The sequence below is a fragment of the Pseudomonas paraeruginosa genome, from assembly GCF_003025345.2.
GTDB lineage: Bacteria > Pseudomonadota > Gammaproteobacteria > Pseudomonadales > Pseudomonadaceae > Pseudomonas > Pseudomonas paraeruginosa.
In genome coordinates this window covers 4321124-4376475 of record NZ_CP020560.1, presented here as the reverse complement: position 1 = coordinate 4376475, position 55352 = coordinate 4321124, and the positions used below count along the sequence as shown (strand labels likewise).

Genomic DNA, 55352 nt, shown 5'->3' with positions numbered 1-55352 from the left:
CGCCTGTTCAAGCTTGCCGAACGACGCTGGCTGGCCTACCTGGCGCCGCGCAAATCCTGATCCGGAGGACCGCATGGAGCGTATCGACCACCTGCTGCCATGGAGCACCCTGGGAAGCGAGAAGCGCCTGAGCGTGTTCCGCTTCGGCTCCGGCGCGCGCAAGGTCTACATCCAGTCCAGCCTGCACGCCGACGAACTGCCGGGGATGCGCACCGCCTGGGAGCTGAAGCAGCGGTTGCGCCGGCTGGAGGCGGAAGGCCGCCTGCGCGGCACCGTCGAGCTGGTGCCGGTGGCCAATCCGGTCGGTCTCGGGCAGATGATCCAGGCGCTGCACCAGGGGCGTTTCGAGATGAGCAGCGGGCGCAATTTCAACCGCGATTTCCCCGACCTGCTGGACGCGGTGATCGACAGCGCCGGCGAGCGCCTGGGCGACGACCCGCGGGCCAACGTTGCGCTGGTCCGCCAGGCCCTGCGCGAGGCGCTGGACGCGCTGCCGCCGGCGACCTCGGAGCTGGACGGCATGCAGCGTCTGCTCTACCGCCATGCCTGCGATGCCGACCTGGTGCTCGATCTGCACTGCGACTTCGAGGCCGCGATTCACCTCTATACCCTGCCGCAGCAGTGGCCGGCCTTCGCCTCCCTGGCCGCGCGCCTGGGCGCCGCCGTCGGGCTGCTCGCCGAGGAGTCCGGCGGCGGCTCGTTCGACGAGGCCTGCTCGGTGCCCTGGCTGCGCCTGTCGCGCCTGTATCCGCGTGCCGCGCTGCCACTGGCCTGCCTGGCGACCACCGTCGAACTGGGTGGCCAGGCCGATACCTCGCCGCAACAGGCCGAGGCCAGCGCCGAGGCGATCCTGGCCTTCCTCGCCGAACAGGGCTTCGTCGAGGGCGAATGGCCGCCAGCGCCCGAGGACTGCTGCGAAGGCCTGCCCTTCGAGGGCACCGAATACGTGCACGCCCCGCATACCGGCGTGGTCAGCTTCCTGCGCCGGCCGGGCGAATGGGTGGAGGCGGGCGAGCCGCTGTTCCAGGTCATCGATCCTCTGGCCGACCGCGCCAGCACGGTGTGCGCCGGGGTGTCCGGCGTGCTTTTCGCCATCGAACGGATGCGCTATGCGCAGCCGGGACTCTGGCTGGCCAAGGTGGCCGGTCGTCAACCGATCCGTCAGGGACGCTTGCTCAGCGACTGATTAGCCGAGAACACACAACATGTACAAACTGGAAGTCCAAGACCTGCACAAGCGCTACGGTAGCCACGAGGTGCTCAAGGGCGTCTCGCTGGCGGCGAAAGCGGGCGACGTGATCAGCATCATCGGCTCGAGCGGTTCCGGCAAGAGCACCTTCCTGCGTTGCATCAACCTGCTGGAGCAGCCGCACGCCGGCAAGATCCTGCTCAACGGCGAGGAGCTGAAGCTGGTGCCCGGCCGCGATGGCGCGCTGAAGGCTGCCGACTCCCGCCAGCTGCAGCGCATGCGCTCGCGCCTGTCGATGGTGTTCCAGCATTTCAACCTGTGGTCGCACATGAGCGCCCTGGAGAACGTCATCGAGGCGCCGGTCCACGTCCTCGGGGTGGCGAAGAAGGAAGCCATCGAGAAGGCCGAGCACTACCTGGCCAAGGTCGGCGTGGCGCACCGCAAGGACGCCTATCCCGCGCACATGAGCGGCGGCGAGCAGCAGCGCGTGGCGATCGCCCGGGCGCTGGCGGTGGAGCCGGAAGTCATGCTGTTCGACGAGCCGACCTCGGCGCTCGACCCTGAGCTGGTCGGCGAGGTGCTGAAGGTCATGCAGGACCTGGCGCAGGAAGGCCGCACCATGGTGGTGGTGACCCACGAGATGGGCTTCGCCCGCGAGGTCTCGAACCAGTTGGTGTTCCTCCACAAGGGCCTGGTCGAAGAGCGCGGCTGCCCGAAGGAAGTCCTCGCCAACCCGCAGTCGGACCGCCTCAAGCAGTTCCTCTCCGGCAGCCTCAAGTAACATTCATCGCAGAGGCCGGCTAAGCTGCTCCCATGACTGCCCAACCCCAACGCATCGGTTTCCTCCTCTGGCCCGCCACCCGCGCGCTCACGCTATCGCTCGCCGAGGAAGCCCTGCGGGCGGCCCGCCGGCTGCATCCCGAAGCTCTCTACGAGCCGCTGTTCCTGCTCGCCGAGGCGCCGCCGGAAGAGGAGGGCTGGCGCCTGCCGGGGCTGGCCTGGAACGGCAGGCTGGAGCAGTGCTCGCGGCTGTTCCTGGTCGCCGATGAGGCGCCGGCCGCGGTATCGCCGGCGCTGGGCATGGCGCTCAAGCAACTGGCGCGCTCGGGCACGGCGATCGGCGCGCTGTCCGCCGGCATCTACCCGCTGGCCCAGCTGGGCCTGCTCGACGGCTATCGCGCCGCGGTGCACTGGCGCTGGCACGACGACTTCACCGAGCGCTTCCCCAAGGTCATCGCCACCAACCACCTGTTCGAATGGGATCGCGACCGCATGACCGCCTGCGGCGGCATGGCGGTGCTCGACCTGCTGCTGGCGCTGCTGTCCCGCGACCATGGCGCGGAACTGGCCGGCGCGGTCTCGGAGGAACTGGTGGTGGAGCGCATCCGCGAAGGCAACGAGCGCCAGCGCATCCCGCTGAAGAACCGCCTTGGCTCCAGCCATCCGAAGCTGACCCAGGCGGTGCTGCTGATGGAGGCCAACATCGAGGAGCCGCTGACCACCGACGAGATCGCCCAGCACGTCTGTGTCTCGCGGCGCCAGTTGGAGCGTATCTTCAAGCAGTACCTGAACCGCGTGCCCAGCCAGTACTACCTGGAGCTGCGCCTGAACCGCGCGCGGCAGATGCTGATGCAGACCAGCAAGTCGATCATCCAGATCGGCCTGTCCTGCGGTTTCTCTTCCGGACCACACTTCTCCAGCGCCTACCGCAACTTCTTCGGCGTCACGCCGCGCGAGGACCGCAACCAGCGGCGCGGCGGCAGCGCCTTCGACTCGACCTTCACCCCGGTCGAGCGCGGCTGAGTCGCGCTGCGCCGGCGCTGAAGGCGCTGGCCAGGGCATAGGCCGGTTCCGCCTGCCGGCGCAGACGGCCTCCCCTCCCGAGGCCGCCGCACGAAGCCACGACGAGGCGTCGCTCGATCCGCGTTCCTGTCCCGGCTTTTCCCGCGGCTTTGCGGCGCGCTGGCCGGCGCAGAAGAAGCATGCACCCGGACGCATCGCGCGTTTACACTGCGCCTTCCCGATGCTTTCTGTCGCATTTCCGAAAGCCGCGGAAATTCCCGGGTTGGCGCTATAACAAGTTGTCGCATGGCGGCAATGCCGGCCCGGTTCCAATCCCTACAATCCTTTCATCGATAGCCGCCTTCAGGCAGGAGAAACACCGATGTCCGCTCCCCATGCGCAGGTAGAACGTGCCGACTTCGACCGGTATATGGTCCCCAACTACGCCCCCGCCGCTTTCATCCCGGTGCGAGGCGAGGGATCGCGCGTCTGGGACCAGAGCGGCCGCGAGCTGATCGACTTCGCCGGCGGCATCGCCGTGACCTCCCTCGGCCATGCGCATCCGGCGCTGGTCAAGGCGCTCACCGAGCAGGCCCAGCGCATCTGGCACGTTTCCAACGTCTTCACCAACGAGCCGGCGCTGCGCCTGGCGCGCAAGCTGGTGGATGCCACCTTCGCCGAGCGGGTGTTCCTCGCCAACTCCGGCGCCGAGGCCAACGAGGCGGCCTTCAAGCTGGCCCGTCGCTATGCCAGCGACGTCTACGGCCCGCAGAAGTACGAGATCATCGCCGCCAGCAACAGCTTCCACGGGCGCACCCTGTTCACCGTCAACGTCGGTGGCCAGCCGAAGTATTCCGATGGCTTCGGGCCGAAGTTCGAAGGCATCACCCACGTCCCCTACAACGACCTCGAGGCGCTGAGGGCGGCGATCTCCGACAAGACCTGCGCCGTGGTCCTGGAACCGATCCAGGGCGAGGGCGGCGTGCTGCCGGCGCAGCAGGCCTACCTGGAAGGCGCGCGCAAACTGTGCGACGAACACAACGCGCTGCTGGTCTTCGACGAGGTGCAGAGCGGCATGGGCCGCATCGGCGAGCTGTTCGCCTACATGCACTACGGCGTGGTCCCGGACATCCTTTCCAGCGCCAAGAGCCTGGGCGGCGGCTTCCCTATCGGTGCGATGCTGACCACCAGCGAGATCGCCAAGCACCTGTCGGTCGGCACCCACGGCACCACCTACGGCGGCAACCCCCTGGCCTCGGCGGTGGCCGAGGCGGCGCTGGACGTGATCAATACCCCGGAAGTGCTGGACGGCGTGAAGGCCAAGCATGAGCGCTTCAAGTCCCGCCTGCAGAAGATCGGCCAGGAGTACGGCATCTTCGGCGAGATCCGTGGCATGGGCCTGCTGATCGGCGCGGCGCTGACCGAGGAGTGGAAAGGCAAGGCCCGCGACGTGCTCAACGCCGCCGAGAAGGAGGCGGTGATGGTGCTCCAGGCCAGCCCCGACGTGGTCCGCTTCGCGCCGAGCCTGGTGATCGACGACGCCGAGATCGACGAAGGCCTGGAGCGCTTCGAACGCGCCGTGGCCAAGCTGGTCCGCGGCTGAGCCGGACCCTGGCGTCCCGGTGGAGGCCGGGACCCCGGTCGTGACGCCCCGGGTGGTCCGCACGGGCCCCGGGCGTGCCGGTCCCGGCCTGCGCCGGGGCCGTGAAGCGTGCCGTGCGCGGCGCGCCTACTTCCCTGCTGGATGATCGACCCCGTGGCACAGGATGGTGCCGCGATCCCGCGCATGGATGCAGCAATCATCGTTGTCTGAGAAAGGAGTGACGCCATGTTGGTGATGCGCCCCGCCCAAGCGGCCGACCTGCCACAGGTGCAGCGTCTGGCGGCGGACAGCCCGGTGGGCGTCACGTCCTTGCCGGATGACGCCGAACGCCTGCGCGACAAGATCCTCGCCTCCGAGGCCTCGTTCGCCGCGGAAGTGAGCTACAACGGCGAGGAAAGCTATTTCTTCGTCCTCGAGGACAGCGCCAGCGGCGAGCTGGTCGGCTGCTCGGCGATCGTCGCCTCGGCCGGCTTCTCCGAGCCGTTCTACAGCTTCCGCAACGAGACCTTCGTGCACGCCTCGCGCTCGCTGTCGATCCACAACAAGATCCATGTCCTCTCGCTGTGCCACGACCTTACCGGCAACAGCCTGCTGACCAGCTTCTACGTGCAGCGCGACCTGGTGCAGAGCGTCTACGCCGAACTCAACTCGCGCGGCCGCCTGCTGTTCATGGCCAGCCATCCGGAGCGCTTCGCCGACGCGGTGGTGGTAGAGATCGTCGGCTACAGCGACGAGCAGGGCGAATCGCCGTTCTGGAACGCGGTCGGGCGCAATTTCTTCGACCTCAACTACATCGAGGCGGAAAAGCTCTCCGGGCTGAAGAGCCGGACCTTCCTCGCCGAGCTGATGCCGCATTACCCGATCTACGTGCCGCTGTTGCCGGACGCCGCCCAGGAATCCATGGGCCAGGTCCACCCGCGAGCGCAGATCACCTTCGACATCCTGATGCGTGAAGGCTTCGAGACCGACAACTACATCGATATCTTCGATGGCGGCCCGACCCTGCACGCGCGTACCTCGGGGATCCGCTCGATCGCCCAGAGCCGGGTGGTGCCGGTGAAGATCGGCGAGGCGCCGAAGAGCGGTCGCCCCTACCTGGTCACCAACGGCCAGCTCCAGGACTTCCGCGCGGTCGTGCTGGACCTGGATTGGGCGCCCGGCAAGCCGGTGGCCCTGAGTGTTGAAGCCGCCGAGGCCCTGGGCGTCGGCGAAGGCGCCAGCGTGCGCCTGGTTGCGGTCTGAAGGAGCCCGACATGATCGTACGTCCCGTCACCAGCGCCGACCTGCCGGCCCTGATCGAGCTGGCGCGCAGCACCGGCACCGGCCTGACCACCCTGCCGGCCAACGAACAGCGCCTGCAGCATCGCGTCAGCTGGGCCGAGAAGGCCTTCCGCGGCGAGGCCGAACGCGGCGACGCCGATTACCTGTTCGTCCTCGAGGACGACGCCGGCAAGGTCGTCGGCATCTCCGCCATCGCCGGAGCGGTGGGACTTCGCGAACCCTGGTACAACTACCGGGTCGGCCTCACCGTGAGCGCTTCGCAGGAGCTCGACATCCACCGCGAAATCCCCACGCTGTTCCTGGCCAACGACCTGACCGGCAATTCCGAGCTGTGCTCGCTATTCCTCCACGCCGACCACCGCAGCGGCCTCAACGGCAAGCTGCTGTCGCGCGCGCGCTTCCTGTTCATCGCCGAATTCCGCCATCTGTTCGGCGACAAGCTGATCGCCGAGATGCGCGGCATGTCCGACGAGGCAGGGCGTTCACCGTTCTGGGAAAGCCTCGGCCGGCACTTCTTCAAGATGGAGTTCTCCCAGGCAGACTACCTCACCGGGGTCGGCAACAAGGCCTTCATCGCCGAGCTGATGCCGAAGTTCCCGCTCTACACCTGCTTCCTCTCCGAGGAGGCGCGCGGGGTGATCGGCCGCGTCCACCCCAACACCGAGCCGGCGCTGGCGATGCTCAAGGCCGAGGGCTTCAGCTACCAGGGCTACGTCGACATCTTCGACGCCGGCCCGGCGATCGAGGCCGAGACCGACAAGATCCGCGCCATCGCCGAGAGCCAGAACCTGGTGCTGGCGGTGGGCACCCCCGGCGACGAGGCCGAGCCATACCTGATCCACAACCGCAAGCGCGAGGACTGCCGAATCACCGCCGCGCCGGCGCGGGCCGCCGCCGGCACCCTGGTGGTCGATCCGCTGACCGCCAGGCGCTTGCGCCTGGCAGCCGGGGCCTCGGTGCGCGCGGTGCCGCTGTCGGCGCAGAAGCGCGGTTGAAAGCCTGATGCAGGCGCCCCGGCGAGGGCGCCCGAGGAGTCGATGATGAGTACCCATTACATTGCCGGCCAGTGGCTGGCGGGCCAGGGCGAGACCCTGGAGTCCCTCGATCCGGTCGGCCAGGGCGTGGTCTGGTCCGGGCAAGGCGCCGACGCCGCCCAGGTCGACGCCGCCGTGCGCGCCGCCCGCGAAGCCTTCCCGGCCTGGGCGCGGCGCCCGCTGGAACAGCGCATCGAGCTGCTGGAGCGCTTCGCCGCCACTCTCAAGGCGCATGCCGACGAACTGGCGCGGGCGATAGGCGAGGAGACCGGCAAGCCGTTGTGGGAGTCGGCGACCGAAGTGACCAGCATGGTCAACAAGGTGGCGATCTCGCTGCAGGCGCTCCGCGAGCGCACCGGCGAGAAGTCCGGCCCGCTGGCCGACGGCACCGCCGTGCTGCGGCACAAGCCGCACGGGGTGGTCGCGGTGTTCGGTCCCTACAACTTCCCCGGCCACCTGCCCAACGGGCATATCGTCCCGGCGCTGCTGGCCGGCAACTGCGTGGTGTTCAAGCCCAGCGAGCTGACCCCGAAAGTCGCCGAGCTGACGCTCAAGGCCTGGATCGAGGCCGGCCTGCCGGCCGGCGTGCTCAACCTGGTCCAGGGTGGCCGCGAGACCGGCGTCGCGCTGGCCGCCCACAGCGGGCTCGACGGCCTGTTCTTCACCGGCTCCAGTCGCACCGGCAACCTGTTGCACAGCCAGTTCGCCGGCCAGCCGCAGAAGATCCTGGCGCTGGAGATGGGCGGCAACAACCCGCTGGTGGTGGAGGAGGTCGCCGACCTCGACGCCGCCGTCTACACCATCATCCAGTCCGCCTTCATTTCCGCCGGCCAGCGCTGTACCTGCGCCCGCCGCCTGCTGGTGCCGCAGGGCGCCTGGGGCGACGCGCTGCTGGCGCGCCTGGTGGCGGTCAGCGCGACCCTGCGGGTCGGCCGCTTCGACGAACAGCCGGCGCCGTTCATGGGCTCGGTGATTTCCCTCGCTGCCGCCGAGCACCTGCTCAAGGCCCAGGAGCAGCTGATCGGCAAGGGCGCGCTGCCGCTGCTGGCGATGACCCAGCCGATCGACGGCGCGGCCCTGCTGACGCCGGGCATCCTCGATGTCAGCGCGGTGGCCGAGCGTCCCGACGAGGAGTTCTTCGGCCCGCTGCTGCAGGTGATCCGCTACGTCGACTTCGCCGCGGCGATCCGCGAAGCCAACGCCACCCGGTACGGCCTCGCCGCCGGCCTGTTGTCGGATTCCCGCGAGCGCTTCGAGCAGTTCTTCGTCGAGAGCCGCGCCGGCATCGTCAACTGGAACAAGCAGCTCACCGGCGCCGCCAGCAGCGCGCCGTTCGGCGGTATCGGCGCGTCCGGCAACCACCGGCCGAGCGCCTACTATGCCGCCGACTACTGTGCCTATCCGGTCGCCTCGCTGGAAAGCCCCAGCGTGTCCCTTCCTGCCACCCTGACTCCCGGGATCAGCCTATGAATGCCCATGAAGTGAATTTCGACGGCCTGGTCGGCCCGACCCACAACTACGGCGGCCTGTCCTACGGCAATGTCGCTTCGCAAAGCAACAGCCAGGCGTTGTCCAACCCGAAGGAAGCGGCGAAGCAGGGCCTGGCGAAGATGAAGGCGTTGATGGAGCTGGGCTTCAAGCAGGGCGTGCTCGCCCCGCAAGCCCGCCCGGATACCGCCGCGCTGCGTAGCCTGGGCTTCTCCGGCAGCGACGAGGAGGTGATCCGCCGCGCGGCGAAGGAAGCGATGCCTCTCCTCGCCGCCTGCAGCTCGGCGTCGAGCATGTGGACCGCCAACGCCGCCACGGTCAGTCCGAGCGCCGACACCGCCGACGGTCGCGTGCATTTCACCGCGGCCAACCTGAACTGCAAGTTCCACCGATCCATCGAGCATCCCACCACCAGCCGCGTGCTGGCGGCGATGTTCAACGACGAACGGCATTTCGCCCATCACGCGGCGCTGCCGGCGGTGAGCCAGTTCGGCGACGAAGGCGCGGCCAACCACACGCGCTTCTGCAAGGACTATGGCGATGCCGGGGTGGAGTTCTTCGTCTTCGGCCGCAGCGCCTTCGACAGTCGCTTCCCGGCGCCGCAACGCTATCCGGCGCGCCAGACCCTGGAAGCCTGCCAGGCGGTCGCGCGCCTGCACGGGCTGAGCGAGGCAGGGGTGGTCTACGCTCAACAGAACCCGGCGGTGATCGACCAGGGCGTGTTCCACAACGACGTGATCTCGGTGGGCAACGGCGAGGTGCTGTTCCACCACGAGGATGCCTTCCTCGATACCGAGAAGGTCCTCGCCGAACTGCACGACAAGCTCGGCCGCCGGGGTGGCCGCTTCCGCGCCATCTGCGTGCCGCGCGAGCAGGTCGCGGTGGAGGATGCGGTGAAGTCCTACCTGTTCAACAGCCAACTGCTGTCGAAGGCCGATGGCTCGATGCTGCTGGTGGTACCGGAGGAGTGCCGGAACAACCCGCGGGTCTGGAACTACCTGGAGCGGCTCACCGGCGACGATGGCCCGATCCGCGAGGTGAAGGTCTTCGACCTCAAGCAGAGCATGCAGAACGGCGGCGGCCCGGCCTGCCTGCGCCTGCGCGTGGCGCTGAAGGAACAGGAGCTGGCGGCGGTGAACCCGGGGGTGATCATGACTGCCGGCCTGTACGATACCCTGGTGGCCTGGGTCGACAGGCACTATCGCGACCGCCTCGGCGAAGCCGACCTGGCCGATCCGCAATTGCTCCAGGAATGCCGGACGGCATTGGATGAACTGACGCAGATCCTTAAACTGGGTTCGGTCTATTCCTTCCAACTCGATTGAGAGCCTCATCATCATGTCCGATAGCCTGCAACTGATCCTCGAAGACACCGACGGCACCCAGCTGGAAACCTCCTGCACCCGCTTCGCCGTGGTCTGGCAGGGCAAGGAAGTGTGGATCCAGCAGGCCGGTAACGGCCAGTTGCTGATCGGCGTGGATGTCGAGGACGGCGACACCGAGTACACCAACCTGCTGCTGCGGCCGATGGCGACCAACCTGGTCAGCCTGCAACTGGAGATGGAGCCGATCGAAGAGGGCGACGACCACGAGCACGGCCCCGACTGCGGCTGCGACCACACCCACTGACTGAGGACATCCCATGCTCGCCCTCGGCAAACTGCTCGACTTGACCCTGGCCGGCCGCGAGCCGACCGAGAAGATCCAGCTCACCGCCGACGGCACGCGCCTGCACTGGCTGGCCGAGGGCGCGCTGGAGGTCACGCCGATCGGCGCCCGCGACAATGGCGTCGACCTGCTGCTCTCGGCCGGTATCCACGGCAACGAGACCGCGCCCATCGAACTGCTCGAACGGCTGATCCGCAAGCTCGCCAGCGGCGAGCTGAAGCCCGCCGCGCGGGTCCTGTTCCTGCTCGGCAACCCCGAGGCGATTCGCCGTGGCGAACGCTTCGTGGAGCAGGACATGAACCGTCTGTTCAACGGCCGCCACGAGGAAGGCAGCGGCAACGAGGCCTTCCGCGCCGCCGAGTTGGAACGCCTGGCCCAGGTGTTCTTCAGCCGGGGCGAGCGGGACCGCCTGCACTACGACCTGCACACCGCGATCCGTGGCTCGAGGATCGAGCAGTTCGCCCTCTATCCCTGGGCCGAGGGCCGCGAGCACTCCCGCGCCGAACTGGCCCGCCTGCGCGACGCCGGCATCGAGGCGGTGCTGCTGCAGAACAAACCGGGAATCACCTTCAGCGCCTATACCTACGGCCAGCTCGGCGCCGAGGCCTTCACCCTGGAGCTGGGCAAGGCGCGACCATTCGGGCAGAACCAGCAGGTCAATCTGGAGCGCCTGGAACGGCGCCTGGAGATGCTCATCGACGGCAGCGAGGAGCGCCCGGACGGCGCCCACCTCGACGGCCTCAAGCTGTTCAGTGTGTCCCGCGAGGTGATCAAGCACAGCGACCACTTCCGCCTGCACCTCGACGACGACGTGGCCAACTTCACCGAACTCTCGCCGGGCTACCTGCTGGCCGAGGATATCGGCGGCACGCGCTGGGTGGTGGACGAGGTCGGCGCGCGCATCATCTTTCCCAATCCACGAGTGAAGAACGGCCTGCGCGCCGGAATCCTGGTGGTTCCGGCCAAGCTCTGAGAGGTATCGGCCTTTTCCCCCACGATCATGACGGAGCGCTGCGGCGCTCCGTTTTCTTTGCGACCGGGAAGATTTCCCGTCTTCCCTTGTGGCTGCCGGTGGGGCGCCGTAGGATCGGGCTTTTCCGCCGAACCGAGGAGCCCTCCGTGCCTGTCATCGACCTGCGCAGCGACACCGTCACCCAGCCCACCGCCGGCATGCGCGAAGCCATGGCCGCGGCCGAACTGGGCGACGACGTCTATGGCGAGGATCCCACGGTCAACCGCCTGGAGGCAGAGCTGGCGGCGCGCCTGGGCTTCGCCGCGGCGCTCTTCGTACCGACCGGGACCATGAGCAACCTGCTCGGACTGATGGCCCACTGCGAGCGCGGCGACGAATACATCGTCGGCCAGCAGGCGCATACCTACAAATACGAGGGCGGTGGTGCCGCGGTGCTGGGCTCGATCCAGCCGCAACCGATCGACGGCGAGGCCGACGGTTCGCTCGACCTGGACAAGGTCGCGGCGGCGATCAAGGCCGACGACTTCCATTTCGCCAGGACCCGCCTGCTGGCCCTGGAAAACACCATGCAGGGCAAGGTGCTGCCGCTCGACTACCTGGCCGCCGCCCGTGCCTTCACTCGCGCGCGTGGCCTGGCCCTGCACCTGGATGGCGCGCGCCTGTACAACGCGGCGGTGAAGCTGGGCGTCGACGCCGGCGAGATCACCCGGCACTTCGACTCAGTGTCGGTGTGCCTGTCCAAGGGCCTCGGTGCGCCGGTGGGCTCGGTGCTTTGCGGCAGCGTCGAACTGATCGGCAAGGCCCGCCGCTGGCGCAAGATGGTCGGCGGCGGGATGCGCCAGGCCGGCCTGCTGGCGGCGGCCGGGCTGTACGCCCTGGACCATCAGGTGGCGCGCCTGGCCGAGGACCATGCCAACGCCGCCTGCCTGGGCGACGGGCTGCGCGAGCTGGGCTATGCGGTAGAGCCGGTGCAGACCAACATGGTCTACCTCGACATCGGTGAGCAGGCCGTCGCGCTGCGCGATTTCCTCGCTGAGCGCGAGGTGCGGATCAGCGCGGCGGCGCGTTTGCGCCTGGTCACCCATCTGGACGTTTCCGCCGAGTCCATAGGACAAGTACTGGATGCCTTCGCGGCCTTTCGTCGCTCATAAGCGAAAAGGTCGCCAATAGGCAATAACTATCGCGCAAAGACACTACAACCTTGCCAAAGGGCCGATATAATGCGGCCCTTTGCCGGCGATTCGTGGCCGCCAATTTTCCGTGGAAGAACCTATGAAAAGCGCTGAAATCCGTGAAGCCTTCCTCCGCTTCTTCGAAGAGAAGGGGCACACCCGTGTCGCCTCCAGTTCGCTGATCCCGGCGAACGACCCGACCCTGCTGTTCACCAACGCGGGGATGAACCAGTTCAAGGACTGCTTCCTCGGCCTGGAGAAGCGCGCCTACACCCGTGCCACCACCAGCCAGAAATGCGTGCGCGCCGGCGGCAAGCACAACGACCTGGAGAACGTCGGCTACACGGCTCGCCACCACACCTTCTTCGAGATGCTGGGCAACTTCAGCTTCGGCGACTATTTCAAGCGCGACGCCATCCACTACGCCTGGGAGTTCCTCACCGGCGAGAAATGGCTGAACCTGCCCAAGGAAAAGCTCTGGGTCACCGTCTACGCCACCGATGACGAGGCCTACGACATCTGGACCAAGGAAGTCGGCGTGCCCGCCGAGCGCATGGTGCGGATCGGCGACAACAAGGGCGCGCCGTACGCCTCCGACAACTTCTGGGCGATGGGCGATACCGGGCCCTGCGGTCCCTGCACCGAGATCTTCTTCGACCATGGACCGGAGATCTGGGGCGGCCCGCCCGGTTCGCCGGAAGAAGACGGCGACCGCTACATCGAGATCTGGAACAACGTGTTCATGCAGTTCAATCGCACCGCGGACGGCGTCATGCACCCGCTGCCGGCGCCGAGCGTGGACACCGGCATGGGCCTGGAGCGGGTCAGCGCGGTGCTCCAGCACGTGCACTCGAACTATGAGATCGACCTGTTCCAGAACCTGCTGAAAGCCTCCGCCGAGGCCATCGGCTGCGCCAACGACGACGCGCCGTCGCTGAAGGTGGTGGCCGACCACATCCGTTCCTGCAGCTTCCTGATCGCCGACGGCGTGCTGCCGTCCAACGAAGGCCGCGGCTACGTGCTGCGGCGGATCATTCGTCGCGCCTGCCGCCACGGCAACAAGCTGGGCGCCAGGGGCAGCTTCTTCCACAGGATCGTCGCGGCGCTGGTCGCCGAGATGGGCGAGGCCTTCCCCGAGCTGAAACAGCAGCAGGCGCACATCGAGCGCGTGCTGAAGACCGAGGAAGAGCAGTTCGCCAAGACCCTTGAACAGGGCCTGAAGATCCTCGAACAGGACCTGGCCGAACTGCAGGGCAGCGTGATTCCCGGCAACGTGGTATTCAAGCTGTACGACACCTATGGCTTCCCGGTCGACCTGACCAATGACATCGCCCGCGAGCGCGAGCTGACCATCGACGAGGACGGCTTCGAGCGCGAGATGGAGGCCCAGCGCGAGCGCGCCCGCGCCTCCAGCGCCTTCGGCATGGACTACAACAGCCTGGTCAAGGTCGATGGCGAGACCCGCTTCCTCGGCTACCAGGGCATCTCCGGCGCCGGGCAGATCGTCGCGCTGTTCAGGGACGGTCAGGCCGTCGAGCGCCTGGAGGAAGGCGAGGAGGGCGTCGTGGTCCTCGACCAGACGCCGTTCTACGCCGAGTCCGGCGGCCAGGTCGGCGACAGCGGCTACCTCGAGGCGGCCGGTGTGCGCTTCGACGTGCGTGACACCACCAAGGCTGGCGGCGCACACCTGCACCACGGCGTGGTCGCCGAGGGCGGCCTGAGCGTCGGCGCCGCGGTCAAGGCCGAGGTCGACGCCTCGGTACGCCAGGCCACCGCGCTCAACCACTCCGCCACCCACCTGCTGCACGCCGCGTTGCGCCAGGTGCTGGGCGACCACGTACAACAGAAGGGCTCGCTGGTGGACAGCCAGCGCCTGCGTTTCGACTTCAGCCACTTCGAGGCGATCAAGCCGGAGCAGCTGAAGGCCCTGGAAGATATCGTCAACGCCGAGATTCGCCGCAACACAGAGGTGGAGACCGAGGAAACCGACATCGACACCGCCAAGGCCAAAGGCGCCATGGCGCTGTTCGGCGAGAAGTACGGCGACCAGGTGCGCGTGCTGAGCATGGGCGGGGACTTTTCCGTCGAGCTGTGCGGCGGTACCCACGTGTCGCGCACCGGCGACATCGGCCTGTTCAAGATCACCAGCGAAGGCGGCGTGGCCGCCGGCGTTCGTCGTATCGAAGCGGTCACCGGCGCGGCGGCGCTGGCATACCTGAACGGTGCCGAGGAACAGCTCAAGGAAGCGGCCGGCCTGGTCAAGGGCAGCCGCGACAACCTGCTGGACAAGCTCGGCGCCCTGCTGGAGCGCAACCGCTCGCTGGAGAAGGAACTGGAGCAGCTCAAGGCCAAGGCTGCCAGCGCGGCCGGCGACGATCTTTCGGCTGCGGCGGTGGATATCAAGGACGCGAAGGTACTCGCCGCGCGCCTCGATGGTCTGGACGGCAAGGCGCTGCTGGCGCTGGTCGACCAGTTGAAGAACAAGCTCGGCCGCGCAGTGATCCTGCTCGGCGGCGAGCTGGACGGGAAGGTCGTGCTGGTCGCAGGTGTGACCCAGGACCTGACCGGCCAACTGAAGGCCGGCGAGCTTATGAAGCAAGCCGCGGCGGCGGTTGGTGGCAAAGGTGGCGGACGCCCGGATATGGCCCAGGGCGGTGGCACCGATGCAGCGAAATTGGACGAAGCCCTGGCCCTGGCCCAGCGCTTCGTCGAGCAAGGGCTCTGACGCCGCGCCCGCCCCTCGTCGGAGCGACGCGGGGCAGGGTGGCCAGCGCTCCCTGATGCCCGGCCGGCGGTGCGCCCCGCCAGTCCGGGTAGCGAAAGAATGTGGCAGGTTCAAAAGGGCGCCCTTCACGGAATCAGGCGGTTTGAAATGGCTTTGATCGTACAGAAGTTTGGAGGGACCTCCGTCGGCACCGTCGAGCGTATCGAGCAGGTGGCCGAGAAGGTGAAGAAATTCCGCGAAGCGGGAGACGACGTCGTCGTGGTGGTTTCCGCCATGAGCGGCGAGACCAACCGTCTGATCGGCCTGGCCAACCAGATCATGGAGCAGCCGGTTCCGCGCGAACTGGACGTCATGGTCTCGACCGGCGAGCAGGTGACCATCGCCCTGCTCAGCATGGCCCTGATCAAGCGCGGCGTGCCGGCGGTTTCCTACACCGGCAACCAGGTTCGTATCCTCACCGACAGCGCGCATACCAAGGCGCGCATCCTGCATATCGACGACAGCAGCATCCGGGCCGACCTCAAGGCCGGCAAGGTGGTGGTGGTCGCCGGTTTCCAGGGCGTCGACGGCAACGGCAACATCACCACCCTGGGCCGCGGCGGTTCCGATACCACCGGAGTGGCCCTGGCGGCGGCGCTGAAGGCCGACGAGTGCCAGATCTACACCGACGTCGACGGTGTCTACACCACCGATCCGCGCGTGGTGCCGCAGGCCCGCCGGCTGGACAAGATCACCTTCGAGGAAATGCTGGAAATGGCCAGCCTCGGTTCCAAGGTGCTGCAGATCCGCGCGGTCGAGTTCGCCGGCAAGTACAACGTTCCGCTGCGCGTGCTGCACAGCTTCCAGGAGGGTCCGGGCACCCTCATTACTATCGATGATGAAGAGGAATCCATGGAACAGCCGATCATCTCCGGCATCGCCTTCAATCGCGACGAAGCCAAGCTGACCATCCGTGGCGTACCCGATACCCCCGGCGTGGCCTTCAAGATCCTCGGACCGATCAGCGCCGCCAATGTCGAGGTCGACATGATCGTGCAGAACGTGGCGCACGATAACACCACCGACTTCACCTTCACGGTGCATCGCAACGACTACCTGAACGCGCTGGAAATCCTCAAGCAGACCGCCGCCAACATCGGCGCGCGCGAAGCCATCGGTGACACCAATATCGCCAAGGTCTCCATCGTCGGCGTCGGCATGCGTTCGCACGCCGGGGTGGCCAGCCGCATGTTCGAGGCGCTGGCCAAGGAAAGCATCAACATCCAGATGATCTCCACCTCGGAAATCAAGGTTTCCGTGGTGATCGAGGAGAAGTATCTGGAGCTGGCGGTACGTGCCCTGCACACGGCGTTCGAACTCGACGCGCCGGCGCGACAGGGCGAGTGACGCGGGCAGGCGAAAGGCGCGGCGATCCCGCGCCTTTTGTCGTTTTTGACCGTTCGGCAGGAACTTTCATTCCGGCGGGACTGGTCAATACTGGGTGAAGGATCGCGCTCTTGATTTCTGCGGATCCGCCGCCATTTCTTTTTTGCAGACTGTTGTCCTGAAATATTCGCGTGAGGAGAAAGGAATGCTGATTCTGACTCGTCGGGTCGGAGAGACCCTGATGGTGGGTGACGACGTCACCGTGACGGTACTGGGTGTCAAAGGGAACCAGGTGCGCATTGGCGTCAACGCGCCGAAGGAAGTCGCCGTGCACCGGGAGGAAATCTACCAGCGCATCCAGAAAGAGAAAGATCAAGAGCCAAACCATTAATTTTTCTCTAATTTTCCCTTTGCAAACGGGGTAAAGATGGGTATCATGCGCCCCGTGTTGCGGAGAGGTGGCCGAGTGGCCGAAGGCGCTCCCCTGCTAAGGGAGTACACCTCAAAAGGGTGTCGGGGGTTCGAATCCCCCCCTCTCCGCCATTCAAGTGTTAGAGATTGATTCAGGCGGCGTAAGCCACGCAGTAACTAAGTTGCTGATTTGGTTGAAAAAATCGCTTGACGGATAAAATCCACAATCTATAATGCGCCCCCACGACGCACTCATAGCTCAGCTGGATAGAGTACTCGGCTACGAACCGAGCGGTCGGAGGTTCGAATCCTCCTGAGTGCGCCAAATTTCGAAGAAGTCCTCTCACAGGATTTCCGAGATGAAGGATCGACAGTTTCGGTCTTTCGCGGTAAAAGAAGCGTTACCGGCGGGTGGCCGGCAAAAGCACCGAAACGCACTCATAGCTCAGCTGGATAGAGTACTCGGCTACGAACCGAGCGGTCGGAGGTTCGAATCCTCCTGAGTGCGCCATACCGAAAGGGCCTGCAGAAATGCAGGCCCTTTTTCTTTGTCCGGGATTTCCTTCCGCCGTGGGAGGGCCCCGCCGCCAGGCGGGGCGGAGAGACGCTCAGACCAGTACCGAGTACCAGAACACCCGGCCGATCACGTTGATGTGCTCGGCGGCTTCCTGGGGCTCGTAGCGCTCGTCCGGATGCTCGTCACTGTTGAAGCTGCGAATGCGCAGGCCGCCGCCTGGAAGGCGGTAAAGCAGTTTCACGCGCAGTTGGCCGTCGTGGTCGAAGGCGTACATGTCGCCGTCCCTGATCGTTCTCGCGCTGGTGTCGACGCCCACCGTGCTGCCGTCCGGCAGGACCGGTTCCATGCTGTTGCCACTGACGGTGACGCAGGCGGCGCTGGCCGGATCGATGTTCTTCTTGCGCAGGGTGTATTTGCCGAAGCGCAGCTTGCGCCCGCCGGTCTGCAGGATGACCGTGCTGCCCTTGCCGCCGGACAGCTCGATCTCCTTGTAGAAGGGCAGTTCGATCTCGTCGGCATCCAGCGGTGTCTCGTCGTCCCAGGATTCCACCGCGCCGAGCCAACTGGCGTTGGGCCCGGCAGCCGGCTGCGCGCCGCGGCCGTCGAGCATCTCGCCCCGTCCTTCCGCCAGCCATAGCGGGCTGACCCCGCAGGCGCCAGCGATCTGTGCGGCGAAGCTGGTGGCCCGGGACTTGCCGCGCTCCAGGTCGGAGATTGAGGTCTGGGTCATGCCTACCGCCTGGGCAAGCTGGACCTGGCTGAGATTGGCATGCTTGCGCGCTGCCTTGATGCGATCTTTGAGTTCCATGGGGCAAGACTAAAGGTGTGCCTGTGGCATTGCAAGTATCTGTATATAGGTATTACCATATTTTCAGCGCTTTCCCGTTCCCATCGAGCAGGACGGCAGCCCAAGAAAGGCCACTGCGGGTGGCGATTGCGAACGGCCAGCCAGATGGGCCGGCCAAGGAGGGAATACCCTATGTTTCAAAGTACCGAACAGGCGCTGGCGGTGGCTTACTGGATGTTCGAGCAGCAACCCGGGCCGAGGTCCTCGACGGCGATGGTCATCGACAGCCTGCGTGAACGTTTCGACCGCCGTTTCATCGAGCGCCTGCCCAGCGGCCTGAGCCCGCACGAATGGCAGGCCCAGGCGGTGATGACCGTACGCTTCGCCCAGCGCCAGCTGGCCGCGCATCCGCTGGAACTGGCGGTGGTGCGTGCCGAGTTCGCTCGCGGTCGGGATTTCGTCCTCGGCCTGGCGGCCTTGCGTGACTGGTTGAAGCCCGCTGCCGGCCCCATCGAGCAGCGCGCGGCCCTGGCCTTGCTGATGCGCATGTTCCGCCGCCCGCCGTCGAGCATCCGCGAGATCGAACGTCTCAGCGGCCTGTCGAAAAGCACTCTGCACCGCTGGGACAAGGAATGGCGCGAGCGCGTCGCCGCGCTGCTGCGCCAGGCGCTGTTGCGCCTCGAGGAGCCGATGGCGCAGGTGGGGATCGTCTGCGAGCATTAAAAAATTTCTGCTGAAAAACAGGTTTTCCCATATTGACGACATGGGACGATAAAGGTATAAATTCTCCACGATTGAAATTCCTCTGACCGAAGCCCGCCAGTGCGGGCTTCGGTCGTTCCGGGCCCGCCCTTTTCGGCGGGCCTTTTCATTTCCGGGAGTCATCCATGTCCGAGCCAAGCTCCGCGGCCTCCGCCGCCAGCGCAATGGCTGGCGTCGGCCTGGCCATGTACCTGCCGGGTATCGATGGCAACGCCCTGCTGGGAGGTTTCGGCGGCGCCATCTTCTTTGTCGTGTTCGCCCGCGACTACAACACCCTGACCCGCCTGGGCTACCTGCTGGTGTCCTGGGTCGGTGGCTACTACGCCGGGGTCGAGGCGCTCGGTCGCGGTCTGACCCAGACCAGCGGTATGGCCGCCTTCGTCGCCGCGACCCTGTGCGTGACCGGCGGCATCGGCATGCTCGAGTGGATGCGCGGCGGCGAGCTTCCCAGCTGGATGCGCGCACTGCTGCGCCGGCGTAGGGGGAAGTCAGATGGTTGATCCATTGTCCACCCTGACCGTGCTGGTCTGCTCGGCGATCTGCATGCGCCTGGTTACCTACCGCCGTGCCGGCGCCCGCTTCCGCCCCGGCGTTTCCCTGTGCGCCTACCTCCTGGCGCTGTGCACCGGGTGCCAGGCGCTGGGCATCCTCGCCGGGCTATACCGCGCCGAGCACCTGTCGCCCTGGATGCTCGGGGTACTGCTGGTGCTGCTGATCCTTCTGCTGCAGGCGCGCGGCAACCTGGCGCGGGTCCTGCGCCTGTACTGAACCAGCGTGTCTACCTGCGGACCGGCCCGGCGCTTGCGAGCGCCGCGCATGCGCCTGTCCGCTGTCCATCCATTTAAAAAGGAGTTCGCCATGTCCAGCGCACCCGCGCGCCTGGATCACGCCGTCCTGCGTGAAACCCTGCGGCAGTTGCTCGACCTGCCCGCCGGCGGCGTCGTCGACGCCGACCAACCGCTGGCGCCGCCGGCCGTCCCCTATGCGGCCCTGCGCCTGGAGACCTCGAGCCTGCTCGGCAACGTACGCCGGGAGTTTTTCGCCGACGACGAGCAGGAGTCCCTGCTGGCCAGTTGCGAAAGCGTCTTTCGCCTGACCTGGCATGGCCCCGCGGCGCACCAGCGTCTGCAGGACGCCCGTTGCCTGCTGCAGTCGAGTGCCGCCATCGACGCCCTGCGGGCATTGAAGGCCAGCCTGCTGCGCCTGACGCCGTTGGAGAACCTGTCCGTCGTCAAGGACGGGCAGGCACTGGAGCAGGCCCGTTTCGACCTGGTCATCGGCCACGAGCACGTGCTGGTCGTCGATCTCAAGCGCATCGCCCAGGCGACGCTGCAGGCCCTCGGCAGTTCGGGCCTGTCCGCCGCCGTTACCGTTCAACCCTCGGAGACCTGATATGTCGCTCCCCATTTCCCAGATCGTCAACGTCCAACTGAATGTCACCCCGACGTCTTCGCCACGCCGAGACTTCGGCCTGTTCGCCCTGTTCACTCCGGAAGCCGGCACCGTGTTCGCCGATGCCTCCACCCTGTACATCAGTTGCGCCAGCCAGGCGGACGTCGAAGCGGCGTTCGGCAGCCACTCGGAAACCGCCGCCGCGAGCCGACCGTTCTTCGCCCAGTCGCCGCGTCCACGGCAGATGATCGTGGCGCGCTGGCTGAAGAGCGCGCGCTCGCTGCCGGCGCTCAAGGCGGCGCTGGCTGGCGCCCCGCTCGGCGCCAGCCTGGCGCAGCTCAAGGGCATCGCCGACGGTCAGCTGTCGCTCAGCGTCGACGGTGCGCGAGTGGATGTCTCCGGCCTGGACTTCAGCGAAGCCGCCGACTTCCCGGCGGTGGCCGCGACCCTCAAGGCCAAGCTGGCCGCCCAGGCGCTGGATTGCCGCTACGACGAAGTCGCCGGTCGCTTCATCCTCGAAGCCAGCGCCGCTGGCAGCGGCAAGTCCATCGGCTACGTCGAGAACCGCATGCTGCCGGGAACCTATCTGGGCGCGCTGCTGCGCCTGGAAGAGGGCATGGCGCAGAAGATCGCCGGCCGCGACGCTCTGGACCTGCCGGCCCAGAGCCTGGGCGAGGCATTCGCCGCGCTGAGCGACGTCAATCCCGGTTGGTACGCCGCCAGCGTCGCCGCCGCCCTGAGCGACGCGCAGATCCTCGAGGCTTCCGCCTGGGTGCTGGCCGCGGACAAGAAGATCTTCGCCGTCACCACCCGCAACGCCGCGCATCTGGAGCCGGTCTCCGGCAACCCTTTCCAGCAGCTGCGTGACCGGCAGAGCTACCGTACCGTGGCGGTCTACGACAAGAACGACGCCTATGCGGCGAACAGCTGGCTGGCGCGGGCGCTGGCGGTGAATTTCGCGGCGAACAACTCGACGCTGACGATGAAGTTCAAGCAACTGCCGGGTATCAGCGCGGATAGCCTGACCCTGAGCGAGGCCGACAAGTGTCGCAAGCTGGGCATCAATTTCTACACCTACTTCGACGACTCGGCGATGGTCGCCGAAGGCACCGTGGTCGGCGGGCGTTTCTTCGATGAAGTGCACATCCTCGACTGGTATGTCGACGCGGTGCAGAAGGAAGTCTTCGCCACCCTCTATGGTTCGGCCAGCAAGATTCCGCTGACCGACGCCGGGGTTGCTCGCCTGCTCGCGGCGGTGCGCAAGGTCTGCCGCGAGGGCGTGAACAACGGTGCCTTTGCGCCCGGTGTCTGGAGCGGCGACGGTTTCGGCAACCTGGCCAGCGGCGAGCGCCTGGACGAAGGCTTCTACGTATGGGCGGACAGCGTCGACAACCTGTCCACCTCCGACCGTGAGCTGCGCAAGGCGCCACCGATCCAGGTGGCGCTGAAGATGGCCGGTGCCGTGCACTCGGTCGACGTGCTGGTGAACTTCACCCGCTGACCCCCTGGCCCACCCTTTGGCCCCGCCCGCATCCGGCGCGCGGGGCTCGTTTTTTCGACGGAGAACCTCATGGCTATTTACGACCACAACCAATTGTCCGTGCTGCTCAATGGCTACGAAATCAAGGACTGGGCCGACGGTGCCGACACGGTCAAGTTCGCCTTCGCCAAGGATGCCGGCGAGATGCTGATCGGTGCCGACGGCGGCGGCGTGTTCGTCGCCAGCACCGATCGCTCGGGCAAGCTGACCCTGAAGATCAGGCAGCATTCCGAGGACAACAGGTACCTCAACCGCCTGCGCGCCCTGCAGGACGGCAATATCAAGGCCTTCGTGCCGCTGACCCTGGAGATCCGCGACCTGCTCAACGAAGACCTGGTCAGCGCGACCAGGGGCTACTTCACCACGCGTCCGGAATACACCCGTGGTGCCGGCCATAATGCCACCACCTGGACCATCGTCTTCGAGCGCGCCAGCGTGAACCTGGAAAAAGGAGTGGCCTGAGCATGAACCAGGAGCATCGCCTCACCCTCGACCAGGTCACCTACCTGATGCGTCCGGCCAATGCGCTGCCGGCCTGGAACGCCCTGAAGAAGGCCGCGCGCCTGTTGCAGGGCCTGGAGCTGGGCGAGGGCAGCGAGTCCGCGGCGCTCGGCGCGATCCTCGGCAACCTCGGCGACCCGGTGGTGGCCGAGGTGGAGCAACTGGTCCTGCAGCACATCAACGTGCAGCCGCAGGAAGGCCAGGCGTTCCGCCTGGTGGATCGCCTGGACACGCACTTCAACCAGCATCGCGCCCACCTGCTACCGCTGCTCATCGAGGGCGTGAAGTACCAGTTCGCGGATTTTTTCGGCGCCGCCATGCCGGCGCTGGCGAGGGTCCTGCCGGTCCAGGCGCAGGCCTGACCGACTGGTTCGTCTTCGCTCCCGTCATGCGCCGGCTCTGCACGCTGCACGAGCTGCGCGCGCTCTACACCCTGGCCGACCTGTGCGACTTCCACGATGCCCTCGGCGAGTGGGATGAAGCCCAGCGGCTGGCCTACGAGAGATCGCATCATGGAGTCGACTAATCAATCGGCCGCCGGACCGGCCAAGGGCTTGCAGGACTACCTCGGGGAATTCCGCGAGGCGCTGAGCCAGGTCCAGTCGGTCGCCAGGATCGTGCAGGGGACGGCAGCCGCTCTGCTGGGCGGCCTGACCGGCTACCTCGACGATTCGCTCAAGGGCCTGGAGGCGCTCGACCAGGGCGAGGACGCGCTGGGGCCTATCGGACCCGAGGCCATTCGCTCAGTGCAAGACTATCGCCAGGCGGTGACGGAGGTCGATGCGCTGGTGGCTGCGCTGAACCTCCGCGTCGCCTTGGGACTGGCACCGACCCTCGGCAACCTCGCGCAGCGTTTCGAGCGCTTCGTGCAGGGCAACCGCGAGGCGCTGCTCGAGGGGCTGGGGAAGGCGCTGGAGGTGATCGCCCAGGTCATCGACGCGCTGGGCAACTTCGTCTGGGCGCTGGATGAGCTTGTCGGCGCGACACTCGGCTGGCGCACCACCCTGACCCTGCTCGGCGGCACCTTGCTGTGGCTGGGACGCACCTCGCTGCTGGTCTTCGCCAGCAACCCCTTGACCCTGCTGATCGCCGCCCTGGCGGCGCTGATCCTGCTGGTGGACGACTTCGTCACCTACCTGCGCGGTGGCGACTCGCTGTTCAGCGGCTTCTGGGGAGGGCTGCGCGACGCGGTGGCCGACGTCAGCGCCTTCATCGAGGAAAACCTGCAGGGCGTGCTGGCGGTGGCGTCCTTCGTCGGCACCGCCCTGCTCACGGCGGTTCCGCTCTCCAGCTGGGGAGCGGGGCTGGCCAGGCTGTTCCTCGCCGCCAACCTGGCCATCGGTGGGCTGCTGGGTGGCATCGGAGGTTTCGGCGCGGCGTTGCGCGGCGTCGCGACGACCGTCGGCCTGGTCGGCAACGCCTTGCGCATCGCCTTCCTGGCCAATCCGGTAGGGCTGCTGATCGCCGCCGTGGTCGCCCTGGCAGTGCTGGTTGCGTTGAACTTCGAGCGGATCAAGACCGTCGCCGCTGCCGCCTGGGACTTCGTCGTGGCCAGGGCGGTCGCGGTGTTCGCTTCCCTGCAGGAGGTCTTCGCGCCGCTGCTGCGGTGGTACGGCAACCTGTTCGGCCTGGTCGGCGACCTGCTCAGCGGCAATTTCAGTGCCGCGCTGGAGCGGGTCCGGGCGTTGTGGGAGCAACTGACGGGCTTCTTCCGGAGCGGTATCGAGGCGATCGGCGGGCTGTTCGGCGGGCTGCGCGACTATCTGTGGTTCGATCTGCCCGACCTCGATCCGCGCCCCTGGCTGCTGGCGCTGGGAGAGGCCGCCGCGGCCATGGCCGCGCTGCTCCAGGCGGCCCTGGACGCGGCCTGGGACGCGCTACTGGCCAAGGCCGGCGAGGTGCTGGAGGGGCTGCGCGCAGCGTTCGGTTCGTTGGGCGACTGGCTCTCCGGGCTGTTCGGCCGCATCGGCGAGACGATAGTGCGGGCGCTTGGTGGCGTCTTCGGCACGTTGCTCAAGCTCTGGGGCGATAGCCTGGCGAGCGCCTCCGGCCTGCTCGGCAAGGCCCTGGAGGCACTTGGCGAGTTGTTCCCGGCGAGCGGGGAGGGTGTGCCGCAGAAGGTTCCCGCCACCCTGCGGGCGGCCGCCACGCAGGCGCTCGGCCAGGTCGACGCGGCGCAGGCCGGCGCCAGTCCCTACATCAGCCCGCCGTCGGCCTGGACGCCCGGCATCGTGACGGGCAGCGGCGACAGCCCGGTGAACAACCAGAACGTGCGGATCGACATCGTCACCAGCGACCCGGTGCAGGCCGGACAGACCGCCGCCGCGGAAATCCAGCGCCTCAACCAGCGCGCCACCCGCAATTACGCCAACCGTTTCAAACAGTGAGGTGAACCCATGGTCATGCTTATCAATCGCCATGTCGGTACCGTGCGCCTGGACGCGGTAATCTCCGAGAACCACGTGTCTTCGCTGAAGACCACCGCCAATCCGGTGGAGTCGGGAGCGCAGGTGATCGACCATGCGGTACTCGAACCCAAGTCGATCACCATCGTCGGTACCCTGGTGGATCACGCGCCGCCCGGCGAACCGCTGCCCTCCCTGCTGGTGCCCGGCGTCCGCCGCGCACGGGACTTCCTCGACCAGGCGGTGCCGGCCGGCGTCCCAGGCTCGCTGACCGAGCAGGCCCGGCGCTATGCCGGCCGCCAACTGCAAAGCTGGCTGGCGCCTGGCGGTCGGCGCCAGGCACAGGCCCAGGAACTGGCTGCCTGGCTGCCGACCCTGGTGCCGCCGTCGATCGGCGACCTGTCGCCGAGCAACCAGCGGATCCAGCAGATCCATGCCAGCCTGCTGGCCCTGCAGAAGTCGGGTGAGCCGCTGGATGTGCAGACCGGCTTTCATCTCTACCGCAACATGCTGCTGACCAGCATCACCGCGGAGCAGGTAGTGGATGGCGCGTTGAAGCTGACCATCACCGCCCGCGAGCTGCATCTGGTGGAGACCCGCACCGTGCGAGTACCCAGCGCCGGCCGCAACGGCTCCGGTCGCGCCGCGCGGCAGTCGGCGCCACGCCAGGCGCGCGGCACGACGCGACCGGAGCCGGCGGACAAGAGCCTGCTGAAGAGTATCGCGGGGCTGTTCAAATGAACCGGCTGCCGATCGACGACAGCCCGCTGCAGGAGCAGCGATTCGAGTTCGCCGGCCAGCGCCTGCGCCTGACCCTGCGCTACAACAGCGTCGGTGACCACTGGGCGCTGGACCTGTTCGACGAGCGCGCGCAATCCTGGGTCGCCCAGGGGCTGGCGCTGGTGGTCGGGGTGCCGATGCTCTGGCGCAGCAGCGTGCCGTACTATTTCTGGCTCGCCGACGAAAGCGGCGCCGGCCTCGACCCACTCGCCGGGCAGGACCTTGGTAGCCGCTGCCGGCTGTACATCGGCGAAAAGACGGAGGTGGCGCCATGAGGCTCTATGGACGGCGCTACCGGTTGGAATTGAGCAAGGCCGGCGAATACCTGGTGGTGGAAAAGCTGCGGGTCGCCTTCGAGCTGACCAAGAGCGCCGACAGCACGCCGAACCAGATCAGGGTGAGAATCTGGAACCTGTCGCGCGAGCGGATCGACCAGTTGTTGCGCGGAGATTTCCAGTCCGCTCGGCTATGGGCCGGCTACGAGGAACTGCGCCTGCTGTTTCTCGCCGACATCATCAAGATCGGCGTCAAGCGCGAAGACATGGACTGGATTGTCGAACTGGAGTGCGGCGACGGCGATCGCGACTACCACCAGTCCTATGTCAGCCAGACCCTGTCCGCCGGAACCTCCAGCGAACGACTGGTCGGCGCGGCCCTCGCGAGCATGCCGAACACTTCGCTCGGCCAGCTGGAGCTGCCGCGCCCGCAACGCCTGCCACGGGCGCGGGTACTGTTCGGCGCGACCCGCGACGTGCTCTCCGACCTGGCCGGCTGGCAGGACGCCAACTGGTCTATCCAGGACGGCCAACTGCAGATACTGCCTTATGACCGAGTGCTGGACGACGAGCTGATCCTGCTCTCCGAGGAGACCGGCATGCTCGGCTCGCCGCAACTCGGTGACGATGGCCTGACCATCACCTGCCTGCTCAACCCGGCGCTGCGCGTGGGCGGACAGGTACGCCTGGAGTCGCGCCTCGACTGGCTCAACGGCGACTACAAGATCGTGCGCATCCACTACCAGGGCGACGCCCTCGAACAGCACTGGAAAAGCACGGTCACCGTGGTCAACCAGCAGGTCCGCGGCAAACCGGGCAAGGAGCGCGGCGATGACTGATTACGACTGGCAGATGCCTTCGGCCGAACGGGCCATGGCGCGGGCCCTCGACAGCCGGGTCAAGCGCCTGCACACGGCGTTGCCCGGACGGGTGCTGAGCTTCGATCCGCAATGGCAGACCGCGAGCGTGCAGCCGCTGATCGACCAGGTGCTGGTGGACGGTACGCGGGTGCCCTTGCCGGTGCTGGCGGACGTGCCGGTGCAGTTTCCACGCGGCGGCGGTTTCGTCCTGACCTTCCCGGTGCGGCCGGGCGACGAATGCCTGTTGCTGTTCAACGAGCGTTGCATCGATGGCTGGTGGCAGTCGGGTGAACCGAGCGAGCCTCTGGACTATCGCCAGCATGATCTGTCCGACGCCGTGGCGATCATGGGCATCAGCTCGCAGCCGCAGGCGGTGGCGGATTTCGCCAGCGATGCCACGGCGCTGCGCCGGCTGGACGGTTCGGCCTTCGTCAGGATCGACGACAGCGGCACCGTGACCATCGACGGCAGCAAGCTGCAGATCAACTGTCCCGTGGTATTCGCCGCGGGCATGCGCGGCGAGGGCGATGTGGTGTCCGCCGGGATCAGCCTGGAACGGCACCAGCACGGGCAGGTGATGCCGGGTAGCGGGACAACGGGAGTTCCACGATGAGAGTCAGACGAATAGACGAAGAGGGTGACTGGCTGTTCGGCCAGGGGCGCGGCAACTATGCCGCCGCCGGCGAGTCGGTGAGGCAGCGGGTCTGCACCCGCCTGCGCTCGTTCGAGGGCGACTGGTTCCTCGACCTGGAGCACGGCCTGCCCTGGTTCGAACGCATGGCGCGGCCTGCCGACCTGGTCGCGCTGGAGGCAGACCTGAAGCGTTGCGTCCTGTTGACCGAGGGAGTGAGCGAGATCCTCGATTTTCATCTGGCGCTCGATCCACGGGAGCGGCGGTTGAAGATCGCCATCAGCCTGCGTGATCGCTACGGCGGCACGCAGAGCGCGGAAATCTTCCGCTAGTGGCCTGGACGACGGTCCGCGCAGGCCACTGGACCTTTCAATCCGAAGCCTCTCGTCCCCTGCGGGCCGAGGGGCTTTTTTCTGGGAGCCCAAAGCATGGGACAACTGACTGACAAGGGCTATGTCGGGCAGCGCCTGGACAGTATCCTCGAGGAGCTGGACCGGGGTTTCCGCGCCATCTACGGCAACGACATCGACCTGGCGCCGGACAGCCCGGACGGGCAGATGCTCGGGCTGATCGCACAGATCCGCGCCGATCTCGAAGAACTGGGCGAAACGATCTACCGCGCCCTCGATCCGGACCACGCCGGCGGCGCCTGGCTCGAACAGCGCGCCGCGTATGCCGGCTTGCTGCGCCGGCGGGCGCGCTACAGCTACCTGCGCGGGGTGCTCCTGGGCGGGCGGCCGGGAACGATCCTGCCGGCCGGCTCGGTGCTGCGCGATATCAACCAAGGCCGCTGGCAACTGGTCGATGAAACCCTGCTGGGCGCCGACGGCTCGGCGCGTGGCGACTTCCGCAGCGTGGAACTGGGGGCTTTTCCCCTGCCGGCGGACGCACCGCTGGCACCGGAGACGCTGGTGCTGGGCTGGAGCGCGGCGAGCAACCGACAGCCGGCCGAGGTTGGCGCGGAGGAGGAGACCGATGCCGAGCTGCGCGCGCGGTTCTTCCGCAGCCGCGCCCGTCCGGCGCAGAACAGCCTGGACGGAATGGTCGCCGAGATCCTGCAATTGGCGGATGTGCGCGAGGTGGTGGGCCTGGAGAATACCGGCAACCAGACCGACGCCAATGGCGTGCCGCCGCACAGCCTCAACCTGATAGTCGACGGCGGCGATGAGCGGGCCATCGCCGAAGCCATCTTCCAGCGCAAGACCGCCGGTACGGGCTTGCGCGGCGAGGTCGAGGTCACGCTCGCCGACAGCCAGGGCATCATCCGCACGCTGCGTTTCGACCGCCCGCAAACCGTCGCCTGCCGGGCCTTGATCGAAGTCCGGCGCGACGCCGAATTCAGTGCGGTGGACAGCGCGGCGATCAGGGCGGCGCTGGCCGCCAGCGACTTCCGCATCGGCCAGGACGTGCAACTGTCGCGGCTCTACAGTCCGGTGAATACCGTCCAGGGCTTCTGGGTCAGCCAGTTGAGGATCGCCCGCGTGGGGCAGGCGCCGGCCGCTGCCAATATCGAGATCGGCGTGCGCCAGCGGGCACGCTTCGATCCCGCCGATATCGAAGTGGTGGTGCTATGAGCTACGAGCGCCTGCTGATCTGGCAATACCAGGCACGACCGCGGGCCGTCGCCACGGCGAAGCTGCTCGATGCCCACTTCGGCGAGACCCGCGAGGGCCTGGCGACGTTGCCCGCGGCGCTGGACATCGACAGTGCCGAAGGCGTCAACCTCGACCTGGTCGGCAAGCATGTCGGGCAATCGCGGGTGTTGCGCGGACTGGCGCCGCGCAGCCTGTTCGGCTTCGAGGAAACGCCGGGCGCCAAGGGCTTCGGCCGCAACCGCCTGGGTGGCGGCAAGTGGTACCGGCTGGGCGATCCGTTGCGCGACTCGGTGGTGCTCGACGATGACGACTACCGCTTCCTGATTCGCTGCCGGATCGCCCGCAACTACCAGCTCGGCACCCTGGAGGACATCGCCGCTGCCCTCGGCTTCATCTTCGACGGCCAGTCGGTGGCCTACGACCAGTACGACATGACGCTGTCGGTGGTGATCCGCAGCGACGGCATCACCGACTTCAAGCGCTACGCGATCACCACCCTGGACATCCTGCCGCGCCCCGCCGGGGTCGGCATCCGTTTCTATCTCGCCGCCCCCAACCGCGCCTTCGGCTTCCGTGGCGCGCCGGGCGCGCTGGCGTTCAACCAAGGCAAATTTGCGAGGTTCCTATGACTCAGTACAAACGCCCCGACGAAGCGGTGTTCGCCTCCGGTGCCAAACCCGGCGAACTGGAGGCATTCCCCGACATCGCCCGTGGCTGGGGCGTGGCTTTCGAGCAGACCGCCGGGATACCACCGATGGAGTGGTTCAACGCGTTGTTCAAGCGTACCGACGAAGCCATTCGCTACCTGATGCAGCGGGGGATCGCCGAGTGGTCGGCTACCGAGGACTACCCGCCGGGAGCCCTGGTCAGATCGGCTGGCAGCCTTTGGTCCGCTCGCCAGGCGTCCACCGGGCAACTGCCGGGGAGCGAATCCGTTTACTGGCTGGAGTACGGCAGCAACACCATTGGCACCTACACAGCCGTTCCGACCTTGCTGCGCGAGCCTGTCATCTACGTACCGCCCTATGGTCTGATGGAATGGCAGTCCTCGCAGTCCGGCTACCGTTCGCAGCGCTGCGGCGAGATCCTGCTGCAGGCTGCGCCGGTCGCCAAGGCGGGGACGGTGAAAGCCAATGGCGGTACGTTGAGCAAGAAGAACTATCCAGGCCTGTGGGGCTGGGCCATGGACACGGGAATGGTCGTCAGTGCCGCTGCCTGGGCGCCGGGCAATCTGGCGTATGCCGATCTGGGCGGAGACTCCTTCAGGGTGCCCGACTTGCGCGGGGAGTTCCTCAGAGCCTTTGACGATGGACGCGGAGTGGATGCCGGGCGGCGATTCGGACAGGCGCAGCAAGCGACCGACATTCCTGTAATGACCGTCGCCCGGAAGGAAAGCGATCCTACCACGGGGGTATTGGTTACCCCGTTGTTGTCAGCGGTGACGCCGGATGGAAATGGAATGATGCCTACCAATGTGGATGGTTTCAAATCTGGAGTCAGTGGTCCCTATCTGGCCGCCTCACTGGCAGCAGGTGGCACGACGGGCGTTTCAACCTTTACTGCTCGACCAAGAAACTGCGCGTTGTTGGCGGTAATTTTCGTCTGATCGATGTGTATCGTCGGTGGAGGTGTCAGTAGCACCTCTACCGAGCGACAAGAATAGGGCAAGGGCAGTTCTATGCTTGCTGCGTTGAGACGCAATTTTTAGATTTTGCTTCGGTTATGCTGCCACTTTCGTTTTGGCGCTTTCGGGGAACTGATGATAAAGAAGAAATTATCTATCGGCGGGCACCTCCATGAGGTCTGGGGCGACACAGGCTATCTTGGACTTATGGGAAATACCTTCGAGCCGGATACCGTCGATATCCTGCGGGTCTTCTGTGATCCCGGTAGCACCTTGATCGACATAGGCGCCAATATCGGGCTGACCTCCCTGGCTATGTCCGGGCTGTGCGGAGAGGGGCTGGTTGTCGCCGTTGAGCCTGTACCCGCCACCTTTCGGTTACTTGAAAGAAACCTGTCCCTCCTCCTGCACGCCAATGTCAAGATGGTGAACAAGGCCCTGGGAGACAAGGACGGCTCGGTCGCGATGTATGTCAACGAGAGCAATCTTGCGACCGCCTTCGTGGTCAGCGAGGAAAGTAGCGGAAATCTGGACATTCCCCTGTCCACCCTGGATGCCCTTGTGACCGATTGCGGCCTGGCGTCGGTGGATTTCATCAAGATCGATGTCGAAGGCCATGAGCTGGATGTATTGCGGGGCGCGAGGAATACGCTGGAGAAGTTCCGGCCGAACGTATTGCTGGAAATGAATCATTGGTGCCTGAATGTTTTTCGGCGCACCTCGTTGCCTGAATTCCATGAGGCTTTGCTTGGAATATTTCCCTTTGTCTTCGCTGTGGAAAAAGGGATGTATATCGATTTCACCGAGCGAGGCAATGTTGGCGATATCTTTCAGCGGCATGTCTTCGAGAACAAGTACATGCACATCGTTGCGGGATTCGAGAGGGAAGAGCTGGTACGCCGGCTGGACTCGCTGGAGAGTGCGTCCTCCCTTCAACAGCCATTGTCGTCGCCCGCGTCGGCCATGTCCTCTCCTGAAATCGACTATCGCTTGCAACTCGAGGCGGTGTTGAACTCCACCAGTTGGAAGATCACCGCACCGCTGCGCAGGCTGGCCAGCCTGCTTGGTTGGAAGAGAGCCGGCTGAGCGGCCGGCTTTCCCCGCCCTCAGCGCGATGGGCGCTTTTTTCGGTCGCTGTCCCAGCCTGATTTCGCCTTGCCTTTCACACACCCCTCCTGATCGAAGCTTACGCTTTTCGCTCCCCGTCGCTTGTCGGCCTTGTACCGATAAGTCACCTCCGCATTGTTCCCGCTGACCCGGTCCGGCTTGCCCAGCGCACGCTCCACGTCGGAGCGGGACATTCCCGCCACTATCCGCTGCTCCACGATCGCCTTGCGACGTTCCTTCTCGTCCAGGCGTCTTCCGCAGCGATCTTCTCTTTCTCCGATCACCGCGAACGGCACGCTTTCCCGGCCGATGGACGCCTTTTTCGTCTTCGTCTCGGCCATCGGCGTGACGCTCCTGCCTCCCGGCGGCGGATTGTCCGCCACGACGGTTTCGCCGGCCTGCCCGACGGGGCAACCGAGTTGGGTGAAGCTGACATGGCCGCTGGCGTCTTCGCAGCGGAATACCGCGGCGGCCTCGCAGGTGGGCGCCAGCGAGAGGAGGAGAAGGAGGAACAGGGAACGCATGGCCGGCACTCCGGGTCGGATAAGGGTGAGTGCAGGCTAACGCGCTGCCTTTTTCCGCGGGGCCGAGTGTCCTGAGTGAAATTTCCGACGTCGCAGTCAGGCGTCGAGTGACGATGAACTTTGTGCCGCAAGCGCTTGTTCTTGCCGCCATTTTGTAACGCGCAAAACGCAAGCGGAGTGTTATCATTATCCGTATCTGCCCCGCGAGGGCCCCTGGAACACCCCCATGGACTTACCCAGTAGACACTCGAACAGTTTCTCGTTTGACCAATCACGTTTCTGATTGACCCCTTTGGCGTGCTCCGCTACTGGGGGTGGAGCGCGCTATGACCGAAGTAGAAGCCAAGAAGCCGCAGGAAAGCCTGCAGGACCGCCTAGCGCAGGTGGTCGAGCTGCTGCATCGCCACAAGGTGGTGGAAGACCTGACCCACCGTCAGGAAGGCCAGCACCATGACCGGGTGGAAAACCTCGTCCACCGGCAGAATCTCGTCGAACTCCAGCGCAAGCTGGAGGAACTGCACCCCGCCGACATCGCCCACATCCTCGAATCGCTGCCGCTGGACGACCGCCTGACGGTCTGGCAGCTGGTCAAGTCCGAGGACGACGGCGACATCCTCCTGGAAGTTTCCGACGCGGTCCGGGAAACCCTGATCGCGGACATGGACGACCACGAGATCATCGCCGCGACCAAGGACCTGGACGCCGACGAACTCGCCGACCTGGCGCCGGAACTGCCGCGTGACGTGGTCCACGAGCTGATGGAAAGCCTCGACGCGCAGCAGCGCGAGCGGGTGCGTTCGGCGCTGTCCTACGAGGAGGACCAGGTCGGCGCGCTGATGGACTTCGAGATGGTCACCATCCGCGAGGATGTCAGCCTCGAAGTCGTGCTGCGCTACCTGCGTCGCCTCAAGGAACTGCCCGGGCATACCGACAAGCTGTTCGTGGTCGACTACGACGGCGTGCTCAAGGGCGTGCTGCCGATCAAGCGCCTGCTGGTCAACGACCCGGACAAGCAGGTGCTGGAGGTGATGGCCACCGACCCGGTGACCTTCCATCCGGACGAGGACGGCTACGACGCCGCCCAGGCGTTCGAGCGCTACGACCTGATTTCCGCGCCGGTGGTGGACAAGGGCGGCAAGCTGATCGGCCGCCTGACCATCGACGAGATGGTCGACCTGATCCGTGAGGAGAGCGAAAGCGAAGTCCTCAACATGGCCGGTCTGCGTGAAGAAGAGGACATCTTCGCCTCGGTCTGGAAGTCGGTGCGCAACCGCTGGGCCTGGCTGGCCACCAACCTGATCACCGCCTTCGTCGCCTCGCGGGTGATCGGCCTGTTCGAAGGCTCCATCGAGAAACTGGTGGCGCTGGCCGCGCTGATGCCGATCGTTGCCGGCATCGGTGGCAATTCCGGCAACCAGACCATCACCATGATCGTCCGCGCCATCGCTCTCGACCAGGTACAGCCCACCAGCAACAGCCGCAACCGCCTGCTGCGCAAGGAGCTGGGCGTGGCCCTGGTCAACGGCCTGGCCTGGGGAGGGGTGATCGGCGTGGTCGCCTTCTATCTCTACGGCAACTGGGAACTGGGCGTGGTGATGACCGCGGCGATGACCCTCAACCTGCTGCTGGCGGCGATGATGGGGGTACTCATCCCGATGACCCTGCATCGCTTCGGCCGCGATCCGGCGATGGGCTCCAGCGTGATGATCACCGCCATGACCGACAGCGGCGGCTTCTTCATCTTCCTCGGCCTGGCGACGATCTTCCTGATGTAGCCGGACGCCATGAAAAAGCCGCCCGCGGGCGGCTTTTTCATGTCTTCAGTTCGACGCGGAAACTTTCGGCGGCGACCAGGACAGCACGTTCAGGCAGCGGTCGCCGGCGTTGATGAAGTATTCCTCGATGGCCTTGGTCTCGCGGGCGACGAAGCCGGCGCGCCGGCATTCCTGGTCCAGCCAGCCACCTTGCTCGATCCGGTACAGCCAGCCTTGCGCGGCCGCGCAGACCGGCCAGAACTCCAGGAGGTCGCCGGCGTCCAGTTGGCGCACGCCCTCGACCTCGACGAACTCCACCCGCCAGGTACGCAGGGTGGCGCGGTCCTGGAGCGACACGCGGAGGCCGTCGCGGTCCAGGCGGCTCTCCAGGAACCACGGGTTGGCACAGGGCGGTGCCGGGAGCAGCACCGCCAGCAGCGGGACGGCGCGCTCAGCCACGGACGCGCAGGGTCAGGCCCTTGAGGAAGTTGCGCAGCAACTGGTCGCCGCAGGTCCGGTAGTTGCTGTGCCCGGGCTTGCGGAACAGGGCGCTCAGCTCGGGTTTGGAGACCGGGAAATCGACGCTGGCGAGGATGGTGTGGAGGTCCTCCTCCTTGAGTTCGAAGGCGACCCGCAGCTTCTTCAGGATCATGTTGTTGCTCAGCGGCAGTTCCAGCGGCGGTAGCGGACGCGATTCGTCGCGACCGCGGCGTTGCAGGATCAGACCGTCCAGGCAGCGTGCCAGGTAACGGTCGGGGCAGGCCTGGAAGCCGTCTTCGTCTTCCTTCTTCAGGTAAGCCTCGAGCAGGTCCGCTTCGACTCGCTCGCCGAACGGGGCGGCCAGTTCGGCCAGGCGCGCGTCGGGAAGATCCAGCAGGTAGCGCAGGCTGCGCAGTACATCGTTGTTGAGCATCGGGCTCTCCGCAATGGTTGGCAATGAAAAAGCCCGCGGTGCGGGGCTCTTCCAGGGGGCGACTCAGACCGGCTCGGCCCAGAGGTCGTACTCGTCGGCATCGGTGATGCGCACGCGGACCTTGTCGCCCGGCTTCAGCGCGTCGCTGTCGACGAACACGTTGCCGTCGATTTCCGGAGCGTCGGCCCAGGAGCGGCCGACCGCGCCCTGCTCGTCGACTTCGTCGATCAGCACTTCGATTTCCTTGCCCACCTTGAGCTGCAGGCGAGCGGCGGAAATCGCCTGCTGGTGGGCCATGAAGCGTTCCCAGCGGTCCTGCTTGACCTCATCCGGCACCGGCTCCAGGCCAAGTTCGTTGGCCGGGGCGCCTTCCACCGGGGAGTACTGGAAGCAGCCGACGCGATCGAGCTGGGCTTCGGTGAGCCAGTCGAGCAGGTACTGGAAGTCTTCCTCGGTCTCGCCGGGGAAGCCGACGATGAAGGTCGAGCGGATGGTCAGTTCCGGGCAGATTTCGCGCCAGTGCTTGATCCGGGCCAGGGTCTTGTCCTCGAAGGCCGGGCGCTTCATGGCCTTGAGCACCTTCGGGCTGGCGTGCTGGAAGGGGATGTCGAGATACGGCAGGAGCTTGCCGGCGGCCATCAGCGGGATCACGTCGTCGACGTTGGGGTACGGGTAGACGTAGTGCAGGCGAACCCACACGCCCATGCTGCTCAGCGCCTCGCAGAGTTCCTTCATGCGGGTCTTGACCGGCTGGCCGTTCCAGAAGTCGGTCTTGTACTTCAGGTCCACGCCGTAGGCGCTGGTGTCCTGGGAAATCACCAGGAGTTCCTTGACCCCGGCCTTGACCAGGCGCTCGGCCTCGCTCAGCACGTCGCCAACCGGCCGGCTGACCAGCTTGCCGCGCATGGACGGGATGATGCAGAAGCTGCAACTGTGGTTGCAGCCTTCGGAAATCTTCAGGTAGGCGTAGTGGCGCGGGGTCAGCTTGACGCCTTGCGGCGGGACCAGGTCGACCAGCGGGTTGTGCTCGGTCTTCGGCGGTACCACTTCGTGCACCGCGGTGACCACCTGCTCGTATTGTTGCGGGCCGGTGACCGCCAGCACGCTGGGATGCACGTCGCGGATCGCGTGTTCTTCCACGCCCATGCAGCCGGTGACGATGACCTTGCCGTTCTCGGCGATGGCTTCGCCGATCACTTCCAGGGACTCGGCCTTGGCGCTGTCGATGAAACCGCAGGTGTTGACCACCACGACGTCGGCGTCCTCGTAGGTCGGGACGACCTCATAACCTTCCATGCGCAGCTGGGTGAGGATGCGCTCGGAGTCGACCAGCGCCTTGGGGCAGCCAAGGCTGACGAAACCGACTTTGGGAGTGGGGGTGGACATGGCTAACCTCGGCAGGACGGGCGCGCTTTCTGGCGCCTCTGATCAAAAAGTGCGCAATTCTAGCGGCAGCGCGGCGGCTTTTCCAGTCTCCCGTGCAGCTCTTTTCCAAGCCTGGAAAATCTCTTCCCGGGCCCGGGGTGGGCGGCCGCGCAGCCCTCTATAGTGATAGCAGCCCAAGGCGTCGGCGCTTGCATCGCGGCCGGCATGGGCGCAGCATTTGCCGAATTTTTCCGGGGGAAAGCCTTTCATGAGTGATGCAGCGACGCGTGCCGAGGGAGCGACGGGAGAGCATTCCAGTTCTGCCGTCGGCCTGATGGTTGGAGCGGTGGGAGTCTGCTACGGGGACATCGGCACCAGTCCGCTGTACACCCTGAAGGAAGTCTTCATCGGTGGCTATGGCGTACAGGCCAACCACGATGGCGTGCTCGGTGTGTTGTCGCTGATCTTCTGGTCGCTGATCTGGGTCGTTTCCATCAAGTACGTGATCTTCGTCCTGCGCGCCGACAACCAGGGCGAGGGCGGGGTGATGGCGCTGTCGGCCCTGGCGCGGCGGGCGGCGGCGCCGTTCGGCAAGCTGCAGACCTTCGTCGTGGTGGCCGGCCTGATCGGCGCGGCGCTGTTCTATGGCGACAGCATGATCACCCCGGCGATTTCCGTGCTGTCGGCGGTCGAGGGTCTGGAGATCGCCTTCGACGGCCTGGAGCACTGGACGGTACCCCTGGCGCTGATCGTGCTGATCGGCCTGTTCCTGATCCAGAAGCATGGCACCGCGCGGATCGGCACCCTCTTCGGCCCGGTGATGGTGCTCTGGTTCGGTGCCCTGGCGGCGCTGGGCGTCTACGGGGTGGTCCAGCAGCCGGAAGTGCTGCAGGCGATGAACCCGGTGTGGGCGGCGCGCTTCTTCAGCTCGCATCCGGGCATCGGCGTCGCCATCCTCGGCGCCACCGTGCTGGCGCTGACCGGCGCCGAGGCGCTGTACGCCGACATGGGCCACTTCGGTCGCAAGCCTATCGCCCGGGCCTGGTTCCTGCTGGTGCTGCCGGCGCTGGTGCTGAACTACTTCGGCCAGGGCGCGACCATCCTGTCCAACGCCGAGGCGGCGCGCAATCCCTTCTACCTGCTGGCGCCGGGCTGGGCGCTGCTGCCGATGGTGGCGCTGTCGACCCTGGCCACGGTAATCGCCTCCCAGGCGGTGATTTCCGGTGCCTTCTCCCTGACCCGCCAGGCCATCCAGCTTGGCTACGTGCCGCGGATGAGCATCCAGCACACCTCCAGCCACGAGCAGGGGCAGATCTACATCGGCGGAGTGAACTGGGCGCTGATGGTCGGCGTGGTGCTGCTGGTGCTCGGCTTCGAGTCCTCGGCGTCGCTGGCGGCGGCCTACGGCGTGGCGGTCACCGGCACCATGCTGATCACCACCCTGCTGATGGGCGTAGTGATCTGGCGCCTGTGGAAGTGGCCGCTGTGGCTGGGCGTCCCGTTCTTCTGCGTGATGCTCGCGGTGGACAGCCTGTTCTTCGCCGCCAACGTACCCAAGGTGGTCCAGGGCGGGGCCTTCCCGGTCATCGCGGGCATCGTCATCTTCATCCTCATGTCGACCTGGAAGCGCGGCCGGCAACTGCTGGTCGAGCGTCTGGACGAAGGCTCGCTGCCGCTCCCGGTGTTCATTTCCAGCATGCGCGTGCAGCCGCCGCACCGGGTCCAGGGCACCGCGATATTCCTCACTGCGCGCACCGACGCGGTGCCCCATGCGCTGCTGCACAACCTGCTGCACAATCAGGTGCTGCACGAGCAGGTGGTGCTGCTTACCGTGGTCAACGAAGACAGCCCGCGGGTTGCGCCGGACCGGCGCTTCGAGGTCGAAGCCTATGGAGACGGGTTCTTCCGGGTGATCCTGCACTTCGGTTTCATGGAGGAGCCGGACATCCCGGGGGCGCTGCGCCTGTGCCATCTCAACGAACTGGATTTCAGCCCGATGCGCACTACCTACTTCCTCAGCCGGGAGACGGTCATTCCGTCCAGGCGCATCGGCATGGCGCGCTGGCGCGAAGGGTTGTTCGCCTTCCTGTTGAAGAACGCCAACGGCAACCTGCGCTATTTCAACCTGCCGCTGAACCGGGTGATCGAACTGGGGACCCAGGTCGAGATCTGATCGCATCCATGGAAAAAGGCGCGGTCGGAGGACTGCGCCTTTTCTGCGTTCCGCGTCTGTTTCAGCGACGTTGCGGCAGCATCCGCAGCAGGGTGTTGTCGCGGCTGACGAAGTGATGGAAAAGCCCCGCGGCGGCATGCAGGCCGATCAGGAAGTAGCCGGCGTTGCCGATGGTTTCGTGCCATTCCTTGATCTGCCCGGCGAGGTCGGGATTCTTCGCCACCAGCGGCGGTAGCTCCAGGCCGAAGAACGGGATCGGCTTGCCGGCGGCGCTGAGGATCAGCCAGCCGGCGAAGGGCAGGCCGATCATCATCAGGTAGAGGGCATAGTGCACCAGCCTGGCCACCGCCGCTTGCCAGGCGGGCAGGGCGGGCTCTATGCGCGGGTTGGGGCTGAGCAGGCGCACCAGCAGGCGCAGCCAGACCAGCAGGAAAACGCTCAGGCCGAGCATGAAGTGCCATTGCTTGAGCAGCTCGCGGGTGTCGCTGCCCTTGGGGAAGTTGCCCTTCAGCTCGATGCAGGCGTAGACCCCGACGATCAGCAGCAGGGTCAGCCAGTGCAGGGCGATGGTCAGGCTCCCATAACGGGATTCGGTGTTTTTCCAGCTCATCACGGTTCCTTCTCTTCGGCTCTTGGAAGCCCGCTCTGCGGCGGGTCGGCCGGTATTCTCGGCGGCTTCGCCGAAGCCAGCCTGAACGCTCCCGGCAGGCTCAGTCTAGCTGGCGCCGGCCGGGGCGAAGAGTGGGAACGGCGGGGAGGTTGATCGCGATCAGGCGTCGGGAGCGTCCTCGCGCTCGCGGATGGCCTGGAGCATCTTCTTCGCCAGGGACAGGTAGTCCTCGTCGAAGTGGTGGCCGCCCGGCAGCTCGAGTTTGGCGCCGACCGCCTGGGGCTGGGTGCAACCGCTTTCGTCCTTCTCTTCCGCGCCGTAGATGCAGAACACCTTGCCCGCCGGCAGCCTGGCCATTTCCGGCCCGGTGGCGGCTTCCTCGCCGGCCTTGCCCAGCCAGCCTTCCACTTCGATCTCGAAGCTGCCGGTACGGGCCAGGGCGAGCAGCAGCATGGCTTTCACCTGTTTCTGGTCCTTGTCCGGGAGACGGTTGTAGATCGCCGGCAGGATGTCGGCGCCGAACGAGTAGCCGGCCAGGACGAAGCGTTTCGCCCCCCATTTCTCGCGATAGTGCTGCATCAGCTTGGAAAGATCCGCGGCGCTCTGTTCCGGGCTCTTGTGCTGCCAGTAGTAACGCAGGGTATCGATGCCGACCACCGGGTAGCCCATGCTCGCCATGTGCTCGGCGGATTCCTTGTCCAGGTCGCGCCAGCCGCCGTCGCCGGAATAGAAGAGGGTGACGATGTCCGATGGCTTCGCGGCCGGCACTTCGAGCACCGGCAGGGCCTCGGCGTTGCCTTGCAGTTGCAGGCGCAACTGGTGGGCGAGGACGTCGGTCAGCGGGGTGTCGTAGTCGCTGATGCTGGTTTCCGCGCTCGACTGCTTGCGGACGAAGACCGCGGTGTCGTCATCCGGATTGTCGTTCCAGGCCAGCAGCCACTGGCCGTGCGCCGCCTGGCGCGGCAGCGGGGCGTCGCAGTCGCGTTCGCTCAGGGCGAGGTCGAAGCCGACCGAGAGAGCCTTGGCCTTGTCGTCGTCCTGGCCGGCGAGCCAGCGCCAGGCGGTGGTCGAGCCCGGGCCGATGCCGGCGACCAGGCTCGGCTTGCCGCCTAGACGGGCGAGCACCGCATCGAGACGGGCCTGCTGCGCGCGGCAATCGTCCCGTTCCGGCGGGAAGTACTGGATCACCCGGGCGGCGCTGTCGTGGGCCAGGTTGAGCAATTGGGCGTCGCTCAGTTGCTGTTCCGCGGCGGCGATCACCACTACCCGCGAGCGCGGCCGCTCGCCGGGTTCGGCGAGGGTGGCGCGGCCGCCGTCGGCGAGGTCCAGGGTTTCCAGTTTCGCCTGGGCCGCCGGGCGGCTCCAGAGCAGCAGGGCGGCACCGATGATGAGTACCAGGGCGGCGACCAGCAGACGGCGCCAGTGACGTTTCACGACAGACATATCAGCGTTTCACCAATCCAGTCAGGCCGCCGGCGATCAGCGCAGCGGTATCGGCGAGGGCCACCAGCGGGTCGAGCCCGGCTGGCACGGCCAGGTAGCGGGGCTCCCAGTCGGGCTGGAACTTGTCCTTGAAGCGGCGCAGCCCCTGGAAATTGTAGAACTGTTCGCCACGGCGAAAGACCAGCGCGCCCAGGCGCTGGGTCAGCGGCGCGCCACGCCGTGGCTGGAGCCCGGCCAGTGGCACCATACCGAGGCTGAAGCGCGCGTGGCCCTGGGCCTTGTAGTGGAGGATAAGGCCGAGCATGAGGAACTCCATGGTCAGCTTCGGCGCCTCCGGGTGCACGCGCATCAGGTCGAGGCTCGCCAATTCGTGGCTGTCGGTTTCCAGCAGGTTGGCGAAGGCCACCGGCTTGCCCTGGTGGCGAACGATGGCGATGCGGAAGAAGTCCAGGTACTCCGGGGTGAAGCGGCCCAGGGAAAAGCCTTTCTCGCGAACCTGCTTGCCGCCCAGCCAGGCGTCCGATATCGCCTTCAGCTCGTCCAGCGGCGCCTGCCCCGGCTCGTGGAACTCCAGGGCCAGGCCGTCGCGTTGGCCGCGGTTCCAGGTGTAGCGCAGGTCCTTCATCTCCTTGCCCTTGTTCTCCAGGTCGAAGCGCAGCAGGTCGACCCGTGCTTCTTCGCCGAGCTTGAGGGCGGTGAGGCCGATGTCCATGTAGAACGGCAGGTTCTCCGCCCGTACCTGGTAGAACACCGGGCGGGCGTGGTGCAGGTCGCAGAGGTCGCGGAACTGCCAGATCAGTTCGGCGCGTTGCAGGGCCGGGCCGATCGGGTCGTACAGCGCGATCATGCTGCGACCGCGACGGGCGTACATGAGGAAGGCATCGTCGCCCTCATGGAACAGCAGTGCCTTGTCACCGCTCAGGGCCAGGCCTCCGTCCGGCTGGTCGGACTGGCGGATGATCCGCGCCGCGCGTTGCAGCTCCTGCGCATCCGGCTCGCGGATCGCCGGCGGCGCCGCGCGCAGCAGCCAGCCGAGGGCCAGGGCCAGCAGCAACAGGCAACTGCCCAGGGCGGCGCGCAGGGCGCGCGGTGCGTCGGCGTCCAGGGCGAACTGCCACCAGAGCTGGTTGCTGTAGTGCACGTCCTGGTTGGCGAACAGCAGCAACCAGACCGAGGCGCCGATCACGCAGATGCTGGCGCCGACATAGAGCGGCGAGAAGGGCACCTCCAGCAGCCGGCTGGGACGGTAGAACGAGCGGCGGAACAGCGCCAGCAGCGCGGCGGTGAGGCTCAGCAGGCTGGCCTCTTCCCAGTCGAAGCCCTTCAGCAGGGAGAGCAGTGCGCCCACCAGCAGCAGCACCAGGGTCAGCGCCCAGGCGGCCGACAGGCGCCGGCGCAGGCCCTGGGCGAGCAGCAGGCAGAGCACGCCGATCAGGCTGGCGACCAGGTGCGAGGCGTCGATCAGGCGGTGCGGGATGAGGAAGCCGAGGTGTTCCAGGCGCGTGTCGATTGCCGGCGTGGCGCCGGAAAACAGCAGCACCACGCCGGAAAGGAAGACCAGGATCGCCAGGATCGGTGCGGCGAACCCGGAGGCGACGCGGATCGCCTGGCGCGTCACCCACAACCGCCGTGCTTCGAGGAACAGCAACAACAGGCAGGCCAGCAGCAGCGGCAGGACCACGTAGATCAGGCGGTACAGCAGCAGGGCGGCGGCCAGTGGCGCGGCGCCGAGCTGGCCGGCGAATGCGGCGAGCAGCACGGCTTCGAACACGCCCACGCCACCGGGAACATGGCTGAGCACCCCGGCGGCCAGGGCCAGCAGGTAGACCAGCAGGAAGGCCGCGAACGGCGGGGCTTGTGGCAGCAACAGGTAAAGGACGATGGCGGCGGCCGCGACGTCCAGGGCGGTGATCAACAGTTGCAGCAGTGACAGGCGCAGGTTGGGCAGGCGCACGCTGCGGCGGCCCAGGCGAATCAGCAGGCTGTCGGGAGTCGGTCGTTCGTCCGGGATGCGGTGCCGGGCCAGGAACGCCACCAGGCCGGCCGCCGCCAGCAGCACGGCGATAGCGATGAATGCGACCGCGGTGCGCGGCAGGTGCAGCGCCAGGGCCGCGTCGTCGAGGTCGCAGAGTGCGGCCAACGCCGCCAGCACGGGCAGGGCACAGCCCAGGGAGAGGCTGGCGAACACCGTCATCCGGGCGATCTCGGCGGCGCCGATGCCATGCCGCGCATAGAGGCGATAGCGCACCGAGCCGCCGGAGAGTAGCGACAGGCCCACCGCGTTGCCGATGGCGAAGGCGCTGAAGCCGCCGGTGGCCAGGCTGCGCACCGGCAGTGCGACGCCGGCGAAGCGGCTGGCCGACCACTCGTAGCCGAGCAGGATGACGAAGCCGATGGCGGTGGCGCCCAGGGCGCCGAGCAGGGCCGGCTTGGGCACGTCGGCGATGGCGTCATGCAGGGCGCCGGGATCGATCTCGCGCAGCAGGTGGTAGCAGGCCACCAGCGCGAGGCCGAACAGCAGCAAGGTAAAGGCCAGGCCAATGGGCTGGCGATAGGCGGTAATCCGGTCGATCAGCCGAATGCGTTGCGGCGACGCGGGAGAGCTGGGCACAGCGGAATGTTCGGAAACGGGAGCGTCGGGGCGCATTAGCCACCTCATGGGAATTTGCGCGACAGAGTATGGCCTCTCGGGCGTCTTCCCAAGTGGGCGCGGCAGTTTTTTTCCGCGCCGGCGGCGCCCTGTCAGAGGGAAAAGACCGCGGCGGATTCCGTGAGTTGCGTCGGCCACGTGGCCGAAGGCCACCGGCGATCATTCGTTCAGCCATGGTTCAGCTTGCCGTGGGCATAGTGGCGGCTTGCATGGTCCGACCATTTCCTAGGGGGGAAGGGTGACGATGATCCAGGCGGGCTTCCAGGTCGGCTTCGGCGTCGTGCTGGGCGTGGCCGCCGGATGGTGGCTGGGGGATTGGGAGCAGGCGTTGCAGGTCAAGGATTCGGTGGCGCGGCTCGATTGCCTGCTGTACGGCGCGCTTCTGGTGACCCTGTTGCGTCGCAGGGGATTGCCGCGCCGGCTGGGGCTGCTTGGCGTCGGCCTGTTCTTCGGCGCCTTGCTGGTCTATGCGTTGAATCCGGCAGGCCTGTTCGCCGCAAGCGAGTCCTGGAGCCTGGCCCGGGTGTCCATGCGCGTGTTCGGCCCGCTGGTGATGCTGGCGGTGGGCATGGCCTGCGCGCGCTTGGTGTACGAACTGCGCTGACGCAGGCGCGGAGCCGTCACGCCGGGGTCAGATGGCGCGATTCCTCGCGGTATTCCTTCAGCCAGCGCAGCACTTCCACGGCCTCCCAGCGCGAAGGGTCGTAGAGCGCGTAGATCTCGCCCTGGTAGCCGACCACGTCGAGCGGCCGGTGGAAGCCGACGCGCTGGAACAGCGCCTCGATCTCGGCGAAACAGGTGTTGAAGTGCACGCGGTTGAACGGTGTCTTGCCGTCGGTGACCAGGCCGTCCATCTGCAGTTCGTCCAGCGCCTGGCGGATGTCGTCGAGTCCCATCCGGTTCACGCTGCGCTTCAGTTGTTCGACGTTCAGCATCTATCTGTCCTTTTCGTATCCGTTGCCGAGCCTTCATCGAGGGCGGGCCTTGGCTGTACGAATATACAGTTAAATGTGCGATGATGCGAGCGAACGGCAGGCGAGGCGACGGAATGAAGACATGCGGCGCAAATGCAAAAAGCCCCGGCGCTATCGCTAGTGCCGGGGCTTTTCGAATGTGGTTGCGGGAGCTGGATTTGAACCAACGACCTTCGGGTTATGAGCCCGACGAGCTACCAGACTGCTCCATCCCGCGTCTGTGTGGGCGCATTCTACGGACTATCCCCGGGCTGTCAATCGTTTTTTTGAAAAAAGTGTTTTTTCTTCAAATGCTTAGCGCTTGCCCGATGCTAGAATTGCCTGCTCCGGGGCAGGCCCGGCGGGGCTTGTAGCGAGATTCCGGTGCGCAAGATCATCCATATAGACTGCGATTGCTTCTACGCCGCCCTCGAGATGCGCGACGATCCGAGCCTGCGCGGCAAGGCGCTGGCGGTGGGCGGTTCGCCGGACAAGCGCGGGGTGGTCGCCACCTGCAGCTACGAGGCGCGGGCCTATGGCGTGCGTTCGGCGATGGCCATGCGCACGGCGCTCAAGCTGTGTCCCGACCTGCTTGTGGTGCGCCCGCGCTTCGATGTCTACCGGGCGGTGTCGAAGCAGATACACGCGATCTTCCGCGACTACACCGAACTGATCGAGCCGCTGTCGCTGGACGAAGCCTACCTGGACGTCAGCGCCTCGCCGCATTTCGCCGGCAGCGCCACGCGGATCGCCCAGGATATCCGTCGGCGGGTCGCCGAAGAGTTGCGGATCACCGTTTCGGCGGGCGTCGCGCCGAACAAGTTCCTCGCCAAGATCGCCAGCGACTGGCGCAAGCCGGACGGCCTGTTCGTGATCACTCCGGAGCAGGTCGACGGTTTCGTCGCCGAACTGCCGGTGGCCAAGCTGCATGGCGTCGGCAAGGTCACCGCGGAGCGCCTGGCGCGGATGGGTATCCGCACCTGTGCCGACCTGCGCCAGGGCAGCAAGCTGAGCCTGGTGCGCGAGTTCGGCAGCTTCGGCGAGCGCCTGTGGAGCCTGGCCCATGGCATTGACGAGCGCCCGGTGGAGGTCGACAGCCGGCGCCAGTCGGTCAGCGTCGAATGCACCTTCGACCGCGACCTGCCGGACCTGGCGGCCTGCCTGGAAGCGTTGCCGGCGCTGCTCGAGGAACTGGACGGGCGCCTGCTGCGCCTGGACGGCAGCTATCGGCCGGACAAGCCGTTCGTCAAGCTGAAGTTCCATGATTTCACCCAGACCACCCTGGAGCAGGCTGGCGCCGGGCGCGACCTGGACAGCTACCGGCAGATGCTCGGCCAGGCCTTCGCCCGCGGCAGCCGCCCGGTGCGGCTGATCGGCGTCGGCGTGCGCCTGCTCGACCTGCAGGGCGCCCACGAACAGCTCAGGCTGTTCTGAGCCGGCTCATTGGCGCAGTGAAGTCGCCAGGTTCTGCGGCTGTGACTCTTCCCGGGGCCGCTCGCTGAAGCGACCGAGGTCCTGCAACAGTTCCAGGCGCGCGGCGCGCAGCGGACCGCGAATGGCTTTCTGTTGTTCCAGATCGAGCGGGCGGTCGTCGCCGTCGCTCACCGGGCCGTGGCGGCGGTCCGCGCCATGCAGGGGGAAGCTGACCTTGAAGCCTTCGCCGAGGTAGGCGATGCGCGTGGTGTCCGCGCTCACCGCGTAGTCGCGATGGTAATCCGCCGCGAGCAGGTCCTGGCCCAGCGAGTAGTCGCGCGGCGGATTGCGCACGCCCAGCAGCGGCAGCAGGGTGGCGGGCAGGTCGACGTGGCTGGTGATGCCATGGACGGCGCGTGGCGCCTGGCCGGGCACCCAGAGCACGGCGACGGTCCCGGTCTGGTAGCGGTTGAACTCGGTGTTGTGGCCCCAGCGCGAGCGCTCCATGAACTCCTCGCCGTGGTCGCCGAGTACCACCACCACGGTGTTTTCCAGCAGCCGCTGGCTTTCCAGGTGCTGCAGCAGGCGGCCGATCTGTGTGTCGACCTCGCCCACGGCGTTCAGGTAGCGGTTCTTGATCAGTGGCATCTGCGCCTGGAAGTCGGTGGTCAGGTAGTTGAAGTTGGCCAGGTAGGGACGCACGCTCGCGGTTTCGTCGCGGAAGCTGTAGTTGGCATGGCTCGACTCGAGGAACAGGCAGGCGAAGAAGGGCCGGCCGGGGAGCCGGCGATCGATGAAGCGCAGCAGGTCCTCGGTGTTCTGCGCGTCGCGCTGCCAGGCCGGTGCCTGGCTGTCCAGGACGTGCAGGTCCTGCGGTCGCAGGTTGACGAACACGCTGCGGTCGAAGGGCGGGTAGCTGAAGCGTTGCGCGGCGTTGACTCGGAACTGGTAGTTCTGCCGCCTGAGCACCTGCATGAGCACGGGCGGCTGGCCGGCCTCGAGCACGGCGTCCCAATAGCCACCGTGCAACCCGTAGAACATGCCGAAAACGCCCATCTGGGTCAGGTTGCCGCTGCTGTAGTGGTTGTCCAGGCGCATGGCTCGCTTGGAGAACGCCCAGAGCCGGGGCATGTAGCGAGGGTCGAGCATGTCCCCGCGCAGCGACTCGGCGACCACCCAGACGATGTTCGGAGGCTGCGCGGGTGGGTGGATTTCCAGCGGCTGCAGCGGATAGCGCAGGCCGCCCTGTCGCCGCAGCAGCTCGCGCTGGGTGGGCGTCGGCGCGATGCCCAGGTTCCTGGCCAGGCTGCGCACGCTCAGCGGCAGGTACAGCGGGTAGCGTTCGCTGGCCAGCAGGATCGGCCGGTAGTCGCGCAGGGAGCTGAACGCATATCCCAGGCGCTCTCCCAGCGTCAGGCAAAGGAAAGCGGCCAGCAGGCACCGCCAGGCCCTTCGCGGCAGCGCCGGCAGGCGTCGACGGGTGGCCTGGCAGGCGCAATACAGCAAGCCTTGCAGGAGTAGCAGGGCGAGGGCGGCGAGGGCGGCGCTGAGCAGGGTGCCGTCGCCGCTGCCGAGGCTGGAGAGACCGCCGGGGGTGACCAGCAGGCCGATGCTGAAGCCGTTGAGGTGGAAACCGTACAAGTCGTACAGGGTACGGTCGGCGTAGAGCAGGATCTGCACCGCTGCGCTGCCGAGGATGGCCAGCGTGGCGGCCAGCCAGGGACGCAGGCGCGCGGGCAGGCGCTCATGGGCATGCAGGGCCAGGCGGCAGGCCAGGTACACCGGGAGTAGATAAAGGAAGGCGTAGCTCAGGCTGGCGGCTGCGCTCCATAGCGGCAGCCAGGCATCGTCGAAGAAGATTCCGTCCTGCAGGCGCAGCACCTGCCAGAGCACCACCAGCCAAGACAACAGAAAGAAGCGGTTGAGTGTCTCGGTGCTGGGCGGGGCGAACATCAAGCGTCTCCGGGCGAGGATGCGGAAGCCTAGGGACGCGTGGGTCAAGCGCGGATGAAATGGATGTCAAGAAAATGTAAACGGACGACGCCCGCGCCGTCCCTGGCTTCAGTCATGCTCCGGGACCAGGCGCAGCGGCTTGCCTTCGGCGGGCCACAGGCGCAGTTCGTCGGTGGGCGAGATATCCCAGTGCTGGACGTTCTGCAGCAGCGCCAGGAAGCGCCGCTCCTGCTCCATGATTTCCTCCGCGCACAGGCGCCGGGTACTGCCGATGGCACCGAACTGCAGCAACTCGTCCTTCAGGGTGTAGCTGGCGAACCAGTGGTTGCAGCCGCCGTTGCCGAAGGCGCGGCCCTGGCCGTCGAAGGTCAGGCTGATATGGCTGTAGTCCATCGTCGGCTGCGCGCCGACCCAGTCGACCTGGTAGGCCTGCTCGGTTTCCAGGGTGGTCTCCTGGCTGGCGCAGCCGGCGAGGAAGATAGCGGCGGAGGCGGCGAGGAGGAGGGTGGATTTCATGGCGTTTCCTTTGCGCAATTCGAACGGGCGATAGTTCACAGACCGTCGGTCGGACTGACCGTTCGCCTTACCGGCACTTCGGACACAGGTGCCTGCCTTCGCTGCTGCACCAGCCCAGCTCCTGGATGCGCGCCTCGGCGGCCGGCGCCAGGGCCTTGCGGCCGAGGCTGGCGTCGACGGCGAACTCGAAGTCGAGACGGGCCTGGCACTGGTCGCAATCGACCTGCCAGGCATGGATCGCCAGTTCGCGGAACGCCGGCCCGCGAGCGACCGCCAGCCATTGGCCGGGCGGGTTGATCAGGTGGCGGACCTTCTCCACGGTCAGGCGCATGCTCAGGGTCTTGCTGCCTTTGAGACTGACCAGCAGCACGTCGTCGGCCTTGATCGAGCCGCCGGTGCCGGTGACCTGGTAGCGTCCCGGGGAAAGCGCGCGGCATTCATTGAGGGTGTATTGCGGGTTGAGCAGGGTGTAGCGGAAATCGTGTTCAGCCATGGAGCCTCCAGTCAGCCGCGCATGCTACCACGCCATCAGGCCCTGACCCGATTGCGAGGCGTCCCGTCCTGCCAGGCGGCGATGTTGCCCAGGGTGGTATCGGCGATCGCCGCCAGGGCCTCGCGGGTGAGGAAGGCCTGGTGGGCGGTCACCACCACGTTGGGGAAGCTCAGCAGGCGTGCCAGCACGTCGTCCTGCAGCGGCTGGTCGGAGCGGTCCTCGAAGAATATGTCCGCTTCTTCTTCATAGACATCGAGGCCGAGGTAGCCCAGCTGGCCACTCTTCAGCGCCTCGATCAGCGCGGCGGCGTCTACCAGGGCGCCACGCCTGGTGTTGATCAGCATGGCGCCGCGTTTCATCGCCGCCAGGCGACGGGCGTCGATGAGATGGCGGGTCTCGGCGCTCAGCGGACAATGCAGGCTGACGATGTCGGACTCGGCGAGCAGTGTGTCGAGGCCCGGATAGCGGCCGCCGAGCGCTTCGACCCGGGGGTTGGGGTAGGGGTCGTAGGCCAGCAGCTCGCAGCCGAAGCCAGCCATGATGCGGGCGAAGGTCTCGCCGATCTGTCCGGTGCCGATCACTCCCACGCGCTTGCCGTGGAGGTCGAAGCCGGTCAGCCCATGCAGCGAGAAATCGCCCTCGCGGGTCCGGTTGTAGGCGCGGTGCAGGCGTCGGTTGAGCGTCAGGATCAGGCCGACCGCGTGCTCGGCGACAGCGTGCGGCGAGTAGGCCGGCACGTGCACCACCGGCAGGCCGAGCGCTTCGGCGGCGGCCAGGTCGACGTGGTTGTAGCCGGCCGAGCGCAGGGCGACCAGGCGCGTGCCGCCGGCGGCCAGGCGTTCCAGCACCGGCCGCGAGAGGTCGTCGTTGACGAAGGCGCAGACTACCTCGAAGCCCTGGGCGAGGAGCGCCGTGTCCGCCTGCAGGTGGGCCTGCTGGAAGTGCAGTTCGAAGCCGTGCCGGTGGTTGCTGGCCTGGAAGCTCTCGCTGTCGTAGGCCTGGCTGCTGAAGAACAGGATGCGCATGGTCAGAGTTCGCTGGAGTCGAGGCTGGTGGAGGACAGGTGGGTGGTCGCCGACGCGGTGCTGGCGAGGGCTTCGATGGCCTTGTCCAGTTCGTCCAGGGCGGCCGCCGCGGCCGGATCGTTCTGCTTGAGCAGGGTTTCGCTGGTCTGGCAGGCCGCGCGCAACTGCGGCACGCCGCAATAGCGGGTGGCGCCGTGCAGCCGATGGACCCGCTCCAGCAGGGCCGTGCGGTCGTCGTTGTCGCGCGCCTGGCGGATCGCCTGGCGATCGGCGGCCAGCGAGGCCAGCAACATCGCCAGCATGTCGGCGGCGAGATCGGCCTTGCCGGCGGCCAGGCGCAGCCCTTCCTCCGGGTCGAGCACGCTCAACTGGCCGAGCTGCGGCGCACGGCTCATGCTGGCCAGCGACTGGCCGAGGCTCAGTCCGGTCCATTTCAGCACCACCTGGGCCAGTTGCTGTTCGTCGATCGGCTTGGTCAGGTAGTCGTCCATGCCGGCCTGCAGCAGGGCGCGCTTCTCGTTGGACAACGCATGGGCGGTGAGGGCGATCACCGGCACCGGGCTGACTTCCCGCTCGGCCTCCCAGCGGCGGATCGCCTCGGTGGCCTGGCGGCCATCCATGCCGGGCATCTGCACGTCCATGAAGACCAGGTCGAAGCGTTCGCGCTGGACCACCTCGAGCGCCGCGTAGCCGCTATCCACCGCGGTGACCTGGGCGCCGAGGTCGCTGAGCAGGGTCTGCACCAGCAACAGGTTGGCCGGGTTGTCATCGACGCACAGCAGTCGTGGCGGCCGCCCCGACGCCGCGGCGTGCGGCTTGTCGCTGCGTGCCGGGCGAACCTGCAGCAGTTCCTGCAGCTTGCGTTGCAGTTTGCGGGTGCAGGCGGGCTTGGCCTCGACCTGCTCGTCGGGCAGGCTCGCATGGTATTGCGCCTGCTCGGTGGTCGGGCAGAGCACCAGGGTCTTGCAGCCGAGCCGCTCGAACTCCCAGAACGACTGGCTGAGCTGCTCCGGCGGATACATCGCGGCAGATACGCCGAGCACCGCCAGGCTGAGCGGCAACTGGCCGGGTGGCGGATTGCGCAGGTGTTCCTGGAGGCTGGCGAGGTCCTCGAACTCGCTGACTTCCAGGCCGAAATCGCTGAGCTGGTGGTGCAGCGCGCGGCGCGTCAGCTCCTGCGGCTCGAGCAGCGCCACGCGCTGGCCGGCGGCCCAGGAGGCGCCCGCCGTCTCGCTGTCTTCGCGGCTCTTGGGCAGGCTCAGGCTGATCCAGAACTCGGCGCCTTCGCCGGGCGTGCTGTCGACGCCGATCTCGCCGCCCATCTGCTCGATCAGGCGCTTGGAGATCACCAGCCCGAGGCCGGTACCGCCGGCTTGCCGCGACAGCGAGTTGTCGGCCTGGCTGAAGGCCTTGAACAACGCCTGCTGGTCGTCCTCGGAGAGACCGATGCCGGTGTCCTGCACACTTATCCGCAACTGTGCGCGATCGTCGCTCTCGTCCTCGAGCATGGCGCGCACGGCGACGGTGCCACCCTGGGTGAACTTGATGGCATTGCCGACCAGGTTGGTGAGGATCTGCTTCAGTCTCTGCGGGTCTCCCTGCAGCTGGACCGGAGTGTCGCGATAGACCAGGCTGACCAGCTCCAACTGCTTCTCGTGGGCAGCCGGGGCGAGCATGGTCAGGGCGTCCTGGATCAGGTCGCGGAGATTGAAGGGAAGGTTCTCCAGGACCAGCTTGCCGGCCTCGATCTTCGAGAAGTCGAGGATCTCGTTGATGATCCCGAGCAGGCTTTCCGCGGATTTCTGGATGGTCGAGAGGTAGTCCTGCTGGCGCGGGCTGAGCTCGCTCTTCTGCAACAGGTTGGTGAAGCCGAGGATGCCGTTGAGCGGGGTGCGGATCTCATGGCTCATGTTGGCGAGGAACTCGGACTTGATCCGGCTCGCCTCCAGTGCCTCCTTGCGCGCCAGGTCCAGCTCGATGTTCTGGATCTCGATGGTCTCCAGGTTCTGGCGGACGTCCTCGGTGGCCTGGTCGATGTTGTGCTGCATTTCCTCCTGGGCGCTCTGCAGCGTCTCGGCCATGCGATTGATGCCCGAGGCCAGCTCGTCCAGCTCGTTGCTGCCCATCGGTGGCAGGCGGGTTTCCATGCGCCCTTCCTTGAGCTGGGCGACGCCCTGGCTGATCAGCTCCAGCGGCGCGTTGATCGCCCGGCTCATGCGCAGGGCGAGCAGGGCGGTGACGCCGAGCCCGGCGGCGATCAGCAGCAGGCTGGTGAACAGGCTGCGGTAGCCGCGCAGCAGGGTGCCATGGTGCGACAGCTCCAGTTCGACCCAGCCCAGTACCCGTTCCTCGTCCGGTTCGGTGGCGCCGGACAGGCTATGGTGGCGACCGAGGACAGGCAGGAGGAAATGCGTGGTATCCAGCTCGGTGGACATGCTCAGGTGGCTGGCGTCGCCGGCCGGGGCCACGGTAAGCATGCTCGGCCCGGCATGGGCGAGGCGCTCCTGGCGGGCGTCGAGGAAGGTCACGGCGCGTACGTCCGGCTGGTCCAGGGCTTCGTTGGCGATGCGGTTGAGCACGCCGGTATCCTTGCGCGCCAGGGCGGTGGCGGCCAGCGGTGCCAGCTGCTCGGCGATCAACTGCCCGCGCTCGATCAGCTGGGCGCGCATGTCGGAGAGCTGGACCCAGGTGAAGTAGCCGCCGAGCACCATGGCCAGCAGGCTGGTGGGGAGCAGGGTGAGCAGCAGTACGCGCCCCTTGATGCCGAGATCCTTGAACACACGTCTCTCCGTCGAGCCTGAATCGGTGAGCGATGGCCGAAGCTCCCCGGCCATGCGTTTATCCCGCGCAGTTTAGCGGGTAGCGCAGGGGGAATGTGCTGCGACATGCGCAGCCTGGCGGATTCGGCTTGCGACGGAGCGGAAACATCGTGAATACTGGCACGATTGCTAATCAATCTTATTTGTCTCGCCATGATCCCGACCGCGACGCCCGAACCCCGCCTGCTGGCCATCGAGGACGACCCTACGCTGGGCGCTCATCTGTTCCGGCATCTCAATGGCAGCGGCTTCGAGGTGACCTGGTGCCGGGACGGCGAAGAGGGCCTGGCGGCGGCGCGCAACGGCGCCTATGACCTGATCCTCATGGACATCATGCTGCCCGGCCGCGATGGCCTGGAGATCCTCCGCCAGCTCCGCGAGGAACAGGCCCTGCCGGTGATCCTGATGTCGGCGCTGGGCGCCGAACAGGATCGTATCGCCGGCTTCAGCCAGGGCGCCGACGACTATTTGCCGAAGCCCTTCAGCCTGGCCGAACTGCGGGTGCGCATCGACGCCATCCTGCGCCGCATCGCCCTCGAGCGCGGCCAGCCGCCGGGTCGCGCCAGCGCGCCGCAGGCGCGGGCGGCGCTGCAGTTCGCCGCGGACGTCTGCGATGTCAGCCTCGGTGGAACGTTCGCCGACCTGACGCCGACCGAGTACCGTCTGCTGGAAACCTTCCTCGCCGCGGAAGGCGAAACCCTGACCAAGGCCTTCCTCTACCAGCAGGTCCTGCATCGCGGCCATACCCAGCACGACCGCAGCCTGGACATGCATGTCAGCCACCTGCGGCGCAAGCTGCAGCGTCTCGGCTACCACGGACACCAGTTGCATACCGTATGGGGCAAGGGCTACGTCCTGACGCCGGCGTCATGATGCCCAACCGTCATTCGCTGTTCTGGCGCCTGGCCCTGTTGCTGGTGGCGTTCTTCCTGCTGTCCGTGTGGCTGTCCTGGACCTGGGGGCGTAGCGCCGAACTGAAGGGCTACTACCTGTCCGCCGAAGCCCGCGCCAGCCTCGAGGACTATGCGCGACGGGCCGAGCAGGCCTGGCTCGACGGCGGTCGCGCCGGGGTCGACCGTTGGCTCGCCGAGCCGCGGCAGCGGGCGCTGGACTGGGTGGTGGTGCTCGACGGCCGGCTGCAGTCCCTGGGCAGCCGGCCGCTCACGGAGGAGGAGGCCGAGCGCCTGACCTTCCTGCGTGGGATCGACTGGCCGATGAGTTCCCGTTCCCTGTCGCGTCCCTTCATGAACCTGCGTTTCCCCGGCCATCCGCGACAGGGACGGGTAGTGCTGCGCCTGCCCGCCGAGTTCGTCCCTCCGGGGCTGTCGCCGGCCAAGCGCCTGGTCACCCATGGCCTGGTGCCGGCCGGGCTGGCGCTGCTGCTCGGCGTCCTGCTGTACCGCCGCTGGATAGTCCCGCTGGGAAGGTTGCGCGCGCAGGCCAATGCCTTGCGCGGCAACGACCTGACCGCGCGCACGCAGCCGCGGATCACCCGGCGCAGCGACGAACTGGGCGACCTGGGCCGAGCCTTCGACCACATGGCCGAGCGCCTCGACGAACACATGGTGCTGCAGCGCCAATTGCTCCGCGACCTCTCCCATGAATTGCGGACGCCGCTGGCGCGCCTGCAGGTGGCGGCCGAGAGCGAGCTGTCGACGGAGGCGCTGCGCGCCCGCCTGGAGCAGGAAGTGCAGGGCATGCAGCAACTGGTCGACAATACCCTGGAGCTGGCCTGGCTCGACACCGAGCGCCCGGCGCTGGCGCTGGAGGATATCTCCCTGCCGGCACTGTGGGACCTGCTGGTGGAGAACGCCCGCTTCGAAAGCGGCTGGGCCGCCGAACGCCTGCGCAGCGACCTGCCCGAAGATTGCGTGGTCCGCGGCAACCTCAATGGCCTGGCCCAGGCCCTGGAAAACCTGCTGCGCAACGCGATCCGCCATTCCCCGGAGGGAGGTGTGGTCCGCTTCTACGGTCAGCGCGAAGGCACATGCTGGCGCCTGTGCCTGGAAGACCAGGGCGAGGGCGTCGCCACGCAGCAGCTGGAAACCATCTTCCGCCCCTTCACCCGTCTCTCCTCGGCGCGGACCGGCAAGGGTTTCGGTCTCGGCCTGAGCATCGCCCGGCGCGCCATCGCCCTGCAGGGCGGCCGGCTGTGGGCCGAGGCCGGCGATCCGGGCCTGCGCCTGTGCCTGGTGCTGCCAGCGGCCTGAGCGCCTTTACAAATCACAGGATGTAAATGATCTTTACTATCCTTTGTGAATAATTATCATCCGTGGCGACCTCGCCGGCCGCTCCCGACCAGGGCCTACTGCCCGTTCGCCATGCCGTCCCGGGAGGTTTCTCGTACAGCGCCGGCGACCCGGTCCTCGGAAAAAACGTCAACGTATCGCTCGTGGCTCGCCTGCTGTTCGCTTTCCCTCGACAGGAGTAGTCACGCATGTATCCCCATTTTCGTCGCGGCCATCTCGCCGCTGCCGTCCTCTTCGCTTCATCGGGCCTGCTCGCCGGGCAGGCCCTGGCCGAGGACGAGCGCCTGGAAGAACTGGACGAACGGTCCGAATCGGTGGTCCAGCTCGGCGACGAGGTGGTGCTGGGCACCGCCGAGCAGGAGCTGAAGCAGGCGCCGGGGGTGTCGATCATCACCGCGGAGGACATCCGCAAGCGTCCGCCGGTGAACGACCTCTCCGAGATCATCCGGACGATGCCCGGGGTCAACCTCACCGGCAACAGTTCCAGCGGCCAGCGCGGCAACAACCGGCAGATCGACATCCGAGGCATGGGTCCGGAAAACACCCTGATCCTGGTCGACGGCAAGCCGGTGTCCTCGCGCAACTCGGTGCGCTATGGCTGGCGCGGCGAGCGTGACACCCGCGGCGACAGCAACTGGGTGCCGCCGGAGGAGGTGGAGCGCATCGAGGTCCTCCGCGGGCCGGCTGCGGCACGCTACGGTTCCGGTGCGGCGGGCGGGGTGGTGAACATCATCACCAAGCGTCCGACCGATCGCCTGCGTGGTTCCATGACGGTATTCACCAATATCCCGGAAAGCTCGAAGGACGGTGCGACCCGTCGCGCCAACTTCAGTCTCAGCGGGCCGCTGACCGACGCCCTGAGCTTCCGCGCCTACGGCAGCGCGAACAAGACCGATGCGGACGATACCGACATCAACGCCGGGCACAGCGTCGATCCCACGCGTACCGTGGCCGGGCGCGAGGGCGTGCGCAACCGGGACCTGAGCGGGATGCTGTCCTGGCAGGTGACGCCTGACCAGATCGTCGACTTCG

Annotated in this window: 54 protein-coding genes and 4 tRNA genes (2 of these 58 running past the window's edge); 43 read left to right on the top strand and 15 right to left on the bottom strand. The window is 66.7% G+C overall.

Annotation, left to right across the window (positions count from 1 at the left end; genetic code table 11):
* The 18 genes from B7D75_RS20805 to B7D75_RS20720 form a co-directional block, all read left to right on the top strand.
* Positions 1 to 60 carry the 3' end of an ABC transporter permease gene (locus B7D75_RS20805; RefSeq protein ID WP_003154026.1) on the top strand. Its footprint begins 639 nt before the window's first position, so 60 of the gene's 699 nt are visible here — the last part of the coding sequence; the start codon falls outside the window, past its left edge; the stop codon is at positions 58 to 60.
* A gap of 13 nt (positions 61 to 73) precedes the next feature.
* Positions 74 to 1186, top strand: coding sequence for a M14 family metallopeptidase (locus B7D75_RS20800; RefSeq protein ID WP_033997327.1), 1113 nt, complete (start codon positions 74 to 76; stop codon positions 1184 to 1186).
* Between the two features lie 19 nt (positions 1187 to 1205).
* The gene (aotP, locus tag B7D75_RS20795; RefSeq protein ID WP_012076940.1) at positions 1206 to 1970 is read left to right on the top strand and encodes an arginine/ornithine transport ATP-binding protein AotP; all 765 of its coding nucleotides are present in this window, start codon (positions 1206 to 1208) and stop codon (positions 1968 to 1970) included.
* 32 nt (positions 1971 to 2002) lie between these two features.
* Positions 2003 to 2992 carry a transcriptional regulator ArgR gene (gene argR / locus B7D75_RS20790; protein ID WP_003155533.1) on the top strand — a complete coding sequence of 330 codons (990 nt, stop codon included), beginning with the start codon at positions 2003 to 2005 and terminating at the stop codon, positions 2990 to 2992.
* Positions 2993 to 3353: 361 nt separating this feature from the next.
* The gene (gene aruC / locus B7D75_RS20785) at positions 3354 to 4574 is read left to right on the top strand and encodes a bifunctional succinylornithine transaminase/acetylornithine aminotransferase (protein WP_012076939.1); all 1221 of its coding nucleotides are present in this window, start codon (positions 3354 to 3356) and stop codon (positions 4572 to 4574) included.
* Positions 4575 to 4799: 225 nt separating this feature from the next.
* Positions 4800 to 5816: an arginine/ornithine succinyltransferase subunit alpha gene (gene aruF, locus B7D75_RS20780; protein ID WP_003085950.1), complete on the top strand. Its 1017-nt coding sequence runs from the start codon at positions 4800 to 4802 to the stop codon at positions 5814 to 5816.
* A gap of 11 nt (positions 5817 to 5827) precedes the next feature.
* The gene (gene astA, locus B7D75_RS20775) at positions 5828 to 6850 is read left to right on the top strand and encodes an arginine N-succinyltransferase (RefSeq protein WP_043102808.1); all 1023 of its coding nucleotides are present in this window, start codon (positions 5828 to 5830) and stop codon (positions 6848 to 6850) included.
* A 42-nt stretch (positions 6851 to 6892) separates the two neighbouring features.
* Positions 6893 to 8359 (top strand): succinylglutamate-semialdehyde dehydrogenase, encoded by a 1467-nt coding sequence (gene astD / locus B7D75_RS20770; protein ID WP_107114378.1) that lies wholly within the window; start codon positions 6893 to 6895, stop codon positions 8357 to 8359.
* On the top strand, positions 8356 to 9702 hold the full coding sequence (astB, locus tag B7D75_RS20765; RefSeq protein WP_012076937.1) for an N-succinylarginine dihydrolase: 1347 nt from the start codon (positions 8356 to 8358) through the stop codon (positions 9700 to 9702). The genes astD and astB overlap by 4 nt, the downstream gene beginning before the upstream one ends.
* Positions 9703 to 9715: 13 nt before the next feature.
* Positions 9716 to 10006: a hypothetical protein gene (locus B7D75_RS20760; RefSeq protein WP_003153520.1), complete on the top strand. Its 291-nt coding sequence runs from the start codon at positions 9716 to 9718 to the stop codon at positions 10004 to 10006.
* Positions 10007 to 10019: 13 nt separating this feature from the next.
* Complete coding sequence (gene astE / locus B7D75_RS20755) at positions 10020 to 11018, top strand: succinylglutamate desuccinylase (protein WP_034080190.1); 999 nt, start codon at positions 10020 to 10022, stop codon at positions 11016 to 11018.
* Between the two features lie 146 nt (positions 11019 to 11164).
* The gene (ltaE, locus tag B7D75_RS20750; RefSeq protein WP_107114377.1) at positions 11165 to 12169 is read left to right on the top strand and encodes a low-specificity L-threonine aldolase; all 1005 of its coding nucleotides are present in this window, start codon (positions 11165 to 11167) and stop codon (positions 12167 to 12169) included.
* A 121-nt stretch (positions 12170 to 12290) separates the two neighbouring features.
* Entirely contained in the window at positions 12291 to 14915 is a 2625-nt protein-coding gene (alaS, locus tag B7D75_RS20745) for an alanine--tRNA ligase (RefSeq protein WP_107114376.1), read from the top strand.
* 147 nt (positions 14916 to 15062) lie between these two features.
* Positions 15063 to 16301, top strand: a complete 1239-nt coding sequence (locus B7D75_RS20740; RefSeq protein WP_003153523.1) for an aspartate kinase — start codon at positions 15063 to 15065, stop codon at positions 16299 to 16301.
* A gap of 184 nt (positions 16302 to 16485) precedes the next feature.
* Positions 16486 to 16671: a carbon storage regulator CsrA gene (gene csrA / locus B7D75_RS20735; RefSeq protein ID WP_003085981.1), complete on the top strand. Its 186-nt coding sequence runs from the start codon at positions 16486 to 16488 to the stop codon at positions 16669 to 16671.
* A 61-nt stretch (positions 16672 to 16732) separates the two neighbouring features.
* A tRNA-Ser gene (locus B7D75_RS20730) sits at positions 16733 to 16823 on the top strand.
* A 116-nt stretch (positions 16824 to 16939) separates the two neighbouring features.
* A tRNA-Arg gene (locus B7D75_RS20725) sits at positions 16940 to 17016 on the top strand.
* 109 nt (positions 17017 to 17125) lie between these two features.
* A tRNA-Arg gene (locus B7D75_RS20720) sits at positions 17126 to 17202 on the top strand.
* Between the two features lie 97 nt (positions 17203 to 17299).
* On the opposite strand, the gene alpR is transcribed toward B7D75_RS20720, so the two are convergent.
* Positions 17300 to 18016, bottom strand: a complete 717-nt coding sequence (gene alpR, locus B7D75_RS20715) for a transcriptional regulator AlpR (protein ID WP_053814405.1) — start codon at positions 18014 to 18016, stop codon at positions 17300 to 17302.
* Positions 18017 to 18187: 171 nt separating this feature from the next.
* Here alpR and B7D75_RS20710 point away from each other — a divergent pair, with 171 nt between their 5' ends.
* From B7D75_RS20710 to B7D75_RS20630, 18 genes are all read left to right on the top strand, one after another.
* On the top strand, positions 18188 to 18718 hold the full coding sequence (locus B7D75_RS20710; RefSeq protein WP_034080184.1) for a hypothetical protein: 531 nt from the start codon (positions 18188 to 18190) through the stop codon (positions 18716 to 18718).
* A 164-nt stretch (positions 18719 to 18882) separates the two neighbouring features.
* A complete protein-coding gene (locus tag B7D75_RS20705; protein WP_003153528.1) occupies positions 18883 to 19257 on the top strand; it encodes a phage holin family protein in 375 nt (124 codons plus the stop codon).
* Positions 19250 to 19525, top strand: coding sequence for a phage holin family protein (locus B7D75_RS20700; protein WP_023443062.1), 276 nt, complete (start codon positions 19250 to 19252; stop codon positions 19523 to 19525). The genes B7D75_RS20705 and B7D75_RS20700 overlap by 8 nt, the downstream gene beginning before the upstream one ends.
* Before the next feature lie 90 nt (positions 19526 to 19615).
* Complete coding sequence (locus B7D75_RS20695) at positions 19616 to 20149, top strand: phage neck terminator protein (protein ID WP_043102821.1); 534 nt, start codon at positions 19616 to 19618, stop codon at positions 20147 to 20149.
* A 1-nt stretch (position 20150) separates the two neighbouring features.
* Complete coding sequence (locus tag B7D75_RS20690; protein WP_107114375.1) at positions 20151 to 21650, top strand: DUF3383 domain-containing protein; 1500 nt, start codon at positions 20151 to 20153, stop codon at positions 21648 to 21650.
* 69 nt (positions 21651 to 21719) lie between these two features.
* The gene (locus B7D75_RS20685) at positions 21720 to 22151 is read left to right on the top strand and encodes a phage structural protein (RefSeq protein ID WP_034080180.1); all 432 of its coding nucleotides are present in this window, start codon (positions 21720 to 21722) and stop codon (positions 22149 to 22151) included.
* 2 nt (positions 22152 to 22153) lie between these two features.
* Positions 22154 to 22552: a phage tail assembly chaperone gene (locus B7D75_RS20680; protein ID WP_043102825.1), complete on the top strand. Its 399-nt coding sequence runs from the start codon at positions 22154 to 22156 to the stop codon at positions 22550 to 22552.
* Between the two features lie 26 nt (positions 22553 to 22578).
* A complete protein-coding gene (locus B7D75_RS29610; RefSeq protein ID WP_162839998.1) occupies positions 22579 to 22716 on the top strand; it encodes a hypothetical protein in 138 nt (45 codons plus the stop codon).
* Positions 22703 to 24577, top strand: a complete 1875-nt coding sequence (locus tag B7D75_RS20675; protein WP_124083119.1) for a hypothetical protein — start codon at positions 22703 to 22705, stop codon at positions 24575 to 24577. The genes B7D75_RS29610 and B7D75_RS20675 overlap by 14 nt, the downstream gene beginning before the upstream one ends.
* A 9-nt stretch (positions 24578 to 24586) precedes the next feature.
* Entirely contained in the window at positions 24587 to 25336 is a 750-nt protein-coding gene (locus B7D75_RS20670; protein ID WP_058174462.1) for a phage baseplate protein, read from the top strand.
* Complete coding sequence (locus B7D75_RS20665; RefSeq protein ID WP_034080176.1) at positions 25333 to 25650, top strand: phage baseplate plug family protein; 318 nt, start codon at positions 25333 to 25335, stop codon at positions 25648 to 25650. The genes B7D75_RS20670 and B7D75_RS20665 overlap by 4 nt, the downstream gene beginning before the upstream one ends.
* Positions 25647 to 26489: a phage protein gene (locus B7D75_RS20660; RefSeq protein WP_034080175.1), complete on the top strand. Its 843-nt coding sequence runs from the start codon at positions 25647 to 25649 to the stop codon at positions 26487 to 26489. The genes B7D75_RS20665 and B7D75_RS20660 overlap by 4 nt, the downstream gene beginning before the upstream one ends.
* On the top strand, positions 26482 to 27123 hold the full coding sequence (locus B7D75_RS20655) for a Gp138 family membrane-puncturing spike protein (protein ID WP_034080174.1): 642 nt from the start codon (positions 26482 to 26484) through the stop codon (positions 27121 to 27123). The genes B7D75_RS20660 and B7D75_RS20655 overlap by 8 nt, the downstream gene beginning before the upstream one ends.
* A complete protein-coding gene (locus tag B7D75_RS20650; RefSeq protein WP_034080173.1) occupies positions 27120 to 27473 on the top strand; it encodes a hypothetical protein in 354 nt (117 codons plus the stop codon). The genes B7D75_RS20655 and B7D75_RS20650 overlap by 4 nt, the downstream gene beginning before the upstream one ends.
* A 96-nt stretch (positions 27474 to 27569) precedes the next feature.
* Positions 27570 to 28715, top strand: coding sequence for a baseplate J/gp47 family protein (locus B7D75_RS20645; RefSeq protein ID WP_034080172.1), 1146 nt, complete (start codon positions 27570 to 27572; stop codon positions 28713 to 28715).
* Positions 28712 to 29365 (top strand): DUF2612 domain-containing protein, encoded by a 654-nt coding sequence (locus B7D75_RS20640; RefSeq protein ID WP_034080171.1) that lies wholly within the window; start codon positions 28712 to 28714, stop codon positions 29363 to 29365. Before B7D75_RS20645 ends, B7D75_RS20640 begins: the two co-directional genes overlap by 4 nt.
* On the top strand, positions 29362 to 30342 hold the full coding sequence (locus tag B7D75_RS20635) for a phage tail protein (protein ID WP_052151075.1): 981 nt from the start codon (positions 29362 to 29364) through the stop codon (positions 30340 to 30342). Before B7D75_RS20640 ends, B7D75_RS20635 begins: the two co-directional genes overlap by 4 nt.
* Positions 30343 to 30495: 153 nt before the next feature.
* Complete coding sequence (locus B7D75_RS20630) at positions 30496 to 31446, top strand: FkbM family methyltransferase (RefSeq protein ID WP_107114373.1); 951 nt, start codon at positions 30496 to 30498, stop codon at positions 31444 to 31446.
* Between the two features lie 20 nt (positions 31447 to 31466).
* On the opposite strand, the gene B7D75_RS20625 is transcribed toward B7D75_RS20630, so the two are convergent.
* Positions 31467 to 31991, bottom strand: a complete 525-nt coding sequence (locus tag B7D75_RS20625) for a DUF4124 domain-containing protein (RefSeq protein WP_107114372.1) — start codon at positions 31989 to 31991, stop codon at positions 31467 to 31469.
* Positions 31992 to 32317: 326 nt separating this feature from the next.
* Between B7D75_RS20625 and mgtE the strand changes: the two genes are divergently transcribed.
* The gene (gene mgtE / locus B7D75_RS20620) at positions 32318 to 33766 is read left to right on the top strand and encodes a magnesium transporter (RefSeq protein WP_003085996.1); all 1449 of its coding nucleotides are present in this window, start codon (positions 32318 to 32320) and stop codon (positions 33764 to 33766) included.
* Between the two features lie 45 nt (positions 33767 to 33811).
* Here the strand turns inward: mgtE and B7D75_RS20615 are convergent, their stop codons facing one another.
* The 3 genes from B7D75_RS20615 to rimO form a co-directional block, all read right to left on the bottom strand.
* Positions 33812 to 34204, bottom strand: coding sequence for a hypothetical protein (locus B7D75_RS20615; RefSeq protein ID WP_053817629.1), 393 nt, complete (start codon positions 34202 to 34204; stop codon positions 33812 to 33814).
* Positions 34197 to 34658, bottom strand: a complete 462-nt coding sequence (locus B7D75_RS20610) for a YehS family protein (protein WP_053814398.1) — start codon at positions 34656 to 34658, stop codon at positions 34197 to 34199. The genes B7D75_RS20615 and B7D75_RS20610 overlap by 8 nt, the downstream gene beginning before the upstream one ends.
* Positions 34659 to 34721: 63 nt before the next feature.
* Positions 34722 to 36044 carry a 30S ribosomal protein S12 methylthiotransferase RimO gene (gene rimO, locus B7D75_RS20605; RefSeq protein WP_034080166.1) on the bottom strand — a complete coding sequence of 441 codons (1323 nt, stop codon included), beginning with the start codon at positions 36042 to 36044 and terminating at the stop codon, positions 34722 to 34724.
* 247 nt (positions 36045 to 36291) lie between these two features.
* Between rimO and B7D75_RS20595 the strand changes: the two genes are divergently transcribed.
* Positions 36292 to 38196 (top strand): potassium transporter Kup, encoded by a 1905-nt coding sequence (locus B7D75_RS20595; protein WP_043102848.1) that lies wholly within the window; start codon positions 36292 to 36294, stop codon positions 38194 to 38196.
* A gap of 61 nt (positions 38197 to 38257) precedes the next feature.
* Here B7D75_RS20595 and B7D75_RS20590 read toward each other — a convergent pair whose 3' ends face one another.
* From B7D75_RS20590 to mprF, 3 genes are all read right to left on the bottom strand, one after another.
* Positions 38258 to 38806 (bottom strand): cytochrome b, encoded by a 549-nt coding sequence (locus tag B7D75_RS20590; RefSeq protein WP_058129119.1) that lies wholly within the window; start codon positions 38804 to 38806, stop codon positions 38258 to 38260.
* A gap of 159 nt (positions 38807 to 38965) precedes the next feature.
* Positions 38966 to 40249, bottom strand: coding sequence for a virulence factor family protein (locus tag B7D75_RS20585; protein WP_034080161.1), 1284 nt, complete (start codon positions 40247 to 40249; stop codon positions 38966 to 38968).
* Position 40250: 1 nt separating this feature from the next.
* Entirely contained in the window at positions 40251 to 42896 is a 2646-nt protein-coding gene (mprF, locus tag B7D75_RS20580) for a bifunctional lysylphosphatidylglycerol flippase/synthetase MprF (RefSeq protein ID WP_107114371.1), read from the bottom strand.
* A gap of 247 nt (positions 42897 to 43143) precedes the next feature.
* On the opposite strand from mprF, the gene B7D75_RS20575 reads away from it, so the two are divergent.
* Positions 43144 to 43503 carry a PA0921 family PhoP regulated protein gene (locus B7D75_RS20575; protein ID WP_107114370.1) on the top strand — a complete coding sequence of 120 codons (360 nt, stop codon included), beginning with the start codon at positions 43144 to 43146 and terminating at the stop codon, positions 43501 to 43503.
* A gap of 16 nt (positions 43504 to 43519) precedes the next feature.
* On the opposite strand, the gene B7D75_RS20570 is transcribed toward B7D75_RS20575, so the two are convergent.
* Positions 43520 to 43834 (bottom strand): hypothetical protein, encoded by a 315-nt coding sequence (locus tag B7D75_RS20570; protein ID WP_003156434.1) that lies wholly within the window; start codon positions 43832 to 43834, stop codon positions 43520 to 43522.
* 179 nt (positions 43835 to 44013) lie between these two features.
* Positions 44014 to 44090 (bottom strand) — tRNA-Met (locus tag B7D75_RS20565).
* 146 nt (positions 44091 to 44236) lie between these two features.
* Here B7D75_RS20565 and dinB point away from each other — a divergent pair.
* Positions 44237 to 45286, top strand: coding sequence for a DNA polymerase IV (gene dinB, locus B7D75_RS20560; RefSeq protein ID WP_034080156.1), 1050 nt, complete (start codon positions 44237 to 44239; stop codon positions 45284 to 45286).
* A 6-nt stretch (positions 45287 to 45292) separates the two neighbouring features.
* Here dinB and B7D75_RS20555 read toward each other — a convergent pair whose 3' ends face one another.
* The 5 genes from B7D75_RS20555 to gacS all read right to left on the bottom strand — a co-directional run bounded on the left by B7D75_RS20555 (position 45293) and on the right by gacS (position 52032).
* A complete protein-coding gene (locus B7D75_RS20555) occupies positions 45293 to 47218 on the bottom strand; it encodes a sulfatase-like hydrolase/transferase (protein ID WP_107114369.1) in 1926 nt (641 codons plus the stop codon).
* A gap of 108 nt (positions 47219 to 47326) precedes the next feature.
* Positions 47327 to 47734, bottom strand: a complete 408-nt coding sequence (locus B7D75_RS20550) for an META domain-containing protein (RefSeq protein WP_003156439.1) — start codon at positions 47732 to 47734, stop codon at positions 47327 to 47329.
* Positions 47735 to 47801: 67 nt separating this feature from the next.
* Positions 47802 to 48227, bottom strand: a complete 426-nt coding sequence (locus B7D75_RS20545) for a hypothetical protein (RefSeq protein WP_003156442.1) — start codon at positions 48225 to 48227, stop codon at positions 47802 to 47804.
* 35 nt (positions 48228 to 48262) lie between these two features.
* Entirely contained in the window at positions 48263 to 49252 is a 990-nt protein-coding gene (locus tag B7D75_RS20540; protein ID WP_107114368.1) for a 2-hydroxyacid dehydrogenase, read from the bottom strand.
* A 2-nt stretch (positions 49253 to 49254) separates the two neighbouring features.
* Positions 49255 to 52032, bottom strand: coding sequence for a two-component system sensor histidine kinase GacS (gene gacS, locus B7D75_RS20535; protein ID WP_003156446.1), 2778 nt, complete (start codon positions 52030 to 52032; stop codon positions 49255 to 49257).
* Positions 52033 to 52224: 192 nt separating this feature from the next.
* Between gacS and pirR the strand changes: the two genes are divergently transcribed.
* The 3 genes from pirR to pirA form a co-directional block, all read left to right on the top strand.
* On the top strand, positions 52225 to 52944 hold the full coding sequence (pirR, locus tag B7D75_RS20530; protein ID WP_034080152.1) for a response regulator transcription factor PirR: 720 nt from the start codon (positions 52225 to 52227) through the stop codon (positions 52942 to 52944).
* Complete coding sequence (gene pirS, locus B7D75_RS20525; protein WP_079262200.1) at positions 52944 to 54281, top strand: sensor histidine kinase PirS; 1338 nt, start codon at positions 52944 to 52946, stop codon at positions 54279 to 54281. Before pirR ends, pirS begins: the two co-directional genes overlap by 1 nt.
* Positions 54282 to 54508: 227 nt before the next feature.
* Positions 54509 to 55352: the beginning of a TonB-dependent siderophore receptor PirA gene (gene pirA / locus B7D75_RS20520; RefSeq protein WP_012076915.1), read on the top strand. Its footprint extends 1385 nt past the window's final position; the window shows 844 of its 2229 coding nt (coding positions 1-844); its start codon is at positions 54509 to 54511; the stop codon falls past the right edge of the window.

What these genes read in the sequence shown, in the direction of transcription:
- B7D75_RS20800 (WP_033997327.1), top strand. Translation starts at nt 74, where the DNA reads ATGGAGCGTATCGACCACCTGCTGCCATGGAGCACCCTGGGAAGCGAG.
- aotP (WP_012076940.1), top strand. Translation starts at nt 1,206, where the DNA reads ATGTACAAACTGGAAGTCCAAGACCTGCACAAGCGCTACGGTAGCCAC.
- argR (WP_003155533.1), top strand. Translation starts at nt 2,003, where the DNA reads ATGACTGCCCAACCCCAACGCATCGGTTTCCTCCTCTGGCCCGCCACC.
- aruC (WP_012076939.1), top strand. Translation starts at nt 3,354, where the DNA reads ATGTCCGCTCCCCATGCGCAGGTAGAACGTGCCGACTTCGACCGGTAT.
- aruF (WP_003085950.1), top strand. Translation starts at nt 4,800, where the DNA reads ATGTTGGTGATGCGCCCCGCCCAAGCGGCCGACCTGCCACAGGTGCAG.
- astA (WP_043102808.1), top strand. Translation starts at nt 5,828, where the DNA reads ATGATCGTACGTCCCGTCACCAGCGCCGACCTGCCGGCCCTGATCGAG.
- astD (WP_107114378.1), top strand. Translation starts at nt 6,893, where the DNA reads ATGATGAGTACCCATTACATTGCCGGCCAGTGGCTGGCGGGCCAGGGC.
- astB (WP_012076937.1), top strand. Translation starts at nt 8,356, where the DNA reads ATGAATGCCCATGAAGTGAATTTCGACGGCCTGGTCGGCCCGACCCAC.
- B7D75_RS20760 (WP_003153520.1), top strand. Translation starts at nt 9,716, where the DNA reads ATGTCCGATAGCCTGCAACTGATCCTCGAAGACACCGACGGCACCCAG.
- astE (WP_034080190.1), top strand. Translation starts at nt 10,020, where the DNA reads ATGCTCGCCCTCGGCAAACTGCTCGACTTGACCCTGGCCGGCCGCGAG.
- alaS (WP_107114376.1), top strand. Translation starts at nt 12,291, where the DNA reads ATGAAAAGCGCTGAAATCCGTGAAGCCTTCCTCCGCTTCTTCGAAGAG.
- B7D75_RS20740 (WP_003153523.1), top strand. Translation starts at nt 15,063, where the DNA reads ATGGCTTTGATCGTACAGAAGTTTGGAGGGACCTCCGTCGGCACCGTC.
- csrA (WP_003085981.1), top strand. Translation starts at nt 16,486, where the DNA reads ATGCTGATTCTGACTCGTCGGGTCGGAGAGACCCTGATGGTGGGTGAC.
- alpR (WP_053814405.1), bottom strand. Translation starts at nt 18,016, where the DNA reads ATGGAACTCAAAGATCGCATCAAGGCAGCGCGCAAGCATGCCAATCTC.
- B7D75_RS20710 (WP_034080184.1), top strand. Translation starts at nt 18,188, where the DNA reads ATGTTTCAAAGTACCGAACAGGCGCTGGCGGTGGCTTACTGGATGTTC.
- B7D75_RS20705 (WP_003153528.1), top strand. Translation starts at nt 18,883, where the DNA reads ATGTCCGAGCCAAGCTCCGCGGCCTCCGCCGCCAGCGCAATGGCTGGC.
- B7D75_RS20700 (WP_023443062.1), top strand. Translation starts at nt 19,250, where the DNA reads ATGGTTGATCCATTGTCCACCCTGACCGTGCTGGTCTGCTCGGCGATC.
- B7D75_RS20695 (WP_043102821.1), top strand. Translation starts at nt 19,616, where the DNA reads ATGTCCAGCGCACCCGCGCGCCTGGATCACGCCGTCCTGCGTGAAACC.
- B7D75_RS20690 (WP_107114375.1), top strand. Translation starts at nt 20,151, where the DNA reads ATGTCGCTCCCCATTTCCCAGATCGTCAACGTCCAACTGAATGTCACC.
- B7D75_RS20685 (WP_034080180.1), top strand. Translation starts at nt 21,720, where the DNA reads ATGGCTATTTACGACCACAACCAATTGTCCGTGCTGCTCAATGGCTAC.
- B7D75_RS20680 (WP_043102825.1), top strand. Translation starts at nt 22,154, where the DNA reads ATGAACCAGGAGCATCGCCTCACCCTCGACCAGGTCACCTACCTGATG.
- B7D75_RS29610 (WP_162839998.1), top strand. Translation starts at nt 22,579, where the DNA reads ATGCGCCGGCTCTGCACGCTGCACGAGCTGCGCGCGCTCTACACCCTG.
- B7D75_RS20675 (WP_124083119.1), top strand. Translation starts at nt 22,703, where the DNA reads ATGGAGTCGACTAATCAATCGGCCGCCGGACCGGCCAAGGGCTTGCAG.
- B7D75_RS20670 (WP_058174462.1), top strand. Translation starts at nt 24,587, where the DNA reads ATGGTCATGCTTATCAATCGCCATGTCGGTACCGTGCGCCTGGACGCG.
- B7D75_RS20665 (WP_034080176.1), top strand. Translation starts at nt 25,333, where the DNA reads ATGAACCGGCTGCCGATCGACGACAGCCCGCTGCAGGAGCAGCGATTC.
- B7D75_RS20660 (WP_034080175.1), top strand. Translation starts at nt 25,647, where the DNA reads ATGAGGCTCTATGGACGGCGCTACCGGTTGGAATTGAGCAAGGCCGGC.
- B7D75_RS20655 (WP_034080174.1), top strand. Translation starts at nt 26,482, where the DNA reads ATGACTGATTACGACTGGCAGATGCCTTCGGCCGAACGGGCCATGGCG.
- B7D75_RS20650 (WP_034080173.1), top strand. Translation starts at nt 27,120, where the DNA reads ATGAGAGTCAGACGAATAGACGAAGAGGGTGACTGGCTGTTCGGCCAG.
- B7D75_RS20645 (WP_034080172.1), top strand. Translation starts at nt 27,570, where the DNA reads ATGGGACAACTGACTGACAAGGGCTATGTCGGGCAGCGCCTGGACAGT.
- B7D75_RS20640 (WP_034080171.1), top strand. Translation starts at nt 28,712, where the DNA reads ATGAGCTACGAGCGCCTGCTGATCTGGCAATACCAGGCACGACCGCGG.
- B7D75_RS20635 (WP_052151075.1), top strand. Translation starts at nt 29,362, where the DNA reads ATGACTCAGTACAAACGCCCCGACGAAGCGGTGTTCGCCTCCGGTGCC.
- B7D75_RS20630 (WP_107114373.1), top strand. Translation starts at nt 30,496, where the DNA reads ATGATAAAGAAGAAATTATCTATCGGCGGGCACCTCCATGAGGTCTGG.
- B7D75_RS20625 (WP_107114372.1), bottom strand. Translation starts at nt 31,991, where the DNA reads ATGCGTTCCCTGTTCCTCCTTCTCCTCCTCTCGCTGGCGCCCACCTGC.
- mgtE (WP_003085996.1), top strand. Translation starts at nt 32,318, where the DNA reads ATGACCGAAGTAGAAGCCAAGAAGCCGCAGGAAAGCCTGCAGGACCGC.
- B7D75_RS20610 (WP_053814398.1), bottom strand. Translation starts at nt 34,658, where the DNA reads ATGCTCAACAACGATGTACTGCGCAGCCTGCGCTACCTGCTGGATCTT.
- rimO (WP_034080166.1), bottom strand. Translation starts at nt 36,044, where the DNA reads ATGTCCACCCCCACTCCCAAAGTCGGTTTCGTCAGCCTTGGCTGCCCC.
- B7D75_RS20595 (WP_043102848.1), top strand. Translation starts at nt 36,292, where the DNA reads ATGAGTGATGCAGCGACGCGTGCCGAGGGAGCGACGGGAGAGCATTCC.
- B7D75_RS20590 (WP_058129119.1), bottom strand. Translation starts at nt 38,806, where the DNA reads ATGAGCTGGAAAAACACCGAATCCCGTTATGGGAGCCTGACCATCGCC.
- B7D75_RS20585 (WP_034080161.1), bottom strand. Translation starts at nt 40,249, where the DNA reads ATGTCTGTCGTGAAACGTCACTGGCGCCGTCTGCTGGTCGCCGCCCTG.
- mprF (WP_107114371.1), bottom strand. Translation starts at nt 42,896, where the DNA reads ATGCGCCCCGACGCTCCCGTTTCCGAACATTCCGCTGTGCCCAGCTCT.
- B7D75_RS20575 (WP_107114370.1), top strand. Translation starts at nt 43,144, where the DNA reads ATGATCCAGGCGGGCTTCCAGGTCGGCTTCGGCGTCGTGCTGGGCGTG.
- B7D75_RS20570 (WP_003156434.1), bottom strand. Translation starts at nt 43,834, where the DNA reads ATGCTGAACGTCGAACAACTGAAGCGCAGCGTGAACCGGATGGGACTC.
- B7D75_RS20555 (WP_107114369.1), bottom strand. Translation starts at nt 47,218, where the DNA reads ATGTTCGCCCCGCCCAGCACCGAGACACTCAACCGCTTCTTTCTGTTG.
- B7D75_RS20550 (WP_003156439.1), bottom strand. Translation starts at nt 47,734, where the DNA reads ATGAAATCCACCCTCCTCCTCGCCGCCTCCGCCGCTATCTTCCTCGCC.
- B7D75_RS20545 (WP_003156442.1), bottom strand. Translation starts at nt 48,227, where the DNA reads ATGGCTGAACACGATTTCCGCTACACCCTGCTCAACCCGCAATACACC.
- B7D75_RS20540 (WP_107114368.1), bottom strand. Translation starts at nt 49,252, where the DNA reads ATGCGCATCCTGTTCTTCAGCAGCCAGGCCTACGACAGCGAGAGCTTC.
- pirR (WP_034080152.1), top strand. Translation starts at nt 52,225, where the DNA reads ATGATCCCGACCGCGACGCCCGAACCCCGCCTGCTGGCCATCGAGGAC.
- pirS (WP_079262200.1), top strand. Translation starts at nt 52,944, where the DNA reads ATGCCCAACCGTCATTCGCTGTTCTGGCGCCTGGCCCTGTTGCTGGTG.